57 protein-coding genes and 1 rRNA gene are annotated in these 55,417 nt (G+C 71.3%); 27 read left to right on the top strand and 31 right to left on the bottom strand.

From position 1 onward, the window contains the following. Positions 1-88: 88 nt before the first annotated feature. Positions 89-1,345, bottom strand: coding sequence for a GNAT family N-acetyltransferase (locus tag AB0A61_RS35340; protein ID WP_361301841.1), 1,257 nt, complete (start codon positions 1,343-1,345; stop codon positions 89-91). Between the two features lie 147 nt (positions 1,346-1,492). After that, entirely contained in the window at positions 1,493-2,164 is a 672-nt protein-coding gene (locus AB0A61_RS35335) for an aerial mycelium formation protein (RefSeq protein WP_361301838.1), read from the bottom strand. 215 nt (positions 2,165-2,379) lie between these two features. On the opposite strand from AB0A61_RS35335, the gene dtd reads away from it, so the two are divergent. Beyond that, positions 2,380-2,805: a D-aminoacyl-tRNA deacylase gene (dtd, locus tag AB0A61_RS35330; RefSeq protein WP_361301835.1), complete on the top strand. Its 426-nt coding sequence runs from the start codon at positions 2,380-2,382 to the stop codon at positions 2,803-2,805. 30 nt (positions 2,806-2,835) lie between these two features. Here the strand turns inward: dtd and AB0A61_RS35325 are convergent, their stop codons facing one another. From AB0A61_RS35325 to AB0A61_RS35315, 3 genes are all read right to left on the bottom strand, one after another. After that, positions 2,836-3,801 carry a folate-binding protein gene (locus AB0A61_RS35325; protein ID WP_361301832.1) on the bottom strand — a complete coding sequence of 322 codons (966 nt, stop codon included), beginning with the start codon at positions 3,799-3,801 and terminating at the stop codon, positions 2,836-2,838. Between the two features lie 9 nt (positions 3,802-3,810). Beyond that, a complete protein-coding gene (locus AB0A61_RS35320; protein ID WP_361301829.1) occupies positions 3,811-4,248 on the bottom strand; it encodes a Fur family transcriptional regulator in 438 nt (145 codons plus the stop codon). 104 nt (positions 4,249-4,352) lie between these two features. Next, positions 4,353-4,928, bottom strand: coding sequence for an FABP family protein (locus AB0A61_RS35315; RefSeq protein WP_361301827.1), 576 nt, complete (start codon positions 4,926-4,928; stop codon positions 4,353-4,355). A gap of 256 nt (positions 4,929-5,184) precedes the next feature. On the opposite strand from AB0A61_RS35315, the gene AB0A61_RS35310 reads away from it, so the two are divergent. After that, positions 5,185-5,547 (top strand): DsrE family protein, encoded by a 363-nt coding sequence (locus tag AB0A61_RS35310; protein ID WP_361301824.1) that lies wholly within the window; start codon positions 5,185-5,187, stop codon positions 5,545-5,547. 10 nt (positions 5,548-5,557) lie between these two features. Here the strand turns inward: AB0A61_RS35310 and AB0A61_RS35305 are convergent, their stop codons facing one another. The 8 genes from AB0A61_RS35305 to AB0A61_RS35270 form a co-directional block, all read right to left on the bottom strand. After that, a complete protein-coding gene (locus tag AB0A61_RS35305) occupies positions 5,558-5,815 on the bottom strand; it encodes a DUF3099 domain-containing protein (RefSeq protein ID WP_361301817.1) in 258 nt (85 codons plus the stop codon). Positions 5,816-5,899: 84 nt separating this feature from the next. After that, positions 5,900-6,187 (bottom strand): DUF1416 domain-containing protein, encoded by a 288-nt coding sequence (locus AB0A61_RS35300; RefSeq protein ID WP_361301814.1) that lies wholly within the window; start codon positions 6,185-6,187, stop codon positions 5,900-5,902. A 37-nt stretch (positions 6,188-6,224) separates the two neighbouring features. Further along, positions 6,225-7,070, bottom strand: a complete 846-nt coding sequence (locus AB0A61_RS35295) for a sulfurtransferase (protein ID WP_361301811.1) — start codon at positions 7,068-7,070, stop codon at positions 6,225-6,227. 142 nt (positions 7,071-7,212) lie between these two features. Continuing rightward, the gene (locus tag AB0A61_RS35290; RefSeq protein ID WP_350751515.1) at positions 7,213-7,293 is read right to left on the bottom strand and encodes an Ms5788A family Cys-rich leader peptide; all 81 of its coding nucleotides are present in this window, start codon (positions 7,291-7,293) and stop codon (positions 7,213-7,215) included. A 200-nt stretch (positions 7,294-7,493) separates the two neighbouring features. After that, entirely contained in the window at positions 7,494-8,231 is a 738-nt protein-coding gene (locus AB0A61_RS35285) for a DUF2993 domain-containing protein (protein ID WP_361301808.1), read from the bottom strand. A 337-nt stretch (positions 8,232-8,568) separates the two neighbouring features. Continuing rightward, a complete protein-coding gene (locus AB0A61_RS35280) occupies positions 8,569-9,933 on the bottom strand; it encodes a hypothetical protein (protein WP_361301805.1) in 1,365 nt (454 codons plus the stop codon). Positions 9,934-9,936: 3 nt separating this feature from the next. Then, positions 9,937-10,191, bottom strand: a complete 255-nt coding sequence (locus AB0A61_RS35275; protein ID WP_355900302.1) for a MoaD/ThiS family protein — start codon at positions 10,189-10,191, stop codon at positions 9,937-9,939. 38 nt (positions 10,192-10,229) lie between these two features. Then, positions 10,230-11,117 (bottom strand): alpha/beta fold hydrolase, encoded by an 888-nt coding sequence (locus AB0A61_RS35270; RefSeq protein WP_361301802.1) that lies wholly within the window; start codon positions 11,115-11,117, stop codon positions 10,230-10,232. 314 nt (positions 11,118-11,431) lie between these two features. Between AB0A61_RS35270 and AB0A61_RS35265 the strand changes: the two genes are divergently transcribed. The 7 genes from AB0A61_RS35265 (at position 11,432) to mshD (ending at position 18,199) form a co-directional block, all read left to right on the top strand. Next, positions 11,432-12,250 (top strand): response regulator transcription factor, encoded by an 819-nt coding sequence (locus AB0A61_RS35265; RefSeq protein ID WP_361301799.1) that lies wholly within the window; start codon positions 11,432-11,434, stop codon positions 12,248-12,250. An 86-nt stretch (positions 12,251-12,336) separates the two neighbouring features. Beyond that, positions 12,337-13,359 (top strand): LacI family DNA-binding transcriptional regulator, encoded by a 1,023-nt coding sequence (locus AB0A61_RS35260; RefSeq protein ID WP_361301796.1) that lies wholly within the window; start codon positions 12,337-12,339, stop codon positions 13,357-13,359. A 290-nt stretch (positions 13,360-13,649) separates the two neighbouring features. Beyond that, the gene (locus AB0A61_RS35255; RefSeq protein ID WP_361301793.1) at positions 13,650-14,702 is read left to right on the top strand and encodes a trypsin-like peptidase domain-containing protein; all 1,053 of its coding nucleotides are present in this window, start codon (positions 13,650-13,652) and stop codon (positions 14,700-14,702) included. 37 nt (positions 14,703-14,739) lie between these two features. Further along, on the top strand, positions 14,740-14,958 hold the full coding sequence (locus AB0A61_RS35250) for a hypothetical protein (RefSeq protein ID WP_361301790.1): 219 nt from the start codon (positions 14,740-14,742) through the stop codon (positions 14,956-14,958). A gap of 90 nt (positions 14,959-15,048) precedes the next feature. Beyond that, entirely contained in the window at positions 15,049-15,780 is a 732-nt protein-coding gene (locus AB0A61_RS35245; protein WP_361301787.1) for a response regulator transcription factor, read from the top strand. Beyond that, a complete protein-coding gene (locus AB0A61_RS35240) occupies positions 15,777-17,249 on the top strand; it encodes a HAMP domain-containing sensor histidine kinase (RefSeq protein ID WP_361301785.1) in 1,473 nt (490 codons plus the stop codon). Before AB0A61_RS35245 ends, AB0A61_RS35240 begins: the two co-directional genes overlap by 4 nt. 29 nt (positions 17,250-17,278) lie before the next feature. Next, positions 17,279-18,199 carry a mycothiol synthase gene (gene mshD, locus AB0A61_RS35235; protein WP_361301782.1) on the top strand — a complete coding sequence of 307 codons (921 nt, stop codon included), beginning with the start codon at positions 17,279-17,281 and terminating at the stop codon, positions 18,197-18,199. Here mshD and AB0A61_RS35230 read toward each other — a convergent pair. Genes AB0A61_RS35230 through AB0A61_RS35210 form a run of 5 tightly spaced genes read right to left on the bottom strand, consistent with a single transcriptional unit; the run spans position 18,156 to position 22,702 of the window. Continuing rightward, complete coding sequence (locus tag AB0A61_RS35230) at positions 18,156-18,896, bottom strand: ABC transporter (RefSeq protein ID WP_361301779.1); 741 nt, start codon at positions 18,894-18,896, stop codon at positions 18,156-18,158. The genes mshD and AB0A61_RS35230 overlap by 44 nt on opposite strands. Then, positions 18,893-20,440 (bottom strand): ABC transporter permease, encoded by a 1,548-nt coding sequence (locus AB0A61_RS35225; protein WP_361301776.1) that lies wholly within the window; start codon positions 20,438-20,440, stop codon positions 18,893-18,895. Before AB0A61_RS35225 ends, AB0A61_RS35230 begins: the two co-directional genes overlap by 4 nt. Next, complete coding sequence (locus tag AB0A61_RS35220; RefSeq protein ID WP_361301773.1) at positions 20,437-21,300, bottom strand: ABC transporter ATP-binding protein; 864 nt, start codon at positions 21,298-21,300, stop codon at positions 20,437-20,439. Before AB0A61_RS35220 ends, AB0A61_RS35225 begins: the two co-directional genes overlap by 4 nt. Continuing rightward, positions 21,297-22,154: a zf-HC2 domain-containing protein gene (locus AB0A61_RS35215; protein WP_361301770.1), complete on the bottom strand. Its 858-nt coding sequence runs from the start codon at positions 22,152-22,154 to the stop codon at positions 21,297-21,299. The genes AB0A61_RS35220 and AB0A61_RS35215 overlap by 4 nt, the downstream gene beginning before the upstream one ends. After that, on the bottom strand, positions 22,151-22,702 hold the full coding sequence (locus tag AB0A61_RS35210) for an RNA polymerase sigma factor (RefSeq protein WP_361301767.1): 552 nt from the start codon (positions 22,700-22,702) through the stop codon (positions 22,151-22,153). Before AB0A61_RS35210 ends, AB0A61_RS35215 begins: the two co-directional genes overlap by 4 nt. A gap of 111 nt (positions 22,703-22,813) precedes the next feature. Between AB0A61_RS35210 and AB0A61_RS35205 the strand changes: the two genes are divergently transcribed. The 4 genes from AB0A61_RS35205 (at position 22,814) to AB0A61_RS35190 (ending at position 27,612) form a co-directional block, all read left to right on the top strand. After that, positions 22,814-23,503, top strand: a complete 690-nt coding sequence (locus AB0A61_RS35205; RefSeq protein WP_361301764.1) for a hypothetical protein — start codon at positions 22,814-22,816, stop codon at positions 23,501-23,503. Positions 23,504-23,839: 336 nt separating this feature from the next. Continuing rightward, a complete protein-coding gene (locus AB0A61_RS35200; protein ID WP_361301762.1) occupies positions 23,840-26,071 on the top strand; it encodes an RNA degradosome polyphosphate kinase in 2,232 nt (743 codons plus the stop codon). After that, the gene (locus AB0A61_RS35195) at positions 26,052-27,170 is read left to right on the top strand and encodes a CHAD domain-containing protein (RefSeq protein WP_361301759.1); all 1,119 of its coding nucleotides are present in this window, start codon (positions 26,052-26,054) and stop codon (positions 27,168-27,170) included. Before AB0A61_RS35200 ends, AB0A61_RS35195 begins: the two co-directional genes overlap by 20 nt. A gap of 19 nt (positions 27,171-27,189) precedes the next feature. Next, the gene (locus AB0A61_RS35190; RefSeq protein ID WP_361301756.1) at positions 27,190-27,612 is read left to right on the top strand and encodes an NUDIX hydrolase; all 423 of its coding nucleotides are present in this window, start codon (positions 27,190-27,192) and stop codon (positions 27,610-27,612) included. 15 nt (positions 27,613-27,627) lie between these two features. Here AB0A61_RS35190 and AB0A61_RS35185 read toward each other — a convergent pair whose 3' ends face one another. Beyond that, positions 27,628-27,801 (bottom strand): hypothetical protein, encoded by a 174-nt coding sequence (locus AB0A61_RS35185; protein ID WP_361301753.1) that lies wholly within the window; start codon positions 27,799-27,801, stop codon positions 27,628-27,630. 143 nt (positions 27,802-27,944) lie between these two features. Here AB0A61_RS35185 and AB0A61_RS35180 point away from each other — a divergent pair, with 143 nt between their 5' ends. Next, the gene (locus AB0A61_RS35180) at positions 27,945-28,784 is read left to right on the top strand and encodes a hypothetical protein (protein ID WP_361301750.1); all 840 of its coding nucleotides are present in this window, start codon (positions 27,945-27,947) and stop codon (positions 28,782-28,784) included. Positions 28,785-28,888: 104 nt separating this feature from the next. Then, positions 28,889-29,065, top strand: a complete 177-nt coding sequence (locus AB0A61_RS35175) for a hypothetical protein (RefSeq protein ID WP_361301747.1) — start codon at positions 28,889-28,891, stop codon at positions 29,063-29,065. Positions 29,066-29,106: 41 nt separating this feature from the next. Here the strand turns inward: AB0A61_RS35175 and AB0A61_RS35170 are convergent, their stop codons facing one another. Then, positions 29,107-29,442, bottom strand: coding sequence for a metal-sensitive transcriptional regulator (locus AB0A61_RS35170; RefSeq protein WP_361301744.1), 336 nt, complete (start codon positions 29,440-29,442; stop codon positions 29,107-29,109). Positions 29,443-29,636: 194 nt separating this feature from the next. Between AB0A61_RS35170 and AB0A61_RS35165 the strand changes: the two genes are divergently transcribed. From AB0A61_RS35165 to AB0A61_RS35155, 3 genes are all read left to right on the top strand, one after another. Next, positions 29,637-30,257, top strand: a complete 621-nt coding sequence (locus AB0A61_RS35165; protein ID WP_020269925.1) for a DUF47 family protein — start codon at positions 29,637-29,639, stop codon at positions 30,255-30,257. A gap of 7 nt (positions 30,258-30,264) precedes the next feature. Continuing rightward, entirely contained in the window at positions 30,265-31,263 is a 999-nt protein-coding gene (locus tag AB0A61_RS35160; protein WP_361301741.1) for an inorganic phosphate transporter, read from the top strand. Positions 31,264-31,398: 135 nt separating this feature from the next. Next, complete coding sequence (locus AB0A61_RS35155; protein ID WP_361301738.1) at positions 31,399-31,599, top strand: DUF5988 family protein; 201 nt, start codon at positions 31,399-31,401, stop codon at positions 31,597-31,599. 105 nt (positions 31,600-31,704) lie between these two features. Here the strand turns inward: AB0A61_RS35155 and pstB are convergent, their stop codons facing one another. The 4 genes from pstB to pstS form a co-directional block, all read right to left on the bottom strand. After that, positions 31,705-32,481, bottom strand: a complete 777-nt coding sequence (gene pstB, locus AB0A61_RS35150; protein ID WP_361301735.1) for a phosphate ABC transporter ATP-binding protein PstB — start codon at positions 32,479-32,481, stop codon at positions 31,705-31,707. A 77-nt stretch (positions 32,482-32,558) separates the two neighbouring features. Continuing rightward, positions 32,559-33,614, bottom strand: a complete 1,056-nt coding sequence (gene pstA / locus AB0A61_RS35145; RefSeq protein WP_361301732.1) for a phosphate ABC transporter permease PstA — start codon at positions 33,612-33,614, stop codon at positions 32,559-32,561. Next, the gene (gene pstC, locus AB0A61_RS35140; protein WP_361301729.1) at positions 33,611-34,615 is read right to left on the bottom strand and encodes a phosphate ABC transporter permease subunit PstC; all 1,005 of its coding nucleotides are present in this window, start codon (positions 34,613-34,615) and stop codon (positions 33,611-33,613) included. Before pstC ends, pstA begins: the two co-directional genes overlap by 4 nt. A 109-nt stretch (positions 34,616-34,724) precedes the next feature. Beyond that, positions 34,725-35,861, bottom strand: a complete 1,137-nt coding sequence (pstS, locus tag AB0A61_RS35135) for a phosphate ABC transporter substrate-binding protein PstS (RefSeq protein WP_361301726.1) — start codon at positions 35,859-35,861, stop codon at positions 34,725-34,727. A gap of 391 nt (positions 35,862-36,252) precedes the next feature. On the opposite strand from pstS, the gene AB0A61_RS35130 reads away from it, so the two are divergent. Next, positions 36,253-37,836, top strand: coding sequence for an FAD-binding oxidoreductase (locus AB0A61_RS35130; RefSeq protein ID WP_361301724.1), 1,584 nt, complete (start codon positions 36,253-36,255; stop codon positions 37,834-37,836). A gap of 238 nt (positions 37,837-38,074) precedes the next feature. Here AB0A61_RS35130 and AB0A61_RS35125 read toward each other — a convergent pair whose 3' ends face one another. Together AB0A61_RS35125 and AB0A61_RS35120 are read right to left on the bottom strand one after the other, a co-directional pair. Then, entirely contained in the window at positions 38,075-38,773 is a 699-nt protein-coding gene (locus tag AB0A61_RS35125) for a phosphatase PAP2 family protein (protein WP_361301721.1), read from the bottom strand. 248 nt (positions 38,774-39,021) lie between these two features. After that, positions 39,022-40,023 carry a bifunctional lytic transglycosylase/C40 family peptidase gene (locus AB0A61_RS35120; protein WP_361301853.1) on the bottom strand — a complete coding sequence of 334 codons (1,002 nt, stop codon included), beginning with the start codon at positions 40,021-40,023 and terminating at the stop codon, positions 39,022-39,024. 96 nt (positions 40,024-40,119) lie between these two features. Here AB0A61_RS35120 and AB0A61_RS35115 point away from each other — a divergent pair, with 96 nt between their 5' ends. After that, complete coding sequence (locus tag AB0A61_RS35115; protein ID WP_361301718.1) at positions 40,120-40,782, top strand: hypothetical protein; 663 nt, start codon at positions 40,120-40,122, stop codon at positions 40,780-40,782. A gap of 389 nt (positions 40,783-41,171) precedes the next feature. Here the strand turns inward: AB0A61_RS35115 and AB0A61_RS35110 are convergent, their stop codons facing one another. Next, positions 41,172-41,969, bottom strand: coding sequence for a trypsin-like peptidase domain-containing protein (locus tag AB0A61_RS35110; RefSeq protein WP_361301715.1), 798 nt, complete (start codon positions 41,967-41,969; stop codon positions 41,172-41,174). A gap of 130 nt (positions 41,970-42,099) precedes the next feature. Further along, positions 42,100-43,044 carry an oxidoreductase gene (locus AB0A61_RS35105; RefSeq protein ID WP_361301712.1) on the bottom strand — a complete coding sequence of 315 codons (945 nt, stop codon included), beginning with the start codon at positions 43,042-43,044 and terminating at the stop codon, positions 42,100-42,102. A 101-nt stretch (positions 43,045-43,145) separates the two neighbouring features. On the opposite strand from AB0A61_RS35105, the gene AB0A61_RS35100 reads away from it, so the two are divergent. From AB0A61_RS35100 to AB0A61_RS35070, 7 genes are all read left to right on the top strand, one after another. Continuing rightward, positions 43,146-43,748 carry a TetR/AcrR family transcriptional regulator gene (locus tag AB0A61_RS35100; RefSeq protein ID WP_361301709.1) on the top strand — a complete coding sequence of 201 codons (603 nt, stop codon included), beginning with the start codon at positions 43,146-43,148 and terminating at the stop codon, positions 43,746-43,748. A gap of 757 nt (positions 43,749-44,505) precedes the next feature. Continuing rightward, positions 44,506-44,814 carry a hypothetical protein gene (locus tag AB0A61_RS35095; protein ID WP_009189392.1) on the top strand — a complete coding sequence of 103 codons (309 nt, stop codon included), beginning with the start codon at positions 44,506-44,508 and terminating at the stop codon, positions 44,812-44,814. 244 nt (positions 44,815-45,058) lie between these two features. Continuing rightward, complete coding sequence (locus tag AB0A61_RS35090; RefSeq protein WP_361301705.1) at positions 45,059-45,913, top strand: hypothetical protein; 855 nt, start codon at positions 45,059-45,061, stop codon at positions 45,911-45,913. After that, positions 45,903-47,246, top strand: coding sequence for a hypothetical protein (locus AB0A61_RS35085; protein ID WP_361301702.1), 1,344 nt, complete (start codon positions 45,903-45,905; stop codon positions 47,244-47,246). Before AB0A61_RS35090 ends, AB0A61_RS35085 begins: the two co-directional genes overlap by 11 nt. Beyond that, complete coding sequence (locus AB0A61_RS35080) at positions 47,243-48,802, top strand: SCO6880 family protein (protein WP_361301699.1); 1,560 nt, start codon at positions 47,243-47,245, stop codon at positions 48,800-48,802. The genes AB0A61_RS35085 and AB0A61_RS35080 overlap by 4 nt, the downstream gene beginning before the upstream one ends. Positions 48,803-48,816: 14 nt before the next feature. After that, positions 48,817-50,241 carry an ATP-binding protein gene (locus tag AB0A61_RS35075; protein ID WP_361301696.1) on the top strand — a complete coding sequence of 475 codons (1,425 nt, stop codon included), beginning with the start codon at positions 48,817-48,819 and terminating at the stop codon, positions 50,239-50,241. Between the two features lie 15 nt (positions 50,242-50,256). Continuing rightward, complete coding sequence (locus AB0A61_RS35070) at positions 50,257-51,837, top strand: type IV secretory system conjugative DNA transfer family protein (RefSeq protein ID WP_361301693.1); 1,581 nt, start codon at positions 50,257-50,259, stop codon at positions 51,835-51,837. A 212-nt stretch (positions 51,838-52,049) separates the two neighbouring features. Here the strand turns inward: AB0A61_RS35070 and AB0A61_RS35065 are convergent, their stop codons facing one another. From AB0A61_RS35065 to rrf, 3 genes are all read right to left on the bottom strand, one after another. After that, entirely contained in the window at positions 52,050-52,634 is a 585-nt protein-coding gene (locus tag AB0A61_RS35065; protein ID WP_361301690.1) for a GNAT family N-acetyltransferase, read from the bottom strand. A 24-nt stretch (positions 52,635-52,658) separates the two neighbouring features. After that, positions 52,659-55,160, bottom strand: a complete 2,502-nt coding sequence (locus AB0A61_RS35060; protein ID WP_361301687.1) for a beta-propeller fold lactonase family protein — start codon at positions 55,158-55,160, stop codon at positions 52,659-52,661. A gap of 171 nt (positions 55,161-55,331) precedes the next feature. Next, positions 55,332-55,417 (bottom strand): 5S ribosomal RNA (gene rrf, locus AB0A61_RS35055); the annotation flags it as partial.

Raw genomic sequence — 55,417 nt, 5'->3', positions numbered from 1 at the left:
CAGCCACAACCGAACAGCACGTCGCACAGCCACAACTGAACAGGCACGCTACGGATGCGTCGTCCCTGTCGTCGGCAGGAAGGAGCGCTCAGAACATGTCCGGGCACCAAGGCCGCCTGGACGTGCGCAGCAGGGCGTCGGCCACTTCGGCGGCGCCCGCTCGTTCCTCCCGTACCCGGCCGAGCGCCGCGAGCCGCACCGCCGACTCGTCGCCGAGCCACAGGGTCGCCAGCTCCGCCACGTCGAGGGCGAGGTCGGCGGACCGCGTCGTCGGAGTGCACGACGCCCCGTCGGCCGACGCCTCCAGCCGCCACCGGCCACCGGCCAGGCCGGCCGGGTCGGCGATCTCCAGCACCAGCTCCCCCGCCGCCTGGTACGTCCGCGCCTCGAGGGCCCGCACGACATCCAGGATCCGCACCCACAGCCAGTCCGCCTGCGTGGTGATCCGCGCCGCGCGCGGGTCGGGCAGGAAGAAGGGGAGCAGGTCGTCGGGGGCCCGCCAGCCGCTTCTGACCTTCGTGACCCAGTCGATCGAGCACAGATAGCGCCACAGGGCGCGTTCGGCGGCCGGGCTCACCGCGATGAGGCCCTTCACGGTGGCCGTGTCGAGCGGCTGCTTGCCGTCCCCCCAGACGTCGTCGCACACGTATGCGACCAGACCCTCGACGGTGCCGTCCGCCGCCCGGTACACGGCGTAGAAGGGCTCCGTCCAGGGGCGGCCCAGCCGCAGCAGGCCCGTGTTGACCTGCCACCAGCGCTCGTCGCGGTTGATGGCGCCGGGCTGGGCACGGCGCAGCCGCTCGTGCAGCTCGGGACCGAGCTTGCGTACGTCGTCGCCGTTCACGAGCTCGACGAGACCGCCGTCGTCCGGGACCGGCCTGCGGAGGTCGAGGCCCGCCCGGGGCACGTCGATCGTCCATTCGGTCGTCCAGGTGGCGGGGCCGAAACCATAGCGACCGTAGATCGGGTACTCGGCCGCGATCAGGGTGGCGACGACATCGCCCCGGTCCTTCGCGGCCGCCAGGTCCTGGACCATCATCCGGGTGAGCAGGCCGCGGCGGCGGTGGGTGGCGACGACGGCGACATTGGAGATGGCGTCCGCGGGGACCGGAGCACCGCCGACCGCGGTGAGCTCCTGGTCGAAGGAGCGGAACGTCGCCACGCACCGGCCCGCGTCGAAGGCGCCGAGGGTACGGGACCTCAGCAGCGACGGGCCGCGCTCGGCGATCTCCTGGTCGCCGACCTCGGGGCTTTGCAGGAAGCCGGTGTGCAGGGCGCGGATCCAGTCGGGGATCTCGGCCTCGGTGATCGGGCGTACGTCGATGTCGGGGCGGGCGCCAGTCATGGACCGACGGTAGGGCCACGGCGTCCGGTATGTCGCGGGGTTTTCGGCGTCCGGGCTCGGCGGTGGCCTTCCGGAGTCAGCGGAGGAACAGGGCGAGTCCTGCCCCACGCGCGCCCCGCGGTCTCCGGAGCCGCCGCGTCACGTGAGTCATGTGAGCAGGTCCTCCACCTGTGCTTCCCCCTCACGGTACCTGCGGGCGATTTCCGCACTGCAGTCGTCGGTGGTGCGCTGCAGCTGCTGGCGGCGCCGGGACACCTGCTGCTCGTAGCGCACGAGCCGCCCCATGGCCGCGCCCAGTTCCAGGTCGGTGCGGGCGCCGAGGTCCGACAGCTCGACCTCGGCGAGCATCTCCGCGGCGAGCTGCCGGGACTCCTCGCTCTGCGGGGTGCCGAGGGTCACATGCCGGGCCGAGGAGCGGTGCTGCGCCGGTGCGTCCTTGAGGATCTCCGCGAGCCGCTCCACGACGGACGGCTGCCCGGCCGTCTCCATCTGTTCGGCGCCGGTGTCCACGACCGGTGCGGGCCCGCGCCGGGCGAGCTCCGCGCGCAGGATGTCGATCCGCCCCTGCAGCAGCCGCCGCACATAACTCAGGTCGGCCTCGTCCCGCTGCGCCTGCCGGCGCAGCGCACGCAGCTCCGGCAGACTCGGCGCGGTCAGGTCGTGCGGCTGGGGGCAGCCGTTTCCAGGAGAGCTCGGCGGAGGGTCCACGGGCAGGCACGGGCTGTCGGTGCGCTGCACGGGTGGCCGGTGGCTCTCCGGACCTCCCGCGCGGATCAGCGAGACCACCCCGGGCTGCTGCTCAGTACTCGATGTGCTCATGGGCCTCAACCGTCCCCTCTACCGGCGCGTACAAAAGCATCGTGCCACCCCACGTAGCCAGTATGTGCCCGAGTGCACCTGATCAACCCCGGATGGGGGGTTAAGAAGTGGTTGGAGGCACTGTATGGAGCCACTGCGGGCCGACCGCCGTGCGGCTACCGGCCGAGCGCGGGCCGACCTCGGTGCGGCCGGGGCCGCCCGGCATCATGGTCGGCATGCGTGCAGTGGTGCAGAGGGTGGACGGCGCGAGTGTCGTCGTGGACGGCGAGACGGTGGGGGCCATCGAGGGCGAGGGGCTCTGCGTCCTCGTCGGGGTCACCCACGAGGACACCGAGGAGAAGGCGGCGCAGCTGGCCCGCAAGCTGTGGTCGCTGCGGATGCTGCACGACGAGAAGTCGTGCAGCGACACCGGCGCCCCGCTGCTGGTCGTCAGCCAGTTCACCCTCTACGGCGACGCCCGCAAGGGCCGCCGCCCCACCTGGAACGCCGCAGCCCCCGGCGAGGTGGCCGAACCGCTCGTCGACGAGGTGGTAGCCCAGCTGCGCTCGCTGGGCGCGACGGTGGCGACGGGCCGGTTCGGCGCGCGGATGCGGGTGTCGCTGACGAACGACGGCCCGTTCACCGTCCTGCTGGAGATGTGAGCCGGCCGGGCACGGCCCGCCGGACAGGTCCTACGGCTCGACGACGACTTCCTGCGCGGCCGCCGTCTCCCCCGCCATCAGCCGTGCGTCGACCGGGATGTTCCGTTTGACCAGGGCCAGGGCGATCGGGCCGAGTTCGTGGTGGCGTACCGACGTGGTCACGAAGCCGATCTTCCGGCCGTCGGGGCCTTCGTCGGCGAGGCGGATCTCGGTGCCGTGCACCGGCAGGTGCACCTCGCTGCCGTCGAGGTGCAGGAAGACCAGGCGGCGCGGGGGCTTGCCGAGGTTCTGCACCCGGGCCACGGTCTCCTGGCCGCGGTAGCAGCCCTTCTGGAGGTGGACGGCCGTGCCGATCCACCCGAGCTCGTGCGGGATGGTGCGGTGGTCCGTCTCGAAGCCCAGCCGGGGCCGGTGCTGCTCGACGCGCAGTGCCTCGTAGGCGAGGATCCCGGCCGGCCAACCGGCCTTCTCCGCGTACGACTCCAGGTCCGCGCGGGGCAGGAAGAGGTCACGTCCGTGCGCGGTCTCCCGCACGACGACGCCCTCGGGCACCTCGGTGATCGAACCGGCGGGCAGGTGCACCACCGCGAACTCGCCGGTGCGGTCGGCGACGTCGACCCGGTAGAAGAACTTCATCGACTCCAGGTACGCGATCAGCGCGTCCTGGGTGCCGGGCTCCACGTGGGCCCAGACCGTCTCCCCGTCGTCCACCAGGTACAGGGCGTGCTCGATGTGGCCGTGCGCGGAAAGGATCAGCGCCTCGGTGGCCTCGCCGGCCGGCAGCTCGCTGACGTGCTGGGTGAGCAGCAGGTGCAGCCAGCTCAGCCGGTCCTCGCCGGAGACGGTGACGACGCCGCGGTGGGACAGGTCGACGAATCCGGTGCCGTCGGCAAGGGCACGCTGCTCGCGGAACAGTTCGCCGTAGTGGGCGGCGACGCCTTCGTCCACGCCCTCGGCGGGGACGGCGCCGGGCAGCGACAGCAGGGGGCTCTTCATGGACACAGCCTACGACTTGGTAGTTGAGCCCTTGAGCGAGCAGTCCTTGCACCGGCCGAAGATCGCGAAGTGCTTCATGTCGGTGTCGAAGCCGAACTCGGCACGCAGTTTGGCGGTGAACTCGGCGGCCACCGACAGGTCGGCCTCGATGACGTTCGTGCAGTCGCGGCACACGAGGTGGAGGTGGTGGTGCCGGTCGGCCAGGTGGTACGTCGGCGCGCCGTGCCCGAGGTGGGCGTGGCTGACCAGCCCGAGCTCCTCCAGGAGCTCCAGGGTCCGGTACACGGTGGAAATGTTGACCCCCGACGCCGTCTTCCTCACCTCGCTGAGGATGTCGTCGGGGGTCGCGTGCTCCAGGCTGTCCACGGCTTCGAGCACGAGTTGCCGCTGCGGGGTCAGCCGGTAGCCGCGCTGCCGCAGGTCAGTCTTCCAGTCGGTGCTCACCACACTGAAAGTCTAGGACGGCCGCAGCGGCGTGCTCGCTGGACGGCCCGCCGGAAACCGGACGACCGAAACAGCACGGCCGAAACCAACGGCCGAAACCGGGCGGCCTACTTGAAGAAGGCGATCCCGTCGTCCGGCAGGTCGTCGGGGAGGGTCTTGGCCCAGCGCTCGACCTCCTCCGGGGTGACGACCTTCTTCAGGTGGGCGGACATGTAGGGGCGCAGCTCGACCTCGGGGGTCTGCTTCTCGCCCACCCACATCAGGTCGCTCTTGACGTAGCCGTACAGTCGCTTGCCGCCGGTGTAGGGGCGGGCGGCGGCGGTGCGCGCCACGGCGTCCGTGACCAGGTCGATCTGCGGCTTCCTGTCGGCCAGCTCGCCGTACCAGATCTCGACGACGCCGTCGTCGCGGGTCATCGTGACCTCGACCCTGCGGTCCGCGTCGATCCGCCAGAAGCCGAACTCGGACTCCAGGGGGCGGACCTTGTTGCCGTCGTTGTCCAGCACCCAGGTGCGGGACTGGTACTCCAGGAAGTCCCGGCCGTCGTGCGTGAAGGTGACCTCCTGGCCGAAGTTGCACTTCTGTGAGCCGGGGAAGTCGTGCACGCCCGCGCCGGCCCAGTTGCCGAGCAGGAAGGCGAGCGGGACGAGGTCCTTGTGCAGGTCGGACGGGATCTCGATCATGAGCAGCTTTTCGTCGTGGCCGTCGGGGAGGGGTCTTGGGTCAGCGCTGGCCCTGGTACAGCTTCTTCACGGTCAGCCCGGCGAAGGCGAGGACGCCGACGCAGACCAGGACCAGCAGGGTTTCGAAGAAGATCTCCACGGGGTGCTCCTCGGTTGAGCAGGGTGCGGTAGCTACACAGGGCCGGGCCCCAGCTTAGTCGGCCGGGGCCCGGCCCTCTTGGTGAGGTGGGCCTGGCGCACCTCTTACGATGCGGCCATGGCGAAGAAGCTCGTGATCAAGGTGACGGCGGGGGCCGATGCCCCCGAACGGTGCTCACAGGCGTTCACGGTCGCGGCGGTGGCCGTGGCCAGTGGCGTCGACGTCTCCCTGTGGCTGACCGGGGAGTCCTCGTGGTTCGCGCTGCCGGGCCGCGCCGCCGAGTTCGCGCTCCCGCACGCGGCGCCGCTGCCCGACCTGATCGACTCGATCCTGGCGGCCGGCCGCATCACCCTGTGCACCCAGTGCGCGGCCCGCCGTGAGATCACGGAGAACGACGTCATCGACGGCGTACGGATCGCGGGCGCGCAGGTCTTCGTGCAGGAGGCGCTGGGCGACGAGACACAGGCGCTCGTCTACTGAGACGCGCCCCTCATCTGCGTTTCTTGCCGTCCAGCTCGTCCCACCACTCGTCGGACTGGGGGTCGCCGGAGGGGTCGTCCCACCAGCGGTCCTCGGGGCCGCGGCGGTTGGCGACCATGGCGGCCACCGGCGGGATCACCATGGCCACCACGCACATGCCGACCGCGGCGGGGACCGACCACAGGCGCACGACTCCCCAGGCGAGGACGAACAGCGCGATGCAGATGCCCATCATCGCGAAGTACACGTGACGCCGCCGTGCGTACATACGACCAGCGTAGGCCCGGCATGCCGAAGGGCCGCACCCCAGGCGTCCAACCCGGGGGGTGCGGCCCTTCGGTCGCCGGCCGGCTCAGACCGCGATCGCGACCTCGGCGAGGCCGCCCTTCTGAGCGACCACCGTGCGGTCGGCACTGGCACCGGGCACGAGGGCCCGGAGGGTCCAGGTGCCCTCTGCCGCGTAGAACCGGAACTGGCCCGTGGCGGAGGTCGGAACCTCCGCGGTGAACTCACCGGTCGAGTCCAGCAGACGGACATACCCCGTCACCGGCTCGCCGTCACGGGTCACCTGACCCTGGATCGTGGTCTCACCGGGCTTGATCGTCGAGGCGTCCGGGCCGCCGGCCTTCGCTCCACACATGTGCTTCTCCAGAGGTCAGATAAGGTCGAAACGGTCTTTACTTGCCGGCGCCGAGCTCGATCGGCACACCCACCAGGGAGCCGTACTCGGTCCAGGAGCCGTCGTAGTTCTTGACGTTCTGCACGCCGAGCAGCTCGTGCAGCACGAACCAGGTCAGCGCGGAGCGCTCACCGATACGGCAGTAGGCGATGGTGTCCCGGGCCAGGTCGACGTTCTCCTTGGTGTAGAGCTCCTTGAGCTCCGCGTCCGACTTGAACGTGCCGTCGTCGTTGGCGTTCTTCGACCACGGGATGTTGCGGGCGGTCGGGACGTGACCGGGGCGCTGCGACTGCTCCTGCGGCAGGTGCGCCGGGGCGAGCAGCTTGCCGGAGAACTCGTCGGGCGAGCGGACGTCGACCAGGTTCTGCGCGCCGATCGCGGCCACCACGTCGTCGCGGAAGGCGCGGATGGAGGCGTCCTGCGGCTGGGCCTTGTACGCGGTCGCCGGGCGCTCGGGCACGTCGGTGCCGTCGACCAGCTCGCGGGCGTCCAGCTCCCACTTCTTGCGGCCGCCGTCGAGGAGCTTGACGTTCTCGTGGCCGTACAGCTTGAAGTACCAGTAGGCGTACGAGGCGAACCAGTTGTTGTTGCCGCCGTAGAGGATCACCGTGTGGTCGTTGGCGATGCCCTTCTCCGACAGGAGCTTCTCGAAGCCGGCCTGGTCGATGAAGTCACGGCGGACCGGGTCCTGGAGGTCCTTGGTCCAGTCGATCCGGATGGCGTTCTTGATGTGGTTCTTGTCGTAGGCCGACGTGTCCTCGTCCACCTCGACGATGGCGATGCTGGTGTCGTCCAGGTGCTCCTGAAGCCAGTCGGCGTCGACCAGGACGTCGCTGCGGCTCATGCTCAATCTCCTCCGGGGCAGTTACGGCGGGGCGTGCGAGTGCGAGGGGCGCGCGGGTACGCGGTTGAGCGGTGCGTACACGCGCACGGATTGGCCCGGGTTCGGGTGCGGGGCCAGGCGATACGGGAGACGGAACTCCCGCTCAGAAGGGGCGACAGAGCATGGCGGCAACGCGGCACAGGTCTACTGCCCGCCGCTTCGTGAGATCCGCCTGTCGCTTCATGCGGTCGATCGTAGGGACGGACAGGCGGCCATGTCACCGTCGTGTCGGATGCTGAGATGCGATCGTCCGCAATACGGGATGAGAAAGGCGCCCGAGCCGTCCCCGCACGGCCTCCGGGCGCCTGTCCTGCCTGTCACATCTGCGGTACGGACAGGGTCGTCTCGTCTGTCGGACACCCGTCCGTCCGCCGCCCTGCGTCCCTACCCGGCGAGCCTGACGTTCGAACCCTTCACGGTGATCTCCACGCCGTCCTTGGCCGCCTCCACCTTGTCCAGCTGGATGCCGCCCGGCAGCCGGTCGATCACCTGCTGGAAGTCGGTGATCGTCCGGATGCGGTTCTCGGCGAGCGCGACCCCGCCGAGCCTGGGCACGGTGTCGGCGTGCACCCGCACCTTGTTGTCCTGGACCGTGACCGAGCTGAGCACGTACACCGGCTCGGGCAGCTTGGTGCCGAACACCGTGGCCTCGACCGCGACCTTGATCTTGCCGTTGCCGCCGTCGGACAGACCGGTCACCCGGGCGGTGACGCCGGGGGCGACCTGGGTGGGCTCCGACTTGGCCGTCTTCAGCAGCTCGTCGTAGCCGATGGTCGCGGTGCCGGTGGCGCTGGACGCGGTGGCCGAGCTGTAGTCGCCGGAGAACGCGACGCCCTTCATGTCGGCCTTGAGGTTGTCGATGCGGATCTTCTGCGCGCCGTTGCCGGTGGTGGCTTCGTAGTTCTTGATGCCGACCTCGACGTCGTCGAGCTCGCCGCTCGCCACCTGGGTCAGGAAGGGGAAGCCCTTGATGGACACGTCCGGTGTGCCGGCCAGGCTCTCGGTCGTCTTCAGCTTGTCGGCCGCCTCGCCCTCCGCGAAGTGCACCGCGAGCCGGTCGGCGGCCACGAACAGCCCGCCCAGGATCACGACGACGATCAGAAGTATTCGCAGCGCGCGCATGCGGTGTTTCCCCCACCTAGGCGTTCGATCCTCCACGAGACGACCGGGTGGTCGTCCGGCGTGAGCGTAACCCTCCGGGCAAGGGGGGCCGAAAAACTGTCGATCATCTGTGACAGACACACCCGGCCCCGTGGGGGCCGGACCTGGCCCCACGGGGCCGCACGATCCAGGCCCTATGGGGTGTCGTGTGGATCACCGCGGATCAGGCCGCGGCGCATGGTGCGGTGCATCGCAAGGCGGAGCATCACCCGCGTACCGGGCGTACTCGGGTGATGCGACAACGCGGCGAGGTGCCGTGCCAGGCGTCGCGGACCCGCGCTGATCCACACGACACCCCCTAGCCCAGTGCCCGCCCCAGTACCCAGACCACCGGGGCCGCGGCCGTCAGCGGCAGGGCGACACCTGCGGTGAAGTGCACGAAGCGCGAGGGGAAGTCGTAGGCGGCCACCCGGTGGCCGATCAGGGCGCACACCCCGGCGCCCGCGCCGAGCAGCGCGCCCTTCGCGCCCAGTCCCGTCATGCCGCCGACCGCGATACCCGCTCCGGCCGCCGCGAGCACCGCGACGACCACCGAGGCCGCCGTCGGCAGCGGCAGCGCACGCGCCAGGACGGCGACCGCGACCGCCGACGCACCGACCGCCACCGCGTCCGCCCCGGCGGCCAGATGGCCGGTCGCGACGATCGCCAGCGCCGCCGAGGCCACGGCGGCCATCAGGCCGTACATCCGCTCGTCCGGGTCGGCGTGGGACCGCAGCTGCAGAACGAGAGCGAGCAGCACCCACACGCCGAGGGTGCCGAGGATCGCGGCCGGTGCGTGCTCCCGGCCCGCCCCCAGCACCGCGACGTCCGCGACCAGCGCCCCGGCGAAGGCCAGCGCGATGCCCTGGCGCGCCGGCCACATGCCGTTGAGCCGGAACCAGCCCGCGGCGGTCACGCCCTGGAGGACGACCAGCGGCAGCAGCAGCGCGTATGTGCCGAGCTCCGCCGCCCCGGCCAGGAGCAGCCCCAGCAGCGCCGTCAGCGCGGCCGGCTGCATGCCGGGGTCGATGATCGGCGAACGCCCCTCGGCGCGGGCCCGCTGGGCGCCGGTGACCCGCGTGTTGCCGGCCACGGTGGCCGGTCCGTAGGCGGGCTCCCCCTCGGATCCGGCCGAGGACGGCTGAGCCCGCCGCGGCTCGGAGGCCGGCGGCTCGGTGACCGGCGCCGCGAAGGCGGCCGCCGCGCCGTGGCCGGTGCCGGGGTGGCCGGTGCCGGGCCCGGTGGTGCCCGGAACGCCGTGGGCCGCCGCGGCCGCCGCCTGCTGATGCCCCAGCGGAGGCAGGTACGCGGTCTCCGCGGCAGCGACGGGCTGCTGGTGCGCGTGGGCCTGGGTCTGGGTCTCCCAGGTCTGCCCCTGCCACTGCTGCGTGTACTGCTGGGCGGCCTGCGGGTCCTCGTAGGCCTGGTGCTGCCCGGGCCAGGCCTGCTGCTGCGGCTGCGGCTGCACATACTGCTGGTGCTGCGGCTGGTGCTGCGGCTGTCCGTACTGCTGGGGCTGTTGCCCGTGCTGCTGGGGCTGTTGCCCGTGCTGCTGGTGCTGCGGCTCCTGCTGATGCGGGTACCGCTGCTGGGACCCCTGCGAATACTGCTGTGCGTACGGGTCGTAACCCTGGTGCCCCTCGTACCCCTCGTACGGGGACCCCTCATACGGCCGGTCGGTCATCGCTCACCCTCCTGCGAACGGGGGGAGCACCTCGACCGTGCCGCCCTCGGTCAGCCGTACCGTCTCATGTCCGCGCGTCCCGACGGGGTCACCGTCGATGAGGAACGAGCAGCGCCGCAGGACGCGGGCCAGTTCGCCGGGGTGCCGCTCGCGCACCGCGTCGAGCGCCTCGGCGAGCGTCGCCGCCTCGTACGGCTCCTCGGCGACCCCGGCCGCGGCCTTCGCCGCCGCCCAGTAGCGCACCGTGACCTTTGCCATCCCGTCCCTCGAGTCACTCGGTAATGAACAGCCTCAGGCTAGCCCGCCCGGGCGACGGCCCAGTCCGCGATGCGGTGCAGCAGCGCGTCGGCGGCCGCGTGCTCGGCGTGGCCCATGCCGGGCTCCAGCCAGAGTTCGCCGTGGTCACCGGCGGCCGATGCCAGCATCCGGGGGTGGTCGACCGGGAAGTAGCCGTCCCGGTCGCCGTGCACGATCAGCAGGGGTGTGGGCGCGATCCGCGGGACCGCCTCCACCGGGGAGAGCGGAACCGGGTCCCAGTCGCGGTGGTGGATCCGCGTGCGCAGTCCGTAGCGGCCCACCAGACGGCCCTCGGGGCGGGTCACCAGCCAGTGCAGCCGGCGCATGGGCGCGGTGCCCCGGTAGTACCAGCGGGCGGGCGCGCTCACGGAGACGACGGCGTCGGTGTGTGCCTCCGTGCGCCCCTCCTGCTCCGGGCCGCCCGGCCGGCCGTGCAGGGCAGCGTGCCGCAGCACCACCGAGCCGCCCATGGAGAAGCCGACGGTCGCCGCGCGCGCGTGCCCGAAGCCCCGCGCCCAGGCCACCGCCGCCGCGAGGTCGAACACCTCGCGGTCGCCGACCGTCGAGCGTCCACCGGAGGCCCCGTGCCCGCGGAAGGAGAACGTGACCACGGCTCCGTACTGCGCGAACGCCTCCGCGACCCGGCGCACGTGCGGCTTGTCCAGGTCGCCCGTGAAGCCGTGCGCGATCACGAACACCAGGTCGCCGTCGGGTGCCGGACGGGCGTCGGCCGGGGCGTCGTGCACGACCGCACCCGGTTCGTATGCGGCGTCGATCCGCACCCCGTCCGAGGTGCGCAGGAACGTCCTGACACGTGTACGTGGCGGCGTCTCACACTTCGGGACGACCGACGAACGGACCACATGACCTGCCGAACCCGAGCTCATGTCGGCTATTGTGCTGTGAAGAGGACTCGGGCAGCGAAGCCCCCGGGTCCTTTTGTGCTTTCGGAAGCGTTGTATACGAGGCGGTAAACCGCAGGTGTACGGGGCCGTCGATCGCACGGTGGCTCTCCGGGGCCGCGGCGGGTCCCAGGGGCACGGGATCCGCACCACCGTACGAAGCAGTGCCGCGATGTCCTCGCCGGGACCGAGGAGGAACCAGACGACATGGGCGAGCCAACCGTGCACGGACGCATGACGGCCCAGGCATGGGGATCCCCCCTGCCCGGGCGAAGCCGAGAGCTCGGGGGAGGCGTGCGATGAGTTCGCTGCTGCTCCTGACCAACGCCCTCCAGCCGTCGGCGGAGGTGCTTCCCGCCCTCGGCCTGCTGCTGCACAACGTGCGCGTGGCTCCGGCGGAGGGACCCGCACTGGTCGACACCCCGGGTGCCGACGTCATCCTGGTCGACGGGCGGCGCGACCTGCCGCAGGTGCGCAGCCTGTGCCAGTTGCTGCGCTCCACGGGCCCCGGCTGCCCGCTCGTGCTGGTCGTGACGGAGGGCGGCCTGGCGGCCGTGACCGCCGACTGGGGCATCGACGACGTGCTCCTGGACACCGCGGGTCCGGCCGAGGTCGAGGCCCGGCTGCGGCTGGCCATGGGCCGCCAGCAGATCGTCAACGACGACTCCCCCATGGAGATCCGCAACGGCGACCTGTCGGTGGACGAGGCGACCTACAGCGCCAAGCTCAAGGGCCGGGTGCTGGACCTCACCTTCAAGGAGTTCGAGCTGCTGAAGTACCTCGCGCAGCACCCCGGCCGCGTCTTCACCCGCGCCCAGCTGCTGCAGGAGGTGTGGGGGTACGACTACTTCGGCGGCACCCGGACCGTCGACGTGCACGTACGGCGGCTGCGCGCCAAGCTCGGCCCCGAGCACGAGTCGCTGATCGGAACCGTGCGAAATGTCGGTTATCGATTCGTTACTCCTGAGAAGGCGGACCGCGCGGCCGGGAGCTCCTCCCGTTCGGGAGAATCCGGGAACGACAGGGCGGAGGCGGGGGCCGAGTCGGCCCGGCCAAAGACGGAGGATGCGGACACCCCGGCGGAGGCGGCCGCCGCGGAGGTCCGCGCGAAGGCGTAGCGGACGCCCGGGCAGGGCATTGCTTACGCACATCCAAGCTTCGATACGCCCTGCCCGGAGCGGGTCCATCCGCGTAGACTCCGCGCGTGGCCAAGGTGACTCGGGATGATGTGGCGCGGCTGGCGGGGACTTCCACCGCCGTGGTCAGCTATGTCATCAACAACGGACCCCGGCCGGTCGCCCCGGCCACGCGCGAGCGTGTCCTCGCCGCCATCAAGGAGCTGGGGTACCGGCCCGACCGGGTCGCCCAGGCCATGGCCTCGCGCCGCACCGACCTGATAGGTCTCATCGTTCCGGACGCGCGCCAGCCGTTCTTCGGGGAGATGGCGCACGCGGTCGAGTGGGCCGCCGCCGAGCGCGGAAAAATGGTTCTCGTCGGCAACTCCGACTACGTCGGTGAGCGCGAGGTCCACTATCTGCGGGCCTTCCTCGGGATGCGGGTCTCCGGGCTGATTCTGGTGAGCCACGCGCTGAACGATCTCGCCGCCGCCGAGATCGACGCGTGGGACGCCCGCGTGGTGCTGCTGCACGAGCGGCCCGAGGCCATCGACGACGTCGCCGTCGTCACCGACGACCTCGGCGGCGCCCAGCTCGCCGTACGTCACCTGCTGGAGCACGGCTACGACTACGTGGCGTGTATGGGCGGCACGGCCGAGACGCCGGCCGTGGGCGACCCCGTCTCCGACCACGTCGAGGGCTGGCGGCGCGCGATGGCCGAGGCGGGACTGCCGACCCAGGGGCGCCTGTTCGAGGCGCCGTACAACCGGTACGACGCGTACCGCGTGGGCCTGGAGATCCTCTCCGGTCCCGACCGTCCGCCGGCGATCTTCTGCTCCACCGACGACCAGGCGCTCGGACTGCTGCGGGCCGCGCGGGAGCTGCGGATCGACGTGCCCGGTGAGCTGGCGGTGGCCGGGTTCGACGACATCAAGGAGGCGGCACTGGCGGATCCGCCGCTGACGACGGTGGCCTCGGACCGGTCGGCGATGGCCCGGGCGGCCGTCGACCTCGTGCTGGACGACGGGCTGCGGGTCGCCGGTTCCCGCCGTGAGCGGCTGCGGGTGTTCCCGTCGCGGCTGGTCGTGCGGAAGTCCTGCGGGTGCGGGTGACGCCGTAGGGCCCGGTCGGTTGCAAGGGCGTGCGGCCGCGGGGCGTCGGTGGCTGCTCGCCCGCCCGGAGCCCCGGGCCCCTTCACCGGGACCTCGGGCCTCTTCCTCTCGGGCCTCTTCATGTCGGGCCTCTTCCTCTCGGGCCTCTTCCTCTCGGCCCTCTTCATGTCGGGCCTCTTCATGTCGGGCCTCTTCATGTCGGGCCTCTTTATATCGGGCATACGCGGTTCTGTCGGGCTTCTCAGCGGGGACTCAGGAGCCTCTCATGATCCCGGGACACTCTCTTTGACATGACCGAGAGCCAGCAGCAGCCCGTCTCCTCTCCCGTCAACCCGGAGTGGCCGCCCCCGCCTCCGTACGACCCCGCACCGGCCCCGTTCACCCAGGGCGCCCACGGCGGTCACGGGGGCGGCAACGGCGGCACCGCTGTGCTGCCCACCGTCCCGGCCGAGCCCGCGCCGAACAAGCGCGCCAAGGGCCCGGTCGCCCTGCTCGCCGCCGTGGCGATCACGGCCGCGGCCGTGGGCGGCGGGACCGCGTACGCCTTCCAGGAACTGACCGGCAGGACCACGGTCGCCTCCAGCACCACGAGCACCAATGTGGTGCCCTCCAGCCAGCGGGGCAGCATCGCGGCGATCGCCAAGGCGGTCAGCCCGAGCGTCGTCGAGATCAACGCCACCCTGAGCAACGGCACCTCCACCGGCTCCGGGGTGGTCATCACCGGCAACGGCGAGATCGTCACCAACAACCACGTGATCGCGGGCGCCACGTCGATCAAGGCACGCACCAGCGACGGCAAGGCGTACACCGCGCAGGTCGTCGGCACCGACAGCTCCAAGGACCTCGCCCTGATCAAGCTGGAGGGCGCCGCCGGGCTGAAGACGGCGGCCCTCGGCGACTCCGACGGCGTGGCGGTCGGCGACCAGGTCGTCGCGATCGGCTCCCCCGAGGGCCTGACCGGCACCGTCACCAGCGGCATCGTCTCGGCCCTGAACCGGGACGTGACCGTCTCGACCGACGAGAACCAGGGGCAGGGCGGCGGCGACGGCCGGTGGCCGTTCCAGTTCGGCGGACGCCAGTTCAACGGCGACACCGGCTCCTCCACCACGACCTACAAGGCGCTCCAGACGGACGCGTCCCTCAACCCGGGCAACTCCGGCGGCGCGCTGATCGACGCAGGCGGCAACGTCGTCGGCATCAACTCCGCTATGTACTCCTCGGCTTCCTCGGGTTCCTCGGGCACCGACTCGGCCGGCGCCGGCAGCGTGGGACTCGGCTTCGCCATACCGATCAACACCGTCAAGTCCGACCTGGCCAAACTCCGCTCCGGCTCCCAGAGCTGAGCGGGCCAACGGCCGGGCGAGTGAGAGGAGCACGACAATGATCGAGCAGTTTGTGCACGAGACGACCGCCACCGTCGACGCGACCGTCCCCGCGGGGGTCGCCCTGCCCCTGTGCGTCGCCAAGGATCTCCACAGCCCGGCGAGCCGCACGCCCGAGGTCGCGGTACCCCAGATGATGGGCCTGCGGACCTCCTCCGCCGTGCGTCCGCACCGCCACAAGGTGCCGCTGAGGCGGCTGACGGCGGTGCGGGGGTGAGCCTCGGCGCACCCCGCCCGACGGCCCGCGAACGTGCGAGGCTGAGAGGGCCCCACCCACGACCCACCGCACCCCGAGGAACAGCGAGCGATGAGCCCCGCCGATGGCGACCGTGACCCCCAGCGCATCCTGATCGTCGACGACGAGCCCGCGGTGCGCGAGGCACTCCAGCGCAGCCTCGCCTTCGAGGGGTACGACACCGAGGTCGCCGTGGACGGCGCGCACGCGCTGGACAAGGCGGCCGCGTACAAGCCGGACCTGGTGGTCCTCGACATCCAGATGCCGCGCATGGACGGCCTGACCGCCGCCCGCCGGATCCGCGGCGCGGGCGACACGACCCCGATCCTGATGCTGACGGCGCGCGACACCGTCGGCGACCGGGTGACGGGTCTGGACGCCGGGGCGGACGACTACCTGGTCAAGCCGTTCGAGCTGGACGAGCTGTTCGCCCGGATCCGCGCGCTGCTGCGGCGCAGCTCGTACGCGGCGGTGGCGGGCGGGGCCGACGAGGGCGAGGCCCTCACCTTCGGCGACCTGCGCATGGACCTCGCCACGCGCGAGGTCACGCGCGGCGGGCGGCAGGTCGAGCTGACCCGCACCGAGTTCACGCTGCTGGAGATGTTCATGGCCCACCCGCGCCAGGTGCTCACCCGAGAGCAGATCCTGAAGGCGGTGTGGGGCTTCGACTTCGAGCCCTCGTCGAACTCCCTCGACGTCTACGTCATGTACCTGCGCCGCAAGACCGAGGCCGACGGCGAGCCGCGGCTGGTGCACACCGTGCGCGGCGTCGGGTACGTGCTGCGGCAGGGCGGCGCGGAGTGAACAAGGCGGTACGCCACTTCCGCGCCCTGCCCATCCGCTCCCGGCTGGCGCTGCTGGTGGCGGCGGCGGTGGCGTTCGCGGTGGCCGCGGTCTCGGTGACCTGCTGGTTCATCGTGCGGGACCGGCTGTACAACGAGATCGACAACGATCTGCGGGCCACCGCCCGGGTGCCGATGGACGGCACCAGCATCGCGAACGTCATCGCCACCTGCCCCCAGTCGGCGTCGAGCCAGATCGGCACCAACGGCTTCGGCCCCGGCCCCAAGTCGCAGTACTACGAGATCGTCGACGCGAGCGGCACCACCTGTCTCTTCCGGAACTCGGCCGGCCTGGTGCAGCCCCGCGCCGTCGACAAGGACATGGCCAGGAACCCGAGGTACGACGGGAACCAGCTGCGCACCGACTCCGACAGCAGCGGAAACACCGTCCGGGTGCTGACCCTGCCGCTGACGGTCGGCCGGGGAGAGGTGAGCTCGCGCACCCCGGTTCCGGGCTACGCCCTGGTCCTGGCCGCCCCCCTCAGGAACACCCAGAGCACCCTCAACGACCTCGCCCTGCTGCTGCTGTTCGTCTCCGGCATCGGCGTGGTCGGCGCCGGAGCGGCCGGCCTGGCCGTGGCCCGCGCGAGTCTGCGCCCGGTCGACAAGCTGACCGAGGCGGCGGAACACATCGCCCGCACCGAAGACCTCTCCGTCCGCATTCCGGTCGACGAGGAGAGCGACGACGAAGTCGCCCGCCTGTCCCGCTCCTTCAACTCGATGACCTCCGCCCTGGCCAGCTCCCGCGAGCTCCAGCAGCAGCTCATCGCGGACGCGGGGCACGAACTGCGCACGCCTTTGACCTCCCTGCGCACCAACATCGAACTCCTCACCCGCAGCGAGGAGACCGGCCGCCCGATCCCCGAGGCGGACCGCAAGGCGCTGCTCGCCTCGGTGAAGGCGCAGATGACCGAACTGGCGTCGCTGATCGGCGACCTGCAGGAGCTCTCCCGGTCGGAGGGGCAACGCGGCGAGCGGGTGCAGGTCATCGCCTTCCACGACACGGTGGAGGCGGCGCTGCGCCGGGCCCGGCTGCGCGGCCCGGAACTGACGATCACGGCGGACCTCGACCCCTGGTACGTCCGCGCGGAGCCGTCCGCGCTGGAGCGGGCGGTGGTCAACATCCTGGACAACGCGGTGAAGTTCAGCCCGGAGGGCGGTACGGTCGAGGCCGTCCTGGAGCGGGGCGTGCTGACCGTCCGCGACCACGGCCCCGGCATCCCCGCCGACGAACTCCCGCACGTCTTCGACCGTTTCTGGCGCTCGCCGAGCGCACGCGCCCTGCCCGGTTCGGGCCTGGGCCTGTCCATCGTCGCCCGCACGATCGAGCAGGCCGGCGGCGAGGTCGCCCTGGCCCCGGCCGGGGACGGCGGCACGGTGGCGACCGTACGCCTGCCGGGCGCACCAGTGCCACCACCGGAAACTCCCTGACCCGGCGGCCGCGCCGTACTCTCATACGCATGACCAGCGACGACACCGCACCGATCGCCCGCTCCATCGAGACCCGCTCCGCACTCTCCCCGGACCAGGCCGAGGCCGTGCTCGACCTGCTGGCGGACGCCGCCCGCAACGACGGGCAGCAGGCGGTGTCCGAGCAGGGCCGGCTGCAGCTGCGCGGCGGGGCCCGCGAGGGCGTGTCCCATCTGCTGCTCACCGTCGACGACGAACTCGTCGGCTATGCCCAGCTGGAGGACACCGACCCCGTGGAGGCGCCCGCCGCCGAGCTGGTCGTACACCCCTCGCACCGGGGGCACGGCCACGGGCGGGCGCTCGGCTCGGCGCTGCTGGCCGCCTCGGGCAGGCGGCTGCGGGTGTGGGCGCACGGCGGGCACTCCTCCGCCCGCCACCTCGCGCAGGTCCTCGGGCTCACCCTCTTCCGCGAACTGCGCCAGATGCGGCGGCCGCTCACCGGCTTCGGTCTGCCCGAACCGAAGCTGCCCGAGGGCGTGACGGTACGGACCTTCGTCCCCGGCGAGGACGACGCCGCGTGGCTCGCCGTCAACGCGGAGGCGTTCGCCCACCATCCCGAGCAGGGCTCGCTCACCCAGCGGGACCTGGACGACCGCCAGGGGGAGCCGTGGTTCGATCCACGCGGGTTCTTCCTGGCCGAGCGGGAGGGCCGGCTGGTCGGCTTCCACTGGACCAAGGTGCACGCACAGGAGCAGCTCGGGGAGGTGTACGTCCTCGGCGTCGCCCCCGGCGCCCAGGGCGGCGGGCTCGGCAGGGCCCTCACGGTGGTCGGGCTGCGGCACCTGGCGGCACAGGAGCTGCCGACGGCGATGCTCTACGTCGACGCCGACAACAAGGCGGCGGTCTCCGTGTACGAGCGGATGGGGTTCACCACGTACGAGACGGACCTGATGTACCGCACCGAGACGTGACCGGCGGCCGGCCGGAGCGGACCGACCGGCGTCTCAGCGGCTCCGGCACGCACATCGCCCACACGGCCCCCGCCAGCATCAGGATCGCCGCCCACCACCCGTGCGCCGCCGCCCAGTTCGGGTCGTCCGGCAGCACCAGCAGGCTCCAGCGTCGCGGCACGAGCACCGCGACGAGAGCCAGCACGAGCAGCGTGACCGCGATGCCGCCGCCCGGCCGGGGCTCGTCCCCGAAGCGCACCGCGGCCGCCGCGAGGGCCAGCGCGCCGGTGGCGACGGCGGCCGCCTCCAGGGTCACCGCGCCGGCCGGAGGCCGCGCCTCCGCCGGCACCAGGAACAGCATCGCCGTCCACCAGGCCACCACGAGCGGGGCGAGGAGCGCCACCCGCAGCGCCGCCCGCACCGCGCGCCGCACCGGTACCGCGGCGGTGGTGTGCCGGGCGGGATCGTCGGAGACGAACGCCAGTGAGAGCCCGCCGCCGAGCGCGGCCAGCCGCAGCAGCACCAGGGCGGCCACCACGTCCGGTTCCTGACCGGGCAGCCGCACGACCCCCGCGGTCAGCAGCCCGAGCGCACCCGCTCCCGCGAGCGCCGGCCACGGCAGGGACCGCCACTCCGGGCGCACCAGGGCGCCGATCACCGTCCCCACGCCGCTCACCGAGGCCGTGCGCGGCGCCGCCCGCGCAGGCCGTACCGTCACTCGCCGCACGCGTCCTCGCTCTCCGTCCCCGGCGCCGCGGACGGCACGCCCAGCAGCCGGCCCACGCGCACCGTCGGGACTCCGGGAGCGGTCAGCTCGGCCCAGTGGGCCTTGACCGCTGCGGTGACCTGCGGGCGCGGACGGTGCAGCAACTCCCGCACGATCCGCGTCTGTTCGGCGCTCATCTTGAGTCCGTTCGTGGGGGTGAGCACATATGCGGATCCCTTGACGCTGTCGTCGAGGCGGACGTTGCGCAGGGCGGTCATCGGGGCGGGGTCGTTGCCGAGCGCGAGCCACATGACGGTCACCACCCGGCCGTCGCACACCGCGGCACCGGCCTTCTCGTCCCCCGCGACCAGCACCGAGGCCAGCCCGACCGAGAACTCGGGGATGCGGTTGCCGCCCCAGCGGGTGAGGACGGTGGTCTCGCCGCGCCGGGTGAGGGGCTCGTAGTAGGGGTCGTTCTGCAGGCCGTCGCGGGCGTCGACGCGCTGTCGTACGGTCAGCCGCTGCCCGGCGGCGCTGCCGCCCGCGAGGGACTGCACGCGCGTGACGGTCTTCGCCCACTCGGCGGTGCGCCCGGTCCACTCGGGCAGGGCGCAGTAGGTCGTGGTGCCGCGCACGGTGCAGGACTCGGCCTGCTCGGGGCTGACGGAGACCTTGGCCCTGGCCGCCTCCAGGGCGGCCGACGGGCCCTGGGCCTGGCCGGCGATCCCGGCGGCCGTGGCGGCGAGGGCGAGGGCGGTCACCGCCTTGACGCGGACCGTGCGGCCGCCGCTGCGCAGCAGCGCGGCGCCCAGCAGGGTCGCGACGAGACCGGTCAGGTAGAGGGCGTGCCAGGCGGCGGGGCGGCCCACCAGGTCGGAGGGGAAGGGGTCCGCGCCCCTGTCCTCGACGACCGGGGCGAGCCAGCGGGACCAGAGGGCGTTGTCGGCGAACACCCCGACGTAGGTGACGGCCACGTAGAGGGCGACCGCGAACAGCGGAGCGGCGAAGGAGGACGGGATCAGACGGCCCAGCAGCACCCCCGCGACGCCGCCCAGGAGCACGGTCAGCGGGCCCACCGCCAGTTCGGCGACCGAGCCGTGGCCGACCGCGCCCGGCTCGACCGCCGCCCGGCCGAACCGGAAGGCGACGACCAGTGCGACGAGCAGCGCGAACGGGACGACCGAGAGGGCGTGCCCCAGCGTCCGCCGCCACGGCTCCATCACCAGCACGTCGAAGTGCCGGTCGGTGCCCCGGCGGCGGGAGCGCAGCACGGCCCGGTTGGCGCAGGCGAACAGGGCGACGCCGACCAGCAGGGACCCGCTCTGGGTGGCCCGGTCGACGTCCTGGAGCGCCGGGAAGTCGTCCATGCCCTCGTGGCCGGAGAACATCGCCCAGCCGGTCTCGGCCAGATACAGCACGAGGACGGCGAACACCGGGACCTTGAGCAGCAGTTCGCGAGCCTCGAAGCGGGCGAGGGCGACGACGGCCGGCCGGCGCCGCCCCTCGTACGCCGCTTCGGTGGCCGCCGGCGCGGGGGACTCGAGCGTCGTGGTCATCGGGCAGCCGCCTCCGCTCCGGTGTCGTCGAGGGCGAGCAGATAGCCGTCCTCAAGAGAGGGTTCGAGGAGGTCGGCGCCCGCGGGCGGGTCGCCGACGTTGCGGAAGGCCCCCGTGCCCGTACGCCATCCGGCGCGTGCGCCCGGGTCGCGGTCCGCGCTGCTCCACACCCGTCCGGCCGCCCGCGCGGTCAGCTCGGCGGGGGTGCCCTCGAAGCGGACCCGGCCGCCGGCCATGACGATCACGCGGTGGCAGAGCATCGCGACGTCCTCGGTCTGGTGGGTGGACAGCAGCACCGTGCGGCCCTCGCCGGTGCGGGTGATCAGGTCCCGGAAGCGCATCCGCTGCTCGGGGTCGAGGCCGACGGTCGGCTCGTCCAGGACGAGGAAACGTGGTTCGCCGACCAGCGCGGCGGCCAGGGCGACCCGCTGCCGCATGCCCCCGGACAGCCGCTTGATGCGCCGGCCGCGGACGTCGCCGAGGCCGACCTCCTCCAGCACCCGCCGCACCTCGCGGTGGCGTGCCCCGCGGTCGGTCAGCTCCTTCAGGATCGCCACGTAGTCGACGAACGCGAACGCGGTGAAGTCGGGGTGGAAGCCGGGGTTCTGCGGCAGGTAGCCGAGCGAGCGGCGCACCGCGAGACGGCCCGGCGCCGTGGCCGGGTCGTGGCCGAGCACCGTGAGGGCGCCCCGGTCGGGCGGCACGGCCGTGGCGAGCACCCGCAGCAGGGTGGTCTTGCCGGCCCCGTTGGGACCCAGCAGCCCGGTGATGCCCTCGCCCAGCCGCAGGGAGACGTCGTCCAGCGCGGTGGTGCCGCCGTAGCGGACGGCCAGCCCGGAGGCGGAAACGGTGACGGTCACGAAGTGCTCCCGTGGGACAGGTCGGTGAAGGGGGCGCGGGCGGAGTCGAAGCGGTCGCGCAGGACGAAGACCAGCCCGGTGGCGAGGGCGGCGACGGCGGCCGCGACCGCCTGGCCCGCCGCGGTGAACGGTGGGAGGGGCGCGGTCCCCGGGGTCGCCTCACGGGCCACCACCAGCAGCCCGACCCACGCCATGCCGGTCAGGGCGGGGGCCAGGACCGGACCCAGCCGGGTGGAGAGCGCCAGACCGGTCGAGGTGAGGGCGAGCCCGGGCAGCAGCCAGGCCAGCGCGCCCAGCCCGTACCCGGGCAGCGCGAGGGTGGCGAGCCCGTTCAGCCCGAGCCCGACGGCCAGTACGGCGACCGTGCGCACGAGCAGCAGCCGGAACCCGTGCAGCGGGGCGACCACGGCCATCTCGTACGTCGGGTCGAGCGCCGGGCCGTACGCCAGGGCCACCCCCGCGAGCGGCAGCAACGGGGCGAGCGCCAGGAACAGGGTGGGCGACTGCGGCGAGCGCAGGGCGTCGGACGCGGCCGCCGCCATCATCAGTACCGCGGCCACCGCCAGCAGCCACGACCGGCGCAGCACCGGCGTCGCGGCCAGCAGCCGTGCCGTGTGGTCGGCCAGGCCGAGCCGCAGCAGCAGTCCCTCGAACAGTCCGGGCCGCGGCGCGTCGAGCTCCGCGTCCAGCCGCTCCCAGCCGACGGCCAGCGCAACCGGGTCGCTCACCGGGGCGAGCCGGGCCCGGCAATCGGCGCAGGCGGCGAGATGGGTGTCGGCGGACCACAGCAGGGGCGGGGCCAGCTCGCCGCGCACATACGCCCGCAGGTCCTCTTCGGCAACGTGCCAGGTCATGCCAGTGCCTCCCGCAGCTGCTTGCGGGCCCGCATGGCCCGTGTCTTGACCGTGCCGGCCGGAATGCCGAGCAGGACGGCCGCCTCCCGGGTGCTGAGCCCGTCGATCACCGTGGCCTGCAGGACGGCCCGCAGTTCCGGCGAGAGCCGGGTGAGGGCGCCCGCGAGGTCCCCGTGCTCCACCCCCGCGAGCACGCGCTCCTCCGCGGACGCCTCGTCGCGGTGCCTCAGCCGCGTCAGCGCCTGCCGCAGCCGCCCGCGCGCCCCGTCACCGCGCAGCGCGTCGATCAGCCGCCGCGCGGCGATGCGCCACAGCCACCCCGCCGCGTCCGGGGTGCGGCCCTCCTCCCGGTAGCGGGCGGCACCCCGCCAGACCGCGAGGAAGGTCTCCTGGACCACGTCGTCGACGAGGGCGGCATCGGCGCAGCGACCGCGCAGCCGCGCCGACAGCCACGGCGCGTACCGCCGGTACAGCTCCTCGAAGGCGCGCCGGTCGCCGTCCGCCGCGATGGCCCGCAGCAGCTCTCCGTCGCTTCGCGTTTCGCTCACGTCTCCTCATCGGACCGGGCCCGCCCATCGGTTCACACGGCGGTACCTGACTTTCCGCGCCATGCTCCGACACCCAGGACGACCGTCACCCTCACGGTCCTCCCGTTCCTCGTGGCCGCCTGGGCGGGCGCCCTGTTCGGCCGCGAACTGGAGAGCGGCACCGCCCGGCTGGTCTGGACCCAGGGCGTCTCCCCGGCGCGCTGGACGGCGACCGCGCTCGGCGTTCCGGCCGCGCTGGTCGCCGCCGGAACGGGCCTGCTGGTCGTGCTGCACCACCTGGCGTGGCCGGCGGGCGAGGGCCGGATCGACACCGCCAAGCCCTGGTACGACGACGTGACCCTGCACAGCAACGGCCCGACGACGGTCGCCTTCGCCCTGTGCGGCCTGGCCGCCGGAGCCCTTGCCGGCCTGGTCTCGCGTCGCTCCCTGGCCGCGATCGGCGCCGCCGCCGTCCTCACGGGCGCGGTGCGCGTCACCGCCGGCCTGGCCCTGCCCCACCTGTGGCCGGCCGTCATCCGGGTCGGCAGCCTCACGACCGGCTACCCGGGCTCGGGCCTCCAGGTCGGCCAGGGCCTGGTCACCTCCACCGGTGCGCACATCCCCGATCCCGGGTGCGGCTACGGCACGGAGGCGGAGTGCCGTGCCATTCACGACAAGCTCGATGCCACCGGCTTCTACAGCACCTTTCACCCCGCCTCGCACTACTGGCCCCTGCAGCTCACCACCACGGCCCTCGTCCTGGCGCTGACCGGCCTGCTGACCCTGGCCGCCTTCACGCTGCTGCGCCGCCGCACGGCCTGAGACCGGTGTACGCACGGCCATTCGAGACATACGCGCCCACGTGCGCCGCACGCCCTGACCGCGGCACGGCCCCCGCGCCCGCGGACTTCCGCGGGCCGCCCCCCGATATCCCGCACGTCATGTCTCCGTAACCAACGATTCAGCCGGACTTGCGACGCTCGGCCAATGAAGCCCGCCGTGCCAGAGCCTTCGCCGCCCCCCGAGGGGACCGCGGGGAACGGGGTCGCTCCCGCCCACTCGCGGCCTCGGCCGAGCGGGGGCCACTCCGCCGCCGCAGTGCTCCCGCCCGCGCTGTCCGACGCGCCCGTCCCGCCTCTGGCGCGGAAGAATGGGTCCATGAGCCAGCCAGACACCCAGGCACAGGTCCAGCACGCGCAGCCCTCCGTGGGCTCCATAGCCGCCCACCGCCCGCACACCGTGGCGGCGGCGGTCTCCGACCTGGAACCCGACATCGATGCCGACCTCGACGCGTACGAGGAAGCGCAGGTTGACGGGGCACAGCTGCCACAGGGCCGGTTCCTCGACCGGGAGCGCAGCTGGCTCGCCTTCAACGAGCGCGTCCTCGAACTCGCCGAGGACCCGGAAACGCCCCTGCTCGAACGGGCCAACTTCCTGGCGATCTTCGCCAGCAACCTGGACGAGTTCTTCATGGTCCGGGTCGCCGGTCTGAAGCGCCGTATCGCCACCGGGGTCGCCACCCGGTCCGCCTCCGGACTGCAGCCGACCCAGGTGCTGGAGATGATCTGGGCCCGCTCGCGCGAGCTCATGGCCCGGCATGCCGCCTGCTTCCACGAGGACGTCGCGCCCGCCCTCGCGGAGGAGGGCATCCACCTGGTCCGCTGGGGCGAGCTCGCCGAGAAGGAGCAGGCCCGCCTGTTCACGCTCTTCCGGCACCAGATCTTCCCGGTGCTGACCCCCCTGGCGGTCGACCCGGCACACCCGTTCCCGTACATCTCCGGCCTGTCCCTGAACCTGGCCGTGGTCGTGCGCAACCCGGTCAGCGGCCACCGGCACTTCGCCCGGGTGAAGGTGCCGCCGCTGCTGTCCCGCTTCCTGGAGAGCTCCCCGGGCCGGTACGTGCCCATCGAGGACGTCATCGCCGCGCACCTGGAGGAGCTGTTCCCCGGCATGGAGGTGCTGGAGCACCACGCCTTCCGCATCACGCGCAACGAGGACCTCGAAGTCGAGGAGGACGACGCCGAGAACCTGCTCCAGGCCCTGGAGAAGGAGCTCATGCGGCGCCGCTTCGGGCCGCCGGTGCGCCTGGAGGTCGAGGAGTCCATCGACCGCGAGGTGCTCGACCTGCTGGTACGGGAGCTGAAGATCAGCGAGGCCGAGGTGTACCCGCTGCCGGGCCCCCTGGACCTCACCGGCCTCTTCCGCATCCACAGCCTCGACCGGCCCGAGCTGAAGTACCCGAAGTTCGTCGCCGGCACCCACCGCGACCTCGCCGAGGTGGAGTCGGCGTCGGCGCCGGACATCTTCGCCGCCCTGCGCAGCCGGGACGTGCTCCTGCACCACCCGTACGACTCCTTCTCGACCTCCGTCCAGGCCTTCCTGGAGCAGGCGGCCGCCGACCCCGACGTGCTCGCCATCAAGCAGACCCTGTACCGGACCTCGGGCGACTCCCCCATAGTCGACGCGCTCATCGACGCCGCCGAGTCCGGCAAGCAGGTCCTCGTCCTGGTCGAGATCAAGGCCCGCTTCGACGAGCACGCCAACATCAAGTGGGCACGCAAGCTGGAGGAGGCCGGCTGCCACGTCGTGTACGGCCTGGTCGGCCTGAAGACCCACTGCAAGCTGTCGCTGGTGGTCCGGCAGGAGGGCGACACCCTGCGGCGCTACAGCCACGTCGGCACGGGCAACTACCACCCGAAGACGGCCCGTCTGTACGAGGACCTGGGTCTGCTCACCGCCGACCCGCAGGTGGGCGCGGACCTGTCCGACCTGTTCAACCGGCTGTCGGGCTACTCGCGCCGCGAGACCTACCGGCGGCTGCTGGTCGCCCCCAAGTCCCTGCGGGACGGCCTCGTAGCGCGGATCAACAAGGAGGTCCAGCACCACCGTGCCGGGCGTCCCGCCTTCATCCGCATCAAGGTCAACTCGATGGTCGACGAGGCGATCATCGACGCCCTCTACCGCGCGTCCCAGGCAGGGGTGCCGGTCGACGTCTGGGTGCGTGGCATCTGCGCGCTGCGCCCCGGCGTGACGGGGCTGTCCGAGAACATTCGCGTACGGTCCATCCTCGGGCGCTTCCTGGAGCACTCCCGGGTCTTCGCCTTCGGCAACGGTGGCGAGCCCGAAGTGTGGATCGGCAGCGCCGACATGATGCACCGCAACCTGGACCGGCGAATCGAGGCCCTGGTCCGGGTCGTCGACCCGGCCCACCGGGCGTCGCTCAACCGGCTGCTGGAGACCGGCATGTCCGACAGCACCGCCTCCTGGCACCTGGGGCCGGACGGCGAGTGGACCAGGCACGCGACCGACGCGGACGGCCAACCCCTGCGCAACGTCCAGGAGATGCTCATAGACGCCCGGAGGCGCCGGCGTGGCACAGCAACACCTTGAACCGACGGACCCCACGGCCGGGCCGCCCGCCAAGCTCTCGGCCGCGGGGGCGCCCACCGCCGACGCCCTCGCGGGTTATCTGCGCACGCAGGCCACGGAGTTCCTCCGCGCACTGCGTCTGCACCGGGAGACCGGCGGCGCGGCGAACAACGGCTCGGAGGAGGCCGTCGACGCGGCGCGCGCCCTGCGCCGCTCGGCCCGCCGGATCAGCGGCAGTCTGCACACCTTCCGCCCCCTGCTGGAGGAGAACTGGTCGGAGGAGCTGCGGCCCGAACTGGCCTGGCTGTCGGGCACGCTGGCGCGTGAACACGCCTACCAGGGACGTCTGGAACGCCTGTTGCTGGCCCTGCACCGGCTGTCGGGCTCCACGGCACTGCCCGCCCCGCCGGCCGCCGCCGGCGTCGCCGTGGGCAGCCGCCCGGCCGGCCCCGCCGTGCCCCCGCCGCAGCCGGCCACACCGGACCGCGGCAACCTCACGGTGGGCGCGGCGAAGGCGGGCGCCCTGCTGGAACGCCAGCTGACCCTGGCCCGGACCCGAGCGCACTCCACGGCCCTGCAGGCCCTCGGATCAAGCCGCTTCCACGCCGTCGCCGACAAGGTCGCCGTCCTGGCCAGCGACGTCCCGCTCACCTCGAGCGCGGCCACCGCTGACCTGCGCCCCCTGGCAGCCGCCGCGGAGGAGCGGCTGACAGGGGCCGTGGCCGTCCTGCCGCTGGTCACCGCGGGCAGCCCGTACAACGCGGAGGCGCTGATCCACGGCCTGGCCCCGGATCCGTCCCCGCACGCGCAGGACGCGCCCTGGCACCAGGTCCGCCTGCTGCTGCGCCTGTACCGGTACGCCCGCGAGGTCCTGCACAGTGACGAGCTCGGGGGAGCCCCCGTGGACGTCCGGCTGATGACGGCCGGCCAGGCCCTCAACCGGCACCGCGACGCCTCGGAGGCGGCGGCGGCCGCGGCGGCGGCCGCCCGCACGCCGCGCATCGCCCCGGCCACGGCGTACGCGCTCGGCGTGCTCCACGCCGACCAGCGGCACGAGGTGGAGGCGGCCAGGTTCGCCTTCCAGCAGGCGTGGCAGAAGCAGACGGTCAACGCTCCCTGAGGAAGCGGTGAGGCAACCGGTGACTCGCACGAAGGAACCCGTCGTCCGCGCGGCCGGCTGCGTCCTGTGGCGTCGTTCGCCGGTGGACGGGGCACTCGAACTGTGCCTCGTCCACCGGCCGAAGTACGACGACTGGTCCTGGCCCAAGGGCAAGCTCAAGCGCGGCGAGGACCCGCTCGCGGGAGCCCTGCGCGAGGTCGCGGAGGAGACGGGCTGCACCGCGGTCCCGGGCGCCGAGCTCAGCACCCTGCGCTACATGGCCAACGGCCGCCTCAAGCAAGTGCGTTACTGGGCGGCCGAGGCCACCGGGTGCCGTTTCACGCCGAGCGACGAGGTGGACCGCATCCTCTGGCTGTCCCCCGCGGCCGCCCGCAGCCGTCTGACCCAGTACCGCGACCGGGAACTGGTCGACGAACTGCTGACCACGCTGCGCCTGGCCTGACGGCACGCACCCCGCTCAGCCGCCCGCCTGGTGCCCCGCGGCGTCCGCGCGGGCCAGGCTGCGGGCCCGCCGGGCCGGGCCGCGCCAGCCGCAGCTGCAGCAGGCAAGACAGAAACGGCCCTGTTCGACGGTGGTCGTGCGGTGTTCCTGATCTGCCCCGGCAGGGCCGAGCCCCTCCTGCTGCGCCACGCCGACAACGTTACCCACACTGGGTAAACAGCTCGTATCCCCTCCCCAGGGCCGGTTCGGCGCGTGACGGGGGCCACCTACCCGTCGTTAACCGGAACGACAGGGGGCCCGTGACAGACGTAGCGGCTGGGGGTAGGCAGGCGATGGCGGAGCGGCGGCAGAGGCGACGGGCGAGCGGGGCACTGCTCACGGCGGGGCTCCTGGTCTGCGGGGGCGCCACCGGATGCTCCGGCAGCGGTGCCGCCGCCGAGGACGCGCGAGCCGCGGCCGACCCGGTGCAGACGCTGCGCCAGGCCGCCGACGCGCTGCTGGCGGCGGGCAGTTCCCAGACCCGTACGTCGATGGAGATGGCCACCGGCGGGACCCGGGTGACGATCCGCGGCGAGGGCGCCTACGACTTCCGCAGCCAGCTCGGACGGCTGACGGTGGTGCTGCCGCAGGACCCGGCCGGAACCCCCGAGCACCGGCCGATCACCGAACTCCTCGCCCCGGGCGCCCTGTTCATGAAGAACCGGGGCGCGGGCGTGCCGGCCGACAAGTGGGTACGGGTCGACACGGCCACGCTCTCCGACGGCAACCTCGTCACCGGCGGCGCCACCGACCCGTTCGCCGCCGCCGAGGTGCTGCGCGGGACGCGCACGGCGTCGTACGTCGGGGCGACCGAGGTGGCGGGGGTCGCGGTGCGCCACTACCGCGGCACCGCGGACCTGGCACTGGCGGCGCACAGTGCCACGGATGCCGACGAGGCGGCGTTGCGGGCGGCGGCGAAAGGGTTCGCCACGGCGGATGTCCCGTTCGACGTGTATCTCGACGACCAGGGACGCATCCGCAAGATCCGGCAGCGCTTCAGCTTCGTGAACGGGCAGCAGAAGGGCACCGTGGCGGTCTTCTCGACGACGCTGCTGTACGCCTTCGGGACCCCCGTGACCGTGACACTGCCGCACTCGAAGGACATCTACGCCGGGCGCGTCGCCGAGAAGTGAGGCGAGAAGTGAGGCGAGAAATGACCGGCGAACTAGCCCTTCCGTGCCATGCGCGGTGTGTAGGCCGCTCCCTACTCTAGGAAGTCGGTAACAGCAGAGAAGAGGTGACGCACGTGGCTCCGGTCGGCGGTACGGCAGTTCAGGACCACGTGGCCCTCGCCGAGATCGAGCTGTGCGGAGAACTGATCATCGCGGCCTCGGCGGCCGACGAGCGGCTCAGTCTGGAAAGCATCGACGAGGTCCTGAGGGTGGCCGAGGAGCGGGACGCCTCCGGCGGCTGAAACCCGACCAGGCAGGCGCCGGGCGGCCGGCCCGCCCGGCGTCAGGTGCGCAGCAGCCGCCCGATCGCCTTCGTGGCCTCCTCCACCTTGGCGTCGATCTCGGAGCCCCCCTTGAGGGCCGCGTCGGCCACGCAGTGGCGCAGGTGTTCCTCCAGCAGCTGCAGGGCGAAGGACTGCAGCGCCTTGGTGGAGGCGGACACCTGGGTGAGTATGTCGATGCAGTAGACGTCCTCGTCGACCATCCGCTGCAGCCCGCGGATCTGGCCCTCGATCCGGCGCAGCCGCTTGAGGTGCTCGTCCTTCTGCTCGTGGTACCCGTGCGTGGCGTGCCCGGTCGCCCCGGAGGACGCCGCCGCGCCGGCCTCGGTGGTCGTCATCGAGTCCTCCCGTTGCGGATACATACCCCTGCCGGGTATATGGTAACGAACTTTGCCGGGTACAGGACCCTTGGCCTGCCCCCGTGCGGAGCACCATGCCTGATGGGCGACACTGGGGGACGGCCCCTTAGCCGTGGCCGGATGATGCCCTTAGCATCACCCTGACCGAAACCGAAGCACCCCGAGGACCCCACGTGCGCTTTCGTCTGACCCCCAGGGAGACGAGCTTCTATGACATGTTCGCCGCCTCCGCGGACAACATCGTCACCGGCTCGAAACTCCTGATGGAACTGCTCGGGGCGGACGCATCCGCCCGGGCCGAGATCGCAGAGCGTATGCGGGCAGCGGAACACGCGGGTGACGACGCCACGCACGCGATCTTCCACCAGCTGAACTCCTCGTTCATCACACCCTTCGACCGCGAGGACATCTACTCCCTCGCGTCGTCCCTCGACGACATCATGGACTTCATGGAGGAGGCCGTCGACCTGGTCGTCCTCTACAACGTCGAGGAACTGCCCAAGGGCGTCGAACAGCAGATCGAGGTCCTGGCCCGGGCGGCGGAGCTGACCGCGGAGGCCATGCCGCACCTGCGCACCATGGAGAACCTCACCGAGTACTGGATCGAGGTGAACCGTCTGGAGAACCAGGCGGACCAGATCCACCGCAAGCTCCTGGCGCACCTGTTCAACGGCAAGTACGACGCGATCGAGGTCCTCAAGCTCAAGCAGATCGTGGACGTGCTGGAAGAGGCGGCGGACGCCTTCGAGCACGTGGCCAACACGGTGGAGACCATCGCGGTCAAGGAGTCCTGAGGCGTCCATGGACACCTTTGCCCTGATCCTGACCATCCTGGTCGCGCTCGGTTTCGCCTACACCAACGGCTTCCACGACTCCGCGAACGCCATCGCCACTTCGGTCTCGACGCGCGCGCTCACCCCGCGGGCGGCGCTGGCCATGGCGGCCGTGATGAACCTCGCCGGTGCGTTCCTCGGCAGCGGGGTCGCCAAGACGGTCAGTGAAGGCCTGATCCAGACCCCCTCGGGCGGCAAGGGGATGGGGATCCTCTTCGCGGCGCTGCTCGGCGCCATCGTCTGGAACCTGGTCACCTGGTACTTCGGCCTGCCCTCCTCCTCGTCGCACGCGCTGTTCGGAGGACTGGTGGGTGCGGCGCTGGCGGGCGGTACGACCGTGTACTGGTCCGGAGTGCTGGACAAGGTCGTCACCCCGATGTTCCTGTCGCCGGTGGTCGGCGTGATCGTCGGCTATCTGGTGATGACGGCGATCATGTGGATCTTCCGCCGGGCCAACCCGCACAAGGCCAAACGCGGCTTCCGCATAGCGCAGACGGTGTCCGCGGCCGGCATGGCCCTCGGCCACGGTCTGCAGGACGCCCAGAAGACCATGGGCGTCGTGGTGATGGCGCTGGTCATCGCCGACGTCGAGAAGTACGGGCAACCGATCCCGGTGTGGGTGAAGCTGGTCTCCGCGCTGATGCTCTCGCTGGGCACCTACGCGGGCGGGTGGCGCATCATGCGCACCCTGGGCCGCAAGATCATCGAGCTGGACCCGCCGCAGGGGTTCGCGGCGGAGACGACGGGTGCGTCGATCATGTTCACGACGGCCTTCCTGTTCAAGGCGCCGATCTCGACGACCCATGTGATCACCTCCGCGATCATGGGCGTGGGCGCCACCAAGCGGCTGAACGCCGTGCGCTGGGGCGTCGCGAAGAACATCGTCCTGGGCTGGTTCATCACCATGCCGGCGGCCGCGATCGTGGCGGCCTGCTCCTTCTGGCTGATCGACCTGGCCGTCCTGTAGTCCCCCGCCTGCCCGCCGCGCCACCGGGGCGGACGTCCCCAGGGCGCCGCCCCCGGACGCCCTCCGGGCGCCGCTCGCACACCGCCCGGACGCCGCTCGAGATGCGGTCGGCACCGGTGTGGCAAGACTGGAGTCATGACTACCAAGGCACTCCTCGAAGGCGGCCCGCAGGACCTGGCAGGCACCGTCGTGCCGATCGTTCCGCCGGGTCAGGAACTCAAGATTCCGCACTCCGGGGGATACGAGCACTACAAGGTCACCTCGCGCCACGAGGACAGCGACGAGGGACGGGTCACCGTGTACCAGTGGTGGGAGCGGACCGAAGTCGCCGAGTGAAGGAAACGCACGGGCCCGCCCCCGGGAGCCAGGGGCGGGCCCTTTGCGTCCTCGCGGTGGCACCGCCATGCAGCACCGCGAGGGGTTCTCGGACGAACCGCCGGATCAGCCGAAGCGGCCCGAGATGTAGTCCTCCGTCGCCTGGACGGACGGGTTGGAGAAGATGCGCTCGGTGTCGTCGATCTCGATCAGCCGGCCCGGCTGGCCGACCGCCGCCAGGTTGAAGAACGCGGTACGGTCCGAGACGCGCGCCGCCTGCTGCATGTTGTGCGTCACGATGACGATCGTGAACCGTTCCTTCAGCTCACCGATCAGGTCCTCGATGGCGAGCGTCGAGATCGGGTCCAGGGCCGAGCAGGGCTCGTCCATCAGCAGGACCTTCGGCTCGACCGCGATCGCCCGGGCGATGCACAAACGCTGCTGCTGACCGCCTGACAGGCCCGCGCCGGGCTTGTTCAGGCGGTCCTTCACCTCGTTCCAGAGGTTGGCGCCCTTGAGCGACCTCTCGACGACGTCGTTCAGCTCGCTCTTCTTGTAGTTGCCGTTCAGCCTGAGGCCCGCCGCCACGTTGTCGAAGATCGACATCGTGGGGAAGGGGTTCGGACGCTGGAAGACCATGCCCACCTCGCGGCGGACGGAGACCGGGTCGACCCCGGCGCCGTACAGGTCCTCGTCGTCCAGGAGCACCTTGCCCTCGACCCGGCCGCCCGGGGTGACCTCGTGCATACGGTTCAGGGTCCGCAGGAACGTCGACTTGCCGCAGCCGGACGGCCCGATGAACGCGGTCACCGAGCGCGGCTCGACCGTCATCGAGATGTCCTCGATCGCCTTGTGGGAGCCGTAGTACGCGGTCAGTCCGCTTACGTCGATTCGCTTGGCCATGACTACTTCTTCACTTCCAGTCTTCGGTCGCCGTTGGCCGCGTCAGCGACCGGTGGCGCGGCGGTAGCCGCAAATTGTTAGCGCGGGGCCTTCCAGCGGGCGATGCCGCGGGCCACCAGGTTCAGGATCATCACGAAGGCGATGAGGGTGAGGGCCGCTGCCCAGGCACGGTCGTAGGCCGCGCCGGAGCCCGAGCTGTTCGCGTACTGCTGGTAGATGTACAGCGGCAGCGAGGCCTGCGGGTCCTTGAAGGGGTTGGTGTTGATGAAGTTCGTACCCCAGACCAGCAGCAGCACGGGAGCGGTCTCACCGGTGATGCGCGCGATCGCGAGCATCACGCCCGTGGCGATACCGCCGATCGAGGTCGGCAGGACCACCTTGAGGATGGTGCGCCACTTCGGTACGCCCAGCGCGAGGGAGGCCTCGCGCAGCTCGTTCGGGACGAGCTTGAGCATCTCCTCGGTGGAGCGGACCACCACGGGCATCATCAGGATCGCCAGGGCGAGCGAACCGGCGAAGCCGGAGTAGCCCATCTTGAGGATCAGGATCCAGAAGCTGAGGACGAAGAGGCCGGCGACGATCGAGGGAATGCCGGTCATGACGTCGACGAAGAAGGTCACGGCGCGGGCGAGCTTGCCCCGCCCGTACTCGACCAGGTAGATCGCGGTGAGCACACCGACCGGCACGGCGATCAGGGTGGCCAGGCCGACCTGCTCCAGGGTGCCGAGCAGGGCGTGGTAGATGCCGCCGCCCGGCTGGGTGTCGGCGACACCGGCCATCGAGTGGCTCAGGAAGTAACCGTTGAGGACCTTCACACCGCGCTTGACGGTCTCCCACACCAGGGAGGCCAGCGGAACCACGGCGATGATGAAGCTGACCCAGACCAGACTGGTCGCGATGCGGTCCCTGGCCTGCCTGCGGCCCTCGACACGGGCCGCGATGACATAGGTGCCGAGGACGGCGAGGATGCCGGCGATCAGGCCCCACTGGACCTTGCTCTGCAGGCCGGCGGCCAGACCGATGACCACGGCGACGGCGACGGAGCCCGCGATGACCGCCCACGGGAACCACTTGGGGAGGGTGGCGCCGCGCAGCGAGCCGGCGCGCTCTTGGGTGACGGCTGGCGAGGTCATGCGTTGGCCCCCGAGTACTCCTTGCGGCGGTTGATGATCATGCGGGCCGCGCCGTTGACGACCAGGGTGATCACGAACAGGACGAGACCGGAGGCGATCAGGGCGTCCTGGCCGAACTCGGTGGCCTCGTTGAACTTGCTCGCGATGTTCTGGGCGAAGGTGCCGCCGCCCGGGTCGAGCAGGCTGGCCTGGATGTCGAAGGTCGGGGAGAGCACGGTGGCGACGGCCATGGTCTCGCCGAGGGCGCGGCCGAGGCCGAGCATCGAGGCGGAGATCACGCCGGAGCGGCCGAAGGGCAGCACCGACATGCGGATGACCTCCCAGCGCGTCGCGCCGAGGGCCAGGGCTGCCTCCTCGTGCATGCGCGGGACCTGGCGGAAGACCTCACGGCTCACGTTGGTGATGATCGGCAGGATCATGATCGCGAGCAGGATGCCGACGGTCAGCAGCGAGCGCGGGGCACCGCCCTGCCAGGACAGGAAGCCGGTCCAGCCCAGGTAGTCGTTCAGCCAGCCGTACAGGCCGTTGAGGTGCGGCACCAGGACGAGGGCGCCCCACAGGCCGTAGACGATCGACGGTACGGCGGCCAGCAGGTCGATCACGTAGGAGATCGGGCCGCTGAGGCGGCGCGGGGCGTAGTGCGTGAGGAACAGCGCGATGCCCACCGCGATCGGCACGGCGATGGCCATGGCGACGATCGAGGAGACGATCGTGCCGAAGGCCAGCACGGCGATGCCGAACTGGGGCGGCAGGATGCCGGTGTTCCACTCGAAGGTGGTGAGGAAGCTGCCGTGGTCCTTGCTGATGGCGAGGGAGGCACGGTAGGTGAGGAAGACCGCGATCGCGGCCATGATCACCAGCAGCAGGATGCCCGACCCGCGGGAGAGACCGAGGAAGATGCGGTCACCGGGTCGGGTTTTGCCGCGGGCGGCCCGCCGGTGTGTGGTCGGGCCCGGCTGTGAGGCGGGGGGTGGAGCGTCATTCTGTGTGGATATGTCCATCGGGGTCTCCGGTCTGCGGAACCGTGACTCGGGTTACGGCTCCTGGCGGCGGTGCACCGGACGGTGCGGCCCGGTCCCGTCACGGACGGGACCGGGACCGCACTTCAGTTCAGCTCAGGCCGGCGATGGTGGTGCGGACCTTGGCGATGATCTCGTCGGGGATCGGCGCGTAGGAGGCGTTGGTCAGCAGCTTCTGACCGTCCTCGGACGCCGTGTAGTTCAGGAACGCCTTGACCGTCGGCAGCGTGGCGGCCTTGTTGCCCTTGTCGCAGACGATCTCGTAGGTGACCAGAGCGAGCGGGTAGGCACCCGCCTCGGTCGGCTCGTAGTTCAGCTTAAGGGCAAGGTCCTTGCCGGCCCCGACGACCTTGGCGGAGGCGATCGCCTTGGTGGCGTTGTCGACGGTGGCCTTGGCCGGGGTGGCGGCGCCGGTCTTCAGGTCGACGGTCTTGATGCCGTCGGCGGCGTAGGAGAGCTCGAAGTAGGAGATCGCACCCGGGGTCTGCTTCACCTGCTGGGCGAGGCCGGAGGAGCCCTGTGCGGACTGGCCGCCCTTGGCCTGCCAGGCCTTGCCGCCCGTGTACGGCCAGTCGCTCTTGGCGGTGGCGATCAGGTACTTGGTGAAGTTGTCCGTGGTGCCGGACTCGTCGGAGCGGTGGAACGCCTGGATCTTGAGGTCGGGCAGCTTGGCGCTCGGGTTGAGCTTCTTGATCGCCGCGTCGTTCCAGTTGGTGATCTTGCCGTTGAAGATCTTGGCGATGGTGGCCGGGTCGAGGACCAGGCTGTCCACGCCGGGAACGTTGAAGCCGACCGCGATCGGGCCGCCGACCATGGGCAGGTCGATGGCCTGGCCGCCGGAGCAGACCGACTTGGACTTGGTGATCTGCTCCGGCTTCAGCGGGGAGTCGGAGCCGGCGAACGCGGTCTGGCCCTGCAGGAAGGCGGTGACACCCGCACCCGAACCGGTCGGGTTGTAGTTGATCTGCACGCCCTTGCAGGCGCCGCCGAACTGCGTCGTCCACGCGTCGATGGCGTTCTTCTGCGCCGAGGAACCGGAAGCCTGCAGCTGGCCCTTGGCGTTGTCGCACTTGACCGAGCTCGGCGCCGCGGCGGCGGACGAGCTGCTGCCGCCGCTGCCACCGTTGCTGCTGTTGTTGTCGGAGCCGCACGCCGTGAGGGCCAGGGCGCCGGAGGCGGCGAGAGCGCCGAGAGCGAGAGCCCGCCGGTTCTTGCGCTGAAGCTTCACTTGAGGGATTTCCTTCCAGTTGCCGCCGTCCTGATCGGCGGCGTGCGAAGTGTGAGCGATACGAGCGCGACGACAGGCGCACCCGCACCGGGTAGGGCCGAAATTAGGCAGAAGAGGTGACGTGGCCGATGGGCGGAAGTGAACGGCGGGTGAACCCCTGCCGTCGGTGCGGTGAGGTCACGGAATGCTTACGGGGAGGGCACGTGGAGGTTCCGGCGAATGGATCACGGATGCCCTCGTTCACGCCCCTCGATGCCGTCTCTCCGGCACCGGTGGACCACCGCGGGAGCCCCGTACACATTTTCGTCCCCCTGGCAGAATTTCGACCCCCTGGAACCTCCCGGGGCCGGGCGATCGTCTCGATCCACGGGAGTCGACAGGAGGCACAGACATGGAACGGCGTGCGTTCATGGGGGCCGGCGCGGCCGCGGTCGCGGCGATCACCACCGCCGCGTGCAACGGCAGCAAGGCCGGGAGCGCCACCGGGGCGGCCCGGACCCAGGCTACCGGCGGCACGACGTCCGCTGCGTCCTCCGGTACGGGACTGAAGACGGCGAACGCCGGGGCCGCCGCGAACTGGACCGCGCTCGCCCGCGACCTGGACGGCGCCCTGCTCCGCCCCGGCGACGCCTCCTGGACCACGGCCCACCAGCTCTACAACACCCGCTTCGACACGCTGAAGCCCGCGGCCGTCGCCTACGCGGCACACGCGGACGACATCCGTACCACCCTGTCGTACGCCCGTGCCCACAACATCCGCGTGGCGATCCGCAACGGCGGCCACTCCTACGCGGGCTGGTCCTCGGGGGACGGCCGGCTGATCGTCGACGTCTCCAGGCTGAACCAGGTCCGCGCCGGCGGCGGCACCGCGGTGGTCGGCGCCGGGGCCAAGCTGATCGACGTCTACCGCGGGCTCGCCGCCAAGGGCGTGACGATACCGGCGGGCTCCTGCCCGACGGTGGGCGTCTCCGGCCTGGTGCTGGGCGGCGGCCACGGCGTGGTCTCCCGCGCCTACGGACTGACCTGCGACAGCCTGACCCAGGCGACCCTGATCACCGCGGACGGCAGGCAGCTGACCGCGAACGCCACCGAGAACAAGGACCTCTTCTGGGCGCTGCGCGGCGCGGGCAACGGCAACTTCGGCGTGGTCACCGAGCTGCAGTTCCGGACCCACCCCGCGCCCCAGGCCGTGTCGGCGTACCTCACCTGGCCGTGGGCGAAGGCCGCCGCGGTGATCCAGGCCTGGCAGGCGTGGGGCCCCGACCAGCCGGACGAGATCTGGTCGTCCCTGCACCTGGCGAACACGCCCGGCGGCACCCCGACGGTCTCGGTGGCCGCCTTCTCCCTGGGCACCTACGGCGAACTCCAGAACGCGGTGGACCGCCTGGCCGCCAAGGTCGGCGCCCGCGCGAGCAGCGTCTCGCTCCGGCGCCACACCTACGAGCAGGCCATGGAGGCCTACGCCGGCTGCTCGTCCTTCCCGACGGACGCGCAGTGCCACCTGCCCGGCTCCACCCCGGGCCGCTCCCCGCAGGGCAGGCTGGGCCGGGAGACGTACGCGGCCCGGTCGGACTTCTTCGACCGTTCCATATCGGCGGCCGGCATCCAGACGCTGCTGTCCCAGATGCGGTCGGTGCGGGGCGGCGCGGGCAGCATCGCGTTCACCGCGCTCGGCGGAGCGGTCAACCGGGTCTCCCCCACGGCGACGGCCTTCGTGCACCGCCGCTCCCGCATGCTGGCCCAGTACATAGCCTCCTGGGGCGCCGGCGGCAGCGGTGCGACGGCCCAGTCCTGGCTGACGTCGGCCCACGGCGCCATGAAGCCGTACGCCTCCGGCGCCGCCTACCAGAACTACACCGACCCGACCCTGACCGACTGGCGCAAGGCCTACTACGGGGACGCGGCCACCCGCCTCACCAAGCTGAAGCAGCAGTACGACCCCAACCGCTTCTTCTCGTACCCGCAGGGGCTGTGACCCGGCCGCGGCCAGCCACGCCGCCGGGGCGGCACGGGCGCGCGGCGACACGGACCGGCGCGGCGACACGGACGGGCGCGGCGACACGGACCGGCGCGGCGACACAGACGGGCGCGGCGACACGGACCGGCGCGGCGACACAGACGGGCGCGGCGACACGGACCGGCGCGGCGGCACCCCGCAGGCGCGGGTGGGTGAGTGAACCACCGGGCTCCGGCCGCAGCCCCGGCCCACCCGGCTACGCGGCCAGGTCGCGCTCCTCGGCCGACGCCCGCTCCTCGGCCCGCGTACCGGAGACCACTCTCGCCCCCGGATGCCGCCGCCGCACGATCCACCCGCCCCACGCCGACCCCTCGACCGCCTTCAGCACCGGCGTCAGCAGGGCCATGGCCGCCGGTGACAGCAGCAGCGCGACCGCCGTACCGAGGGCGAACCCGCCGATCACGTCCGTCGGATAGTGCACCCCCATGTACACCCGGCAGAAGCCCTCCAGCAGCGCGAGCCCGATCCCCACCAGCCCGAACCGCCGGTTGGCGACGAACAGTCCGACCGCCATCGCCATGGTGATCGTCGCGTGGTCGCTCACGAACGAGTAGTCGGTCTTCCCGGACACCAGGACGTCCAGCCCCTGATGGTCGAGGAAGGGGCGGGGCCGCTCGACGAATCCCCGTATCGGCACGTTGACGAGTACCGCGATCCCGGCCGCGAGCGGTGCCCACACCAGGGCGGCGACGGACGGCGCCGCGTTCTCACCGCCCCGCCGCCGCACGGACCACCAGCACCACAGCACCAGCAGCACCATGGCGAGCAGCAGCCCGTACTCGCCGACGTACTCCATGACCCGGTCGAACCAGTGCGGCGCGTCCTTGGCCAGGCCGTTGATGTCGTAGAGCAGGTCGACGTCGGGGTTCGACCCGGATTCGGCGAGTCCAGCCATCGTGCTGCGGCCCCTTCGTCGTGTCCTTCCGGGCGCACCCAGTGTGCGCCGCTCCTGCCACCCCCGTGGTTGTAGATCCGCTTCCGCTGCACGCGCGTGCGACACGCGCTCCGTTCGACGTCCGCTTGGCTACGTCAACAGGAACGCACGACCCTGATTAATACGTTCCACACTCCACCGAATGATCACGCAGACGTTATCGAAGAGAGACTCATCACCGCAGCTCAGGGGGCGGGTTCACGCTCGGTTCACACCGAGGTGGGGAGCGCTTTCGCGCCATCTTCGGTGACCCGGGTGGCCCCGAAGTAGTCCGGTGTGTCGATCGGGTCGAACCTGATCACGGCACCGGGTCTGGGTGCGTCGATCATGTATCCGCCGCCGACGTAGATGCCCACGTGCCGGATGGCCCGGGAGTTGGTCAGGTCGTCCGAGAAGAACACCAGGTCGCCCGGGAGCAGTTCGGCCCGCCTCGGGTGCGGCCCCGCGTTGTACTGGTCGTTGGCGACCCGGGGCAGGGTGACTCCCACCCTCTGGTAGGCGGCCTTGGTCAGCCCCGAACAGTCGAACCGTCCGCCCTGGTCGGCGGTCCCGTCGCCGCCCCACAGATAGGGCGTGCCGAGCTTGGCCTGCGCGTAGGAAATGGCCCCGGCGGCCTGCTCGGAGGGGTCCACCCGGGTGACGGGGGCGGCGAAGCTCTTCGACAGCGTCGTGATCGTCTTCACGTAGTTCTGGGTCTCCGCGTACGGCGGCACACCCCTGTACCTGATGACCGCGTCCGCCCCGGCGTTGTACGCCGCGAGCATGTTCTGCGTGACGTTGCCCGGCACGGTCTTCACGTAGGACGACAGCTCGCAGTCGTACGAAGCGGCCGACGGAATCGCGTCATTCGGGTCCCACACGTCGCGCCTGCCGTCGCCGTTGCCGTCGATGCCGTGGGTGGCCCAGGTGCCCGGGATGAACTGCGCTATCCCCTCGGCCGCGGCCGGGCTCCTGGCGCTCGGGTTGAACCCGCTCTCCTGGTACAACTGGGCGGCGAGGAGCGCCGGGTTGAGGGCGGGACACAGATTGCCCCACCTCTGCACGAGGGCCTGATAGGCGGCCGGAACGGCCCCCTTGGCCAGGGCGACGCTGCCGCCGCCCACGCCGTTGACGAGGTTCCCGGCGACGACGTAGACGCCGACGACGAGCAGCATCACGAAGGCGAGCCCGGAGCCGACGGCGGCGATCGCTACGATCCATGCCTTACGCACCGTCAACCGCCCCTCTCCGCCCGGGAGTCCGCCGACCGTCAGTGTAGAGGCGGCCCTCGCGCTTCCGGGTGATCACACACAAGGAGAAAACCGCACGTGGCAACGCCGCACCCCGCCCCGCAACCGTCCCCGGGCAACCCCTACGCGGCACAAGGCGGTTACGCGCCAAACCCGTCCGGACACCCGGCCCCCGCCCCGCATCCGGCGTACGGCGGGTACGGACAGCCGGGCGGACCCGCCCCGGCCGGCGCACCCCAGCAGGCGCCCGCACCGTACCCGCAGGCTCAGCCCCAGGGCGCACCGTACGCCCAGGGGTACGGTGCTGCGGGCCAGGCCCCGGCCCCCGGTCCCGGCTTCCCTGCGGCTCCCGCCCCCGGATGCCGGATATGCGGCGCGGCACCGGCCGCCGACATCACCGTCCGTCAGCACACTGGTCTGCTGGTCGCGATGCGCTTCAGCAAGATGGAAGGCCCCTTCTGCCGTACCTGCGGGACCGCCATCCACCGGGACATGACGGCGAAGACCCTGGCGGGCGGCTGGTGGAGCCCCGTCTCGCTGATCCTGTTCGCTCCGCTCACGCTGCTGTGGAACCTGTTCGTCCACCTCAGGCTGGCCAAGCTGCCGCACCCGTCGCCGTCCCCGACCGGGGTCGTCATGGATCCCGGCCTGCCCCTTGCCCGCCGCCCGCTCAGCTACGTACCGCTGGCCCTGCCGGCGATCTGGCTCATCACCATCGTGGCGGTGCTGGGGGGCCGCTAGGGGGTGTCGTTTGGATCACCGCGGATCAGGCCGCGGCGCATGGTGCGGTGCATCGCAAGGCGGAGCATCACCCGCGTACCGGGCCTACTCGGGTGATGCGACAACGCGGCGAGGTGCCGTGCCAGGCGTCGCGGACCCGCGGTGATCCACACGACACCACCCAGGGCCTGTCCGGCGGAGCATGCCGGAATCGCGGCGCAGGAGCGTTGTCAACGCGGGCTGGGCCGGGGTGCGCCGCCCAGCGCCAGGGCACCCGGCCGAGCCGGCGGTCTGCGGCAGAGGAAGGCCGTGAGGTCACCCGGTACGACCAACGGCCCGCGGCAGAGAATGGCTGCCAGATCACCCTGTCGGGCCAACAACCGGGCGGCGGACGGCCGCCGGAGTGCTCCTCATGGATCGGCCGCCGCGTCCTTGTACAGCTCCGCCGCGTTCCTGCCGAGGACGACGCTGTACGAGGTGTCCGGGGTGAGCCCGCCCTCCTCGTGCCCGCCCAGCACCCCGACGACCTGGTGCTCCCCGTTGATCCAGGGGCTGCCACTGGTGCCGGCCGTGAACTCCGGGCAGTCGATGCGCTGCTGGGTGGTGCTGTGCGGCTGGGGCTTGTTGGTGCAGCTGATGGGCTGCTCGCGGGTGTCGGGGTAGCCGGTGAGCGTCACGGCGGTTGCGCCGGTCGTGGCACCGGTGACGAAGCGGTTGGCCCCGACGACGTCCTCCACGCTCCTGCCGGCCTGCGGCGCGATGATGCCGAAGGCCAGGTCGCTGTCCTCGTCCTGGTCCTTGGACCAGCTGTCCGGCATGAAGCGTCTTTTGACCCTCCACAGCCCGTACGGCGCCTTCCCATCCCGGTATCCGGGCGCGAACACCAAGTCGTCGCCGTCACCCAGACAGTGGGCGGCAGTGACGATGAGGTTCCGGTTGGGGCCGTCCACGACGGAGGCGGTGCAGAAGTGGTTGCCGTTGAGGTCGTCGGCCTTGTCCGCATGGAACAGCGCTCCGACCCGCGCGCTCTGCGGCGTCGAGGTGGTCACGGCGGTGACGCCGAGAGGGCCGGGCCCGTCGTCCGCGGCCGCGACGGAGGCCGAGGTCGCGGCCAGCAACACCAAGGCAGAGAACAGCGCGTACTGCCGGGTGACGGCACGGGGACGGGCGTGATGTGCGGGGCCGTTGGAACCTGAGGTGCGCTTCATCAGCCCCCACTTTGTCTCATGAAGGTGAGAAACGGGTTACGACTTCACTGAGATTTTCCCGAGAACCCCCGTTCACCGCACCAGGAGCCCCGGGCCACCCAGGAGATCGCTTACCCGCTCCAGGCCGGAATCATCGGCCCCGCCCCGCCTCCGCCGCAAGGGGGAAGCACACTCCCGTCAGCTCCTGCGACGCCGTCCACAGCCGGGCGGCCGCGACCGGGTCGCTGGCTGCCGGGGTACGGCCGACCAGGGTCGGGGCGCCGCGCATCTCACCCAGGCCGCTCGGACCCACGTAGCTCGCGCCGGGCAGGTCCTGGGTCGCCGCGTAGAGGGTCGGCAGGGCGCCCGCCTTGTCGTCCTGGGCCAGGAACCTGTTGCCGACCTGCATGCCCACGCGCACAACCGGGTTGGCGGTGTGGCTCTGCAGGTTGGTGGCCGCCCAGCCGGGGTGGGCCGCCAGGGCGCGGACCCGTGATCCGGCCCCCGTCAGGCGGCGCTGGAGCTCCAGGGTGAAGAGCAGGTTCGCCAGCTTGGACTGGGCGTACGCCCGTTGGGGTGTGTAGCGCGCAGTCAGGTTCAGGTCGTCGAAGTGGATCACGTTGTCGCCCCAGCGGTGGGCGCCCGAGGAGACCGTGACCACGCGGTCGGTGATGTGCGGCAGGAGCAGGTTCGTCAGCGCGAAGTGGCCCAGATGGTTCGTGCCGAACTGCATCTCGAAGCCGTCCTTGGTCTGCTGCCTCGGGAGCATCATGACGCCCGCGTTGTTGATCAGCACGTCCAGCGGGTCCGTCCAGGTGTCGGCGAAGTCGCGGACGGAGGCCAGGTCGGCCAGGTCCAGCCGGCGGACCTCCGTACTGCCGGGCACCCGGCCCGCGGCGGCACGGCCGCGCTCCAGGTCCCGTACGGCGAAGACGACATGGGCGCCCGCGCGGGCGAGCGCGTCGGCGGCCGCGAAGCCGATGCCGCTGTTGGCGCCGGTGACCACGGCCGTACGGCCGGCGAGGTCGGGGAGGTCGGCCGCGCTCCAGCGGTGGGTGCGACCGGATGTGCTCTGTTTTCCGGGGTGAGTAGCCATGCCCGGCAATGTAGACGTCGCCAACAATGCTGTCAACGACAACAATGGTGGCGATGCCAACTATGCTGGCATCGACTACATCGCGACTACGTCGGGTTACGATGGCCCCCATGCCCACCCAGCGCCCCTACCACCACGGAGACCTGCGCGCCACCCTCCTCAAGAGCGCCGAGCACACCCTGCGCACCCGGGGGGCCGCCGCCCTCTCCCTGCGGGAGCTGGCCCGCGAGGCCGGGGTCAGCCATGCCGCCCCCGGCCGCCACTTCAAGGACAAGCAGGCCCTGCTCGACGCCCTTGCCCTCGCCGGGTACGAACGGCTGGCGCAGACGCTGGAGACCGCCGACGAGCCCGGGCTCGCACTGGAGCAGCGGCTGGCCGGGCTGGCCCGCGCCTACATCGGATTCGCCGTCGACAACGCCGCGCTGCTGGAGCTGATGTTCGCCCGCAAGCACGACCCCGACGTCTCCGAGCAGTTGGCCGCCGCCGTCGACCGGTCCGTGGGGTCCTTCACCCGGCTGATCGCGGACGCCCAGGAACGGGGCGAGATCGTGGCGGGCGACCCGGAGCGCATCACCCTGGTCGCGGCCGCCGGAATGCACGGCCTGGCCGCCTTCATCGCAAACGGGACCTTCCCGGTCGAGGAGGCCCTGGCAGGCCTGGACGAGCACGTGCACCTCGTACTGCACGGCCTGCGGCCCCGCTGAACCCGCCGCCGGGTTTCCTGTGCGGCGGGTCAAGCCGCTTCCTGTGCGGCGGGTCAAGCCGCTTCCTGTGCGGCGGGTCAAGCCATGACCATCGCCGAGCCATCCGCCCGCCATTGACCAGTAAGCCCGTCGGTCCTTCGGTATGGCGGGAGTCAGGAATACCGGTCCGGGCTTGTTGTCGCGTACTCAACAAGCGATCGTCGTCGTTGCGCACGCCCCCCAACTCCCCCCGCATACAGCCCGAGGGCGCCGACGCCTTCAACGGCCGACCCGGCCGACCCGCACGACTTCCCCGTCGGGTCAACGGGGAGCCGCCGGAACGAGGAGTACGTGGGGACTCCACGGCGGATGAAAGGGAACGGGCCACGGCAACCGCCGTGACCCGTTCCCCCATTGTGGCGGCAGCCGCCCGCAGGTGGCGGCAGCAAAGGACACGGGCCATGGCAGCCCGCCGCGGCCCGTCGTCACGCGAAAAAGGGTGAGGACCGTGAGAACATCGACGCGACCCCTCACTCGACCGGCCGTCAGAAAGCGCATCGGACCGGAAAAGGGTCAACGACAGAACCACACGCAAGGTTCCGGTCCGACTTCATTGCCCGGCGTGACCTGCCGTGATACACAGAGTGACCAAACGACGAAACGTTCCAGGCAATGCCGCCAAGTCGACATACGCGGGCGTCATTGTCGGCGAGAATGAGGCCTGACCTCTGCGCGACCGCAGGGGACGCGGAACTACCCAACAGGGGCGGTGACTTACATGCTCTTTGCGGCCGACAAGGGAGACATCAACACCATCATCGGCGGGATCGCTCCGAACTGGGGCCCCTTCGGCAGCCTGGGCAACGAGGCGAAGGTGATGATCGAGGTGGTGATGGCCGTGGCCATCCTGCTCTGCCTCGGCATCGCCGTCTGGGGCGCCGCCAAACAGCGCATCGGAGCGACCGCCCTGCGCGACACGTTCAGCGCCGAACAGGGCAAGGGCCTGATCATCGCCGGTCTGACAGGGGTGTTCATCATCGGCTCACTCGGCACACTGTTCACCATCGTGTACGGCATGGCCGTGTAGACCGGGCCAGGACGTGTAACCGGCGCATGCCCGCGCACGCCGCGCACGGCTCACCGTCGGCACCGCCGGTCAGACCCTCCGGGCGCGCCCGGTGCCCCCGCTGCCCCCACCCACCCACCGTGCCCACCGGCCGAGGTTGCGTTTCCCTGATGTCGAGTCACCACACCGCGCCCGCGCGGGAACCAGCACGGCTACCGTCGTACTTCTACGCGTTCCGGTACGAGGTCGAGGGAGCGTACGGGGCATGAGTCTCGGAGACGAGCACGGGTACGGCGAGTCCACGCGCGCCGACGACGAACTGTACGGAGGCAGCGGGCAGACCCGCACCCGGCTCCCGGACCGGGCCGGCGACCCGTACGGCGGAGCACGGCGCGGCGGCCGCTCCTCCTCGCGCAGCCTGGTCACGGTGGTCGGCGTGGTCGTCCTCCTCATCGCCGCGATCGCCTTCGCGAACCGCGGGGGCGGCGGCTCCTCCTCGGCGAACGGCAGCGGCAACAAACCCAGGACAACGGCAACCGCACCCACCGGCAGACGCCCGGTGGAAACCCGGACAGCCGGCATCCCCTCAGGCTTTCCCCACGACGAACAGGGAGCCCAGAGCGCAGCGGCCAACTATTCGGTGGCACTGGGCTCTGCAGAGATGTTCAACGCCGGGGAGCGCCATCGGATCGTCGGCACGGTCTACGCACCCGACATCGCGTCCCGCCGCCAGACGGACCTGGACAACGCCTACTCAAGTGGGACGTTTCTCAGCAACATCGGCTTGAACAAAGACGGCACGGCGCCGCGAGGCCAGACGTTCGTCTCCCGCGTCATCCCCGTGGGCACCAAGATCACCGCGTTGAGCGGGAGCGACGCGACCGTGGAGGTCTGGTACACATCGCTGTTCGGTCTGTCCGGCACGGCTTCCACCAATCCCGTCTCCGAGAGCTGGTACACCACCACGTACCAGCTGAGGTGGGTCGACAACGACTGGAAGATCACCGACTTCCAGCAGAAGGACGGCCCGGTGCCGGTCGGGCGCGACCAGAAGGCCTCCACCGCCGACGACATGACGAAGGCTGTCGAGGAGTACGGAGGGTTCACGTATGCGCGCTAACCGCCGCTTCCTCAAGGTGACGGCCGTCGCCGCCGCCGTACAGACCGCCACGGTGCTGCTGGCCACTCGCGCCTTCGCCGCACCGAGCCCCAGTCCGACCCCCTCACCGTCGGGCAGCAAGGACCCGTGCGGTTTGATCCGTGGGCCCGCCAAGGACTACTGCGAGCGCGGCAACGGCGCGTCGAAGTCCAACGGGTTCACCTCCGACCCCACCTCCACCCTCGACCCCCTCTCCTCCCTCGCCAAAGGCTGCGCCGACGCCGCCGCCTGGACCATCGGCAAGCTCAGCAAGGCCGTGAAGGGGACCGCCAACGTCGACTTCACGAACCCCAAGTTCCTGCAGCAGTACGCCGTCGTCTTCGCCGCGTCGACCATCCTCACCCTCCTGCTGTGGCTGCTGGCCGTCGCCAAGCGGGCCGTGCGCGGCGTCCCCCTGACCACCGCCCTCTCGGAGGCGATCGGCTTCCTGTGGCTGACCGTCCTCGCCTCCGCCTTCACCCCGCTGATCCTCTACACGGTGGTGTCGGCGACCGACGGCGTCAGCGACGTCCTGGCGCGGGCGGGCGGCGACCAGGCGGACACCTTCTTCGGTACGTTCTCCGGCGCCCTCAACAAGGGCAACGACATCGGCGGCGGCCCGATCATGCTGATCGTCGTCTCCCTCGTGTCCATCCTCGCCGCCGGCATCCTCTGGCTTGAACTCGTCATCCGCGCCGCCCTCCTCTACGTCGGCGCCCTGCTCGGCACCGTCGTCTACGCGGGCCTGGTCGACAAGAACCTGTGGGGCCACGTCCGCCGCTGGGCCGGAATCATGATCGCCGTCATCCTCGTCAAGCCGGTCATCGTGATCGTCCTCGGCCTGGCCGGCGCGCTGTCCTCCGACCCGGGCGGCCCGGGTGCCTTCTCCGCGGTGGTCTCCGGCCTCGCCATCATCCTGCTCGCCATCTTCGCCAGCGCGATGATCTACCGCTTCGTCCCCGGCTTCGGCGACGAGATCGCCGCCTCCCGCAACAACCGCATCATGCAGGGCGCCGAGGGCAAGGCCGCCGCGGTCATCAGCTCCCCGGCGACCCTGGTCGCCCAGGGCATCAAGACCCACAGCTCCCGGGCCGACAGCAACGGCGCGGGCGGCGGCACCCAGTCGTCCGCCCCGCGCCCGGCCAACCCCGCCTCCGGCGGCGTCGCCGCGCACAGCGCACGCGTCCCGGACGGTGGCGGCGGATCTGTCCCCTCCGCCGCACCCGCTCCCCGCGCACCCAGCCCGGTGAACACCCCACACGCCAGCAGCACCCGCAACAGCAGTACCAACCGCACGGGAGGTGAAGGGCGTTGACGACCGACTCCCACGTGTCCCACACGGTCACGCCCCGCCGTACATACCTGATCGGCCGCGCCCGGCCGAACGCCGTCATCGGCCGCAACCGCGAGACCGGCGAGATCGCCCTGATCGTCGCGGGCGCGTTCCTCGGCATGATGTGCGGCCTGCTCGTCCCCGTGCTGCCCCTGCGCATCGCACTGCTGACGGGCTTTCCGGTGCTGGCCCTTGCGGCGGTGTACGTGCCCTACCGACGACGCACGTTCTACAAGTGGTTCGAGATCAACCGCTCCTACAAGCGCACCGTCAAGAGCGGCGCCCTCTACCGCTCCGGCGTCATGGAGGCCGGCACCCAGCTCGACGGACGGGAGATCGAGATCGGCCCGCCGCCCGGCATCGGCCGGATCACCTGGCTCGCCGCGCCCTTCGGGCCGGACGAGATCGCCGTCCTGCTGCACGCCGACCGCAAGACCGTCACGGCCTGCATCGAAATCGAGGGGCCCGGTGTCGGCCTGCGCGACTCCGAGGACCAGGAGGCCCTCGTCGACCGCTTCGGCACCCTGCTCAAGCACGTGGCCAACGGCGACGGCTTCGTCACCCGCCTGCAGATGCTCGCCCGCACCCTCCCCGCCGACCCGGACGCCCACGCCAAGGACGTCGCCCAGCGCGGGAACGAACGGGCACCGGCATGGCTGCAGCGGTCCTACGACCAGCTGCAGTCGATGGTGTCGACCAGCAGCGAACAGCACCGCGCCTACCTCGTCGCCTGCATGCACTACAACCGCGAGCTCGCCGCCGAGGCCCAGGCCATGGCCCGCGCGGCCCGCGCCCAGTCGGGGCGCAAACTCGACCGCGACGCCGGTCTCGCGGTCGTCATGGCCCGCGAGCTGACCGACATCTGCTCCCGGCTCCAGGAGGCCGACATCCGCGTACGGCAGCCGCTCGGTCAGGGGCGGCTGGCCTCGCTGATCCACTCCATGTACGACCCGGACCACCCGATCGACCACATCCAGGCCATGACGAAACGCAACGCCTGGCCGGCCGAACTGGACGCCATGGAGCCGACCTACCTCCAGGCCAAGACCCGCGAGTCCGCCACCCGGCAGCCCTGGTGCCACGCCACCGCCTGGATCAAGGAATGGCCGATGACCCCGGTCGGCGTGAACTTCCTCGCCCCCCTCCTCGTCCACACCCCGGACGTCATCCGCACGGTCGCCGTGACGATGGACCTGGAGCCCACCGAGGTCGCCATCGAACGCATGCTGACCGAGAAGACGAACGACGTCGCCGAGGCCAGCCGCGCCGCCAAGATGAACCGCACCGTCGACCCGCGCGACGTCGCCGCCCACAACCGCCTCGACCAGCGTGGTGAGGACCTCGCCAGCGGCGCGGCCGGCGTCAACCTCGTCGGCTACATCACCGTCTCCGCCCGCACCCCCGACGCCCTGGCCCGCGACAAACGGACCATAAGGGCCTCGGCCGGAAAGTCGTACCTGAAGCTGGAGTGGTGCGATCGCGAGCACCACCGCGCCTTCGTGAACACGCTTCCGTTCGCCACCGGAATCCGACGGTAGGGGCTGATGCTCTGATGCGGGACCCGCTGACCGCACTCACGGACGCCTTCACGTCCTTCCTCTTCGGGAAGGTCGAGACGACCCGGCTGCCGGTACGCACCTCCACGGGCCAGGCCCAGGCGGTCTACCTGCCGACCGCCGCACCCGGCCTGGGCGACTCCGGCGTCATCATCGGCCGCGAGGTGTACTCCGGGAAGGGCTACATCTACGACCCCTTCCAGCTGTACGGCCAGCAGCTCCCCGCTCCCCACTGGCTGGTCCTCGGCGAGTCCGGCAACGGCAAGTCGGCCCTGGAGAAGACCTACGTCCTGCGCCAGCTGCGCTTCCGCGACCGCCAGGTCGTCGTCCTGGACGCGCAGGGCGAGGACGGCGTCGGCGAGTGGAACCTCATCGCGGAAGAGCTGGGGATAACTCCCATCCGGCTGGACCCGACGGCGGCCCTGGACCACGGCATCCGGCTCAACCCACTGGACCCGGCGATCACCACGACCGGGCAGCTGGCCCTGCTCCGCACCATCATCGAGGTCGCGATGGGCCACGGCCTCGACGAGCGGTCCGGCTTCGCGCTGAAGGTGGCGCACGCCTACGTCAACGAGTCGATCGTCGAGCGCCAGCCGGTGCTCAGCGACATCGTCGAGCAGCTACGCCATCCGGAGCCCGAGTCGGCGGAGTCGATGAACGTCGCCATAGACGACGTACGGGCCTGGGGCCTGGACGTGGCCCTGGTCCTGGACCGCCTCGTCGACGGTGACCTCAGGGGCATGTTCGACGGCCCCACGACGGTCGGCATCGACCTGGACGCCCCGCTGACCGTCTTCGACCTCAGCCACATCGACCGCAACTCCATCGCCATGCCGATCCTGATGGCGATCGTCGGCGTGTGGCTGGAGCACACCTGGATCCGCCCCGACCGCAAGAAGCGCATCTTCCTGGTCGAGGAGGCCTGGCACATCATCAACAGCCCGTTCGTGGCACAGCTGTTCCAGCGGCTGCTGAAGTTCGGGCGCCGGCTGGGCCTGTCCTTCGTGGCCGTCGTCCACCACCTGTCCGACGTGGTGGACGGAGCGGCGGCCAAGGAGGCGGCCGCGATCCTGAAGATGGCGTCGACCCGGACGATCTACGCGCAGAAGGCGGACGAGGCGAGGGCGACGGGCCGGGTGCTGGGCCTGCCGCGCTGGGCCGTCGAGATCATCCCGACCCTGACCCCCGGTATCGCCGTGTGGGACGTCAACGGCAATGTCCAGGTGGTCAAACACCTGGTCACCGAGACCGAACGCCCGCTGGTCTTCACCGACCGCGCCATGACGGAGTCGTCCAGCGACCTCGCCGCCGACGACGCCCTGCGCGCCGCCGAACTGGAGGCCGAGGAGCGGGCGGCCGCCTTCATGGAACAGCACATCGCCGACCTGGACGGCTCGTCCGAGTCGACGGTGGCCTAGAGGAGGCGGGACGGCGTGAGACCCGACGACCGCGACCGGGGACAGGTCCGGCGGGACGGCCAGGGCGGCGTCCCGGACGGCCTGCTGGTCGGCATCCTCGCCTTCCTCCTCGGCATGACCCTGCTGGTGTGGACGGCCACGGGCCTCGCCGGCCTGTTCTCCCGGGGCGCCTGGCCGACGGGCGTCACCTTCACCCGTACACCGATCGCCATGCGCCACCTCGTCGGCCGGCCGCACGACGTCACCGGCGCCTGGCCCGACACACCACCGGCCCGCCTCTCCGGCTACGGGCTGTTCTGGGGCCTGTTCATCGGCCAGCTCATGGTGCTGGTCGTCCTCACCGTGTTCGTGATGGGCACGCTGGCGCGCTGGAGAGCGGGACGGCTGAGAAGACGCGCCGAGGCAGAAGCGGTCCGCGAACGGGCGGCCAACTCCGAACCCCACGAGGTGCCGACGCCGGCCCACCACGAGGTCCCGGCCCAGAGATCGGAACCACCCGCCCCGCTCCCCCAGCCGCTTGCCCCACCGCAACCGACCCCACCGCAACCGACCACCCAGCCCCAGCCGGCCGCGCAACCACCGCAGCCGCCACAGTCGACGGAAACCCTCAAGGCCGGGTCGCCAACGGCCGAGCCGCCCGCCTTCCCGGTCGACAGTGAACGGGTGGCCGGCCGGGAAAGAATCTTCGTGGCGCCGAGGGAAAGCCGCCGGGCCGCCGCGACCCAGGCCATCCACGACGCGGCGGGCCCCGCCCTGGTCGTCACCTCCAACCCCGCCCTCTGGCAGGACACCAAGGACTCCCGAGCCAAACTGGGCCCGGTCCTCCTCTACGACCCCACCCACCTCTGCGACACACCGGCCCGCCTCCACTGGTCCCCCACGACGGGCTGCGAGGACAAACAGACGGCAACCGCCCGGGCCACCGCCCTGCTCGCCCCGGTACGCCCCACCGCCAAGATCGACCAGACCCTGGCGGACACCGCCGAACTGCTGCTCCGCAGCTATCTCCACGCCGCCGCCGTCGACGGCCGCACCATCCGCCACGTCCACCGCTGGTCCCAGGGCACGCAGGTCCAGGAGGCGGTACGGGCCCTGCGGACCAACCCCAAGGCGGCCCCGGGCGCCGCCGGTGAGCTGGAGGCCGCGCTCACCTCCCACCCCCAACGACGCGACATCGCACAGGAGTTGACGAGCCGCGCACTGTCCTCCCTCTTCACGGTCAACATCCGCGAAGCCTGCACCCCAAACCGAACTGATGCGCTCGCCTTGGATTCCTTCGTCAACGAAGGGGGCACGCTTTATGTGGTGGGGGAATCCATCGAGGACCCCCGGACCAAACCAGGCGCGATGCCCCTGCTGACGGCACTCGCCTCAAGCGTGGTCGAGCGCGGCCGGCGCATGGCCGAACGGTCATCCTCCGGTCGGCTCGACCCACCACTCACGCTGGTCCTCGACGACGTGGCCGCCGTGGCTCCCGTCCCCCAGCTGCCGCAGCTGCTGGCCACCGGGACGGACCGGGGCCTGCCGACCCTGGCCCTGCTCCGCTCCCGCGAACAGGCCCGGACCCGCTGGCCCCACGACGAACTGCCGGTCTGACCGACCCGGCCCCGCGCACCCGGCCGGACACCGACCGCGCGGGCCCGCGACTACCCCCTGGGACCCCCTAGTGTCCTGCGCCTGAAGTCCGTCGGTAGATCTGCCTCGTCTCGGCGATCGGATTCACGCTGCCGACCAGGCGCGTTGACCGTCCGCGGCTCAGCCGGAACTGCCTAGGAACTTCCGGCGCAGGACACTAGGTCCTGTCGGGCCTAGGCCTCCTGGAAGGCCCGGTCGCGTTCCAGCACGAACTCGAGCTCGGACTGCCCCGCCGCCTGCGGCAGCGGCACGGTGAGCCCGCTGGGCAGGAATCCGACCCTGCGGTAGAAGCGCTGAGCCCGCCCGTTGTCCTCGTGCACGATCAGCCGCACCCGCTCCACACCGGCGCCCCAGGCCCACTCCAGCGCCGCGTCGAACAGCACCTCGGTCAGCCCGCACCCGCGGTGCTCGGGCCGCACGTACACGCCCACGACATGACCCTGCCGCCGCTCGACCGGGAAGCCGGCCCAGTCCGTCGACCCGGCCTCCTCGATCAGCACGGTGGCCGTGCCGACCCACTCGCCGCCCGGCGCCTCCGCGACGAACTGGTGCACGTCGCCCGTCGCCCCGCCGGCCCGGGTCGCCCGCTCCTGCCAGAACGAGTCCGGCTTGACCACGGCCTCGTCGTACGTCTCCAGGAAGGCGAGATGCGCAACGGGATCCTGCAGCGCGAGGAGCCGCAGCGCCTTCACGGCGGGCCACTCCTCGGCGCGTATGGCTCGGACGAGATACTCCTCATCACCATCTGGGCTGCTCATGAGGGCAACCGTACGTCAGACGGATCAGTCGTCGTCGTCCAATTTCTTCGCCTGGTCATTGGGTACGGCCCCGTACAGATCGTGCCGCGGCTCCGGCATCACGCTCTTCGCGCCGCGGACACTCTTCCAGATCGCCTCGTTGAAGGTCCGCTCGTCGATCTGGTCCTCCTTGGTGAGGTCCTGCCTGGCCGACACCCCCGCCATGGGCGAGTTCACCGTGTTGACCGCCGTCAGGTCGTACGTCGGCTTCAGAGCCTCGTACGGCGCGGCGTCCGGCCGCGCGGTGAAGGAGTTCACCATCGGCGTGGCGTAGGCGTCGAACTGCGTCAGCGGCCTGATCCCCACCAGCAGCTCGATCGTCCGCAGCATGGAGGCGGTGCTGTAGAACGTGGAGTCGACCCGCCCGGTGCGCGTGTACGGGCTGATGACCTGCGAGATCGTCCGGTGGGCGTCCACGTGGTCCGGCCCGTTCTGGGCGTCGTCCTCGGTCACGAAGATCGCGGTCGACCTCCAGAACCTCGAATGGGAGACCGTCTCGACGAGCTGCCCGAGCGCCCAGTCGTTGTCGGCGACATAGGCCTGCGGGGTCGGCATGCCGGCCTTGGTACCGGAGGTGTGGTCGTTGGGCAGTCGCACCATTTCGAAGGCGGGCAGGTCGCCGTCCTTCTCGTACTGGGCGAACTCCTTCTTCCACTCCTCGATCCGCGGGCTGCCGCAGGTCGCCGCGCGAGCCGGGAAGGTGTTCGCCGTGTCCGGACAGCTCAGGTTGTACGGGCCGAAGTCGTGGTCGGTTGCGGCCTCCAGGACCGGATCGTCGGCGTGCGCCTTCCCCTGGGCGTCGGCATTCACGTAGAACCCGTAGTTGCGGAAGCCGACGCCCCGGTCCGCGAGCCGCTGCCAGATGTAGGCGTGGTCGGGGTCCTTGTTGGGCGCGATCGCCGGGTCGTGGTTCTCCGAGGGGTAGCTGTGGTTGCGCCCGGAGTAGTTGGCGGGCCACCCTTCCTCGGCGTACGGGTTCGAGTTGGCGGCGACGGTCCAGTTCCAGCCCTGCGCGCTCACCTCGGCGTCGGCGTAGAAGTTGTCGAGCGTCACGAACCGACGCTGCAGCGCGCGGGCGTTGGGCGCGGAGTCGTCCCCGAAGAGATTGAGGGAGGCGTCCCCATTGCCCTTGGCGAGCGACCCGAACTCCTGGTCGTAGGTCCGGTTCTCCTTGACGACGTAGATGACGTGCTTGATCGGCGACTTCTCACCGATGCGCCGCGGTACGACCGCCCCGGAAGCACGGGGGCTGTCGCCCTGCTCGAACCCGTTGTCGGCGATGACGGTCCGCGTCCAGCGCCGCAGCTGCCTGTCCCCGCCGTCGAGCCCGATGGTCGACAGCGTGCCCTTCATCATCGACCCCGAGTACTGGTCGGGCGACTGGGGCGCGGTGGAGGTGGGGTTCGGATAGCCGGGGCCGTTGTTGGGCCCGGCGCCGAGGCCCTTGGCGTTGGTGACGTACAGCTTCCCGTCGTGCGCGACGACGGCCGTCGGGTACCAGGCGGTGGGGATGAGACCCGCTGTGCGGCCGCTCTTGACACTGATGACGGCGATGTCGTTGTTACCGGAGTTGGCGACGTAGAGCCGGCGCCCGTCCTCGGACAGGGCAAGGGCGTCGGGGTTGCTGCCGACGGGGGCGTGCCGGTAGGGGGAGAGCGAGATGCTCCGGGTGACCTTCCGGGTCGGTACGTCGATGACGCTGACCTGGTCGCTGTCACCGTCGGCGACGTAGAGGGTGCGCTGTTCCGGGTCGGTGATGACCGCGTTGGGATGGGTGCCGACCTGGACGGCGGCCTGCTGCACGGGAGCGGGCCCGCTGATGTCGACCACGCTGACGGTGTTGCCGCCCTGGTTGCTCACGAAGGCGGTCTTCCCGTCGTCCGCGAGGGCGACGCCGTACGGGGAGTGGCCCACGGCCACGGTGGCCATGGAGGAGTCGCCGAGGCCGACCACCGTCACGGCGTCCGCGAGCCGGTCGGCGACGACGAGCCGCTTGCCGTCGGGGGTGACGGAGATCCCGGCCGGATACATGTTCACGGCCTGGCCGTCGGGGTTCTTCGTGGGCAGCTTGATCGGGCTGGTCTCGGTCAGCCGCCCGCCGCTCACGTCGTAGGTGTGGATGACCTCTCGCCCGCCTCCGCTGGCGAAGGCCCGCTTGCCGTCGGGACTGAAGGCCAGCCCGGTGAAAACCGCCTGAGGGCTCGGATACGAAATGGTCTGTACGACCTCCGAGTCGGCGGGATCGACCACCTGGAGGGACTGGGTGCCCTGGCCTGCGTTGCTGACGAGGAGCATCCGCTTGTCGGGCGAGAGCACCGCGTTGAGGGGGAGGTTGCCGAGCTGGGCCTGCCGGCCGGCCGGGGTGACCTTGTATCCGACCGGGGTGACGGCCGTTCCGTCTCCCCTCGGCCCTGTGGTGCCCTGACCACCGACGGCGGCCAGGGCGACGGCGGCTCCGGTGGCGAGAACGGCGGTACCTGCCAGCACAGTGACAACGGGACGTCTGTATCTGCGTCTCGGGACCATGAGTCACCACGGTGACCAGCCCGGCTGGCATGTACAAGACCACTACAAGACATGCGCATGACTGCAGGGTGAACGCGAAAGAGCCCCAACTCCCTGGCCTGGGCCTGGAGGTGGGGCTCTTTCTCAAGAATTGTTCGGCGGTGTCCTACTCTCCCACAGGGTCCCCCCTGCAGTACCATCGGCGCTGTGAGGCTTAGCTTCCGGGTTCGGAATGTAAC

The sequence above is a fragment of the Streptomyces sp. NPDC046197 genome, assembly GCF_040646295.1.
Lineage (GTDB): Bacteria > Actinomycetota > Actinomycetes > Streptomycetales > Streptomycetaceae > Streptomyces.
This window is presented reverse-complemented; position numbering and strand designations above follow the sequence as displayed.

Coding starts and splice junctions, on each gene's coding strand:
- AB0A61_RS35340 (WP_361301841.1), bottom strand. CDS start 1,345: ATGACTGGCGCCCGCCCCGACATCGACGTACGCCCGATCACCGAGGCC.
- AB0A61_RS35335 (WP_361301838.1), bottom strand. CDS start 2,164: ATGAGCACATCGAGTACTGAGCAGCAGCCCGGGGTGGTCTCGCTGATC.
- dtd (WP_361301835.1), top strand. CDS start 2,380: ATGCGTGCAGTGGTGCAGAGGGTGGACGGCGCGAGTGTCGTCGTGGAC.
- AB0A61_RS35325 (WP_361301832.1), bottom strand. CDS start 3,801: ATGAAGAGCCCCCTGCTGTCGCTGCCCGGCGCCGTCCCCGCCGAGGGC.
- AB0A61_RS35315 (WP_361301827.1), bottom strand. CDS start 4,928: ATGATCGAGATCCCGTCCGACCTGCACAAGGACCTCGTCCCGCTCGCC.
- AB0A61_RS35310 (WP_361301824.1), top strand. CDS start 5,185: ATGGCGAAGAAGCTCGTGATCAAGGTGACGGCGGGGGCCGATGCCCCC.
- AB0A61_RS35305 (WP_361301817.1), bottom strand. CDS start 5,815: ATGTACGCACGGCGGCGTCACGTGTACTTCGCGATGATGGGCATCTGC.
- AB0A61_RS35300 (WP_361301814.1), bottom strand. CDS start 6,187: ATGTGTGGAGCGAAGGCCGGCGGCCCGGACGCCTCGACGATCAAGCCC.
- AB0A61_RS35295 (WP_361301811.1), bottom strand. CDS start 7,070: ATGAGCCGCAGCGACGTCCTGGTCGACGCCGACTGGCTTCAGGAGCAC.
- AB0A61_RS35290 (WP_350751515.1), bottom strand. CDS start 7,293: ATGAAGCGACAGGCGGATCTCACGAAGCGGCGGGCAGTAGACCTGTGC.
- AB0A61_RS35285 (WP_361301808.1), bottom strand. CDS start 8,231: ATGCGCGCGCTGCGAATACTTCTGATCGTCGTCGTGATCCTGGGCGGG.
- AB0A61_RS35280 (WP_361301805.1), bottom strand. CDS start 9,933: ATGACCGACCGGCCGTATGAGGGGTCCCCGTACGAGGGGTACGAGGGG.
- AB0A61_RS35275 (WP_355900302.1), bottom strand. CDS start 10,191: ATGGCAAAGGTCACGGTGCGCTACTGGGCGGCGGCGAAGGCCGCGGCC.
- AB0A61_RS35270 (WP_361301802.1), bottom strand. CDS start 11,117: ATGAGCTCGGGTTCGGCAGGTCATGTGGTCCGTTCGTCGGTCGTCCCG.
- AB0A61_RS35265 (WP_361301799.1), top strand. CDS start 11,432: ATGAGTTCGCTGCTGCTCCTGACCAACGCCCTCCAGCCGTCGGCGGAG.
- AB0A61_RS35255 (WP_361301793.1), top strand. CDS start 13,650: ATGACCGAGAGCCAGCAGCAGCCCGTCTCCTCTCCCGTCAACCCGGAG.
- AB0A61_RS35250 (WP_361301790.1), top strand. CDS start 14,740: ATGATCGAGCAGTTTGTGCACGAGACGACCGCCACCGTCGACGCGACC.
- AB0A61_RS35245 (WP_361301787.1), top strand. CDS start 15,049: ATGAGCCCCGCCGATGGCGACCGTGACCCCCAGCGCATCCTGATCGTC.
- mshD (WP_361301782.1), top strand. CDS start 17,279: ATGACCAGCGACGACACCGCACCGATCGCCCGCTCCATCGAGACCCGC.
- AB0A61_RS35225 (WP_361301776.1), bottom strand. CDS start 20,440: ATGACCACGACGCTCGAGTCCCCCGCGCCGGCGGCCACCGAAGCGGCG.
- AB0A61_RS35215 (WP_361301770.1), bottom strand. CDS start 22,154: ATGACCTGGCACGTTGCCGAAGAGGACCTGCGGGCGTATGTGCGCGGC.
- AB0A61_RS35200 (WP_361301762.1), top strand. CDS start 23,840: ATGAGCCAGCCAGACACCCAGGCACAGGTCCAGCACGCGCAGCCCTCC.
- AB0A61_RS35180 (WP_361301750.1), top strand. CDS start 27,945: ATGGCGGAGCGGCGGCAGAGGCGACGGGCGAGCGGGGCACTGCTCACG.
- AB0A61_RS35170 (WP_361301744.1), bottom strand. CDS start 29,442: ATGACGACCACCGAGGCCGGCGCGGCGGCGTCCTCCGGGGCGACCGGG.
- AB0A61_RS35160 (WP_361301741.1), top strand. CDS start 30,265: ATGGACACCTTTGCCCTGATCCTGACCATCCTGGTCGCGCTCGGTTTC.
- AB0A61_RS35155 (WP_361301738.1), top strand. CDS start 31,399: ATGACTACCAAGGCACTCCTCGAAGGCGGCCCGCAGGACCTGGCAGGC.
- pstB (WP_361301735.1), bottom strand. CDS start 32,481: ATGGCCAAGCGAATCGACGTAAGCGGACTGACCGCGTACTACGGCTCC.
- pstA (WP_361301732.1), bottom strand. CDS start 33,614: ATGACCTCGCCAGCCGTCACCCAAGAGCGCGCCGGCTCGCTGCGCGGC.
- pstC (WP_361301729.1), bottom strand. CDS start 34,615: ATGGACATATCCACACAGAATGACGCTCCACCCCCCGCCTCACAGCCG.
- AB0A61_RS35130 (WP_361301724.1), top strand. CDS start 36,253: ATGGAACGGCGTGCGTTCATGGGGGCCGGCGCGGCCGCGGTCGCGGCG.
- AB0A61_RS35125 (WP_361301721.1), bottom strand. CDS start 38,773: ATGGCTGGACTCGCCGAATCCGGGTCGAACCCCGACGTCGACCTGCTC.
- AB0A61_RS35110 (WP_361301715.1), bottom strand. CDS start 41,969: ATGAAGCGCACCTCAGGTTCCAACGGCCCCGCACATCACGCCCGTCCC.
- AB0A61_RS35105 (WP_361301712.1), bottom strand. CDS start 43,044: ATGGCTACTCACCCCGGAAAACAGAGCACATCCGGTCGCACCCACCGC.
- AB0A61_RS35100 (WP_361301709.1), top strand. CDS start 43,146: ATGGCCCCCATGCCCACCCAGCGCCCCTACCACCACGGAGACCTGCGC.
- AB0A61_RS35095 (WP_009189392.1), top strand. CDS start 44,506: ATGCTCTTTGCGGCCGACAAGGGAGACATCAACACCATCATCGGCGGG.
- AB0A61_RS35090 (WP_361301705.1), top strand. CDS start 45,059: ATGAGTCTCGGAGACGAGCACGGGTACGGCGAGTCCACGCGCGCCGAC.
- AB0A61_RS35085 (WP_361301702.1), top strand. CDS start 45,903: ATGCGCGCTAACCGCCGCTTCCTCAAGGTGACGGCCGTCGCCGCCGCC.
- AB0A61_RS35075 (WP_361301696.1), top strand. CDS start 48,817: ATGCGGGACCCGCTGACCGCACTCACGGACGCCTTCACGTCCTTCCTC.
- AB0A61_RS35065 (WP_361301690.1), bottom strand. CDS start 52,634: ATGAGCAGCCCAGATGGTGATGAGGAGTATCTCGTCCGAGCCATACGC.